Genomic DNA, 57,671 nt, shown 5'->3' with positions numbered 1-57,671 from the left:
TATAAATTCAAATAATACTCAGGATTTAAGCTTAGAAAACAAAGTTGTAAATGTATATGACCCTAAGCTGAAGAAGACTATTAATGCTAATAAACCTGAAGTATTGATATATCATACTCATACTACAGAAAGTTATAAACCTGGAAAACCAGATAGTTTTGATAATACTCAGAATGTTGTGGCTGTTGGTGATGCATTAATTAATGAACTTCAGTCTAATTATGGTATATCATCAATAAATGATAAAACAGTTCATAATGCAGAAGCCTATAACCAGAGTTATGCTAGATCAGTGGTAACTTTAGATAAATATTTAAGTGAATATAAAGATTTTAGATTGATAATAGATATGCATAGAGATTCAGTTGAAAATAAAAAAGCTGTTACAATAAAAATGAATGGGGAAAATGTAGCAACCTTTGCGTTAGTTATGTCTAGAAAAAATCCTCATTTTGAAAAAAATATGGCACTGGCCAATAAGATAATGGATGTCTCTAATAAGTTATTTCCTGGTTTTTGCAAAGGTGTTATATATTATAATTATGGTACTAGATATTTTAATCAAGATAGAAGCAACAATGCTGTTTTAATAGAAGTAGGTGCAGATATTAATACCAGTGAAGAGGCAAAAGCATCTGCAAAATATCTTGCTAGAATCATAGCTGAGGTCTTAAATAAATAAAACTTATTGTAAAATATTACGAGAAATTGAATAAAAAATATAAAAAAGCACATCCTTAATGATAGGTAAAATAAGAGTTTTTAATTCCTATTAGGGGGTGCTTTTTTATGGTAAAAAGCAAAATTAAGGGTATTCTATTAATTACTTTCATCTGTTTAATGATAGTATTTTATGGGTTTATAGTTATCAGTGGAAGCTTGCCTAAGTTTATAAAAGACAGGTCTGCACTAAAGATAAATTATAATTTGTCTCCTTTTGATTTTACAGTAGATATAAATGATTATTCATTATATGTAAACCAAAAAGTTTTTATAAATGTAAAAAATGGCTCTGTGAGATTATTTAATAATATAGAAAGTAGTATACATAATAGTGTAAATAGTGTTATGAATAGGACTTCTCAAGTATATAAAAGTATGGAAGATCAGATTAGGGAGGTATTTCAAAATAGAGTAAAATAACTTACATACAATGTACTTTTCACTGTAATGCTCTTATGTTATAATGTACTATGGCTATTTATATAGTGAGATAATACTAAGATTTGCAAGGTTGTGCAAATCTTTTAAATTGTAATTAATAATGGAGGGTAAAATCATATGCAGAGCGAAAGACAAAAGTATATAAGAAATTTTTCAATAGTTGCTCATATAGATCATGGTAAATCTACACTTGCAGATAGATTAATAGAAAAAACAGGTACCCTTACGGAAAGAGAGATGGACTCACAGGTACTTGATAATATGGAGCTAGAAAAGGAGAGAGGAATAACTATTAAATCACAAGCTGTAAGGCTTGTTTATAAAAGGCCAAACGGTGAAGAGTATATTTTAAATCTAATAGATACTCCGGGACATGTAGATTTTAATTATGAAGTTTCAAGAAGCTTAGCGGCTTGTGAAGGTGCAATACTTGTAGTAGATGCTACTCAAGGAATACAGGCGCAGACCTTAGCTAACTGCTATCTTGCTTTAGATCATGATTTAGAAATAGTTCCTGTAATAAATAAGATAGATTTAGCTAGTGCAAGACCAGATGAGGTAAAAAAGGAAATTGAGGATATTATTGGTATAGAAGCTAGTGATGCCCCAATGGTTTCTGCTAAGACTGGTTTAAATATTGAAGATGTATTAGAAGCTGTAGTTGAAAAAGTGCCAGCACCTACTGGCGATGAAAATGATCCACTAAAAGCACTTATATTCGACTCTTATTATGATAGTTATAGAGGTGTTGTATGTCATATAAGGGTTAAAGAAGGAACTATAAAGCCAGGCACACAGATAAAGCTTATGGCAACAGGGAAGGTGTATGAAGTTGCTGAAACGGGAATATTTGTACCTAGATATATGTCTATACCAGAACTTAAAGCTGGTGATGTTGGATATTTTACAGCCTCTATTAAGAATGTAAGAGATGCTCGTGTGGGTGATACGGTAACAGAAGCAAAAAGACCTGCATCTGAAGCATTAGAAGGCTATAGACCAGCAGTTCCTATGGTTTATAGTGGTATTTACCCTGTAGATGGTGCAAAATATGGAGAATTGAAAGAAGCCTTAGAAAAGTTACAGGTAAATGACGCTGCCTTAGCTTTCGAGCCAGAAACATCTATAGCCTTGGGATTCGGATTTAGATGCGGATTTTTAGGTCTTCTACACATGGATGTTATACAGGAAAGAATAGAAAGAGAATTTAATTTAGAAATTATAACAACAGCACCATCTGTTATATATAAGATTGGAAAAAATGATGGGTCTGTTATTGAGCTTACAAATCCAACAAATCTTCCAGACCCAACGGAAATAAAATATATGGAAGAACCTATAGTGAAAGCAGCAATAATTACTCCTTCTGATTATGTAGGAGCGGTTATGGATCTTGCACAAAATAGACGTGGAACCTTTAAAGACATGCAATATATAGATACTACTAGAGTTACTCTAAATTATGAAATACCATTAAATGAAATAATATATGATTTTTTTGATGCTTTAAAGTCTAGGAGTAGAGGATATGCTTCTTTGGATTACGAATTAGCAGGCTACAAAGAGGCTAAATTAGTGAAATTAGATATACTCTTAAATGCAGATGTAGTAGATGCATTGTCTATGATAGTTCCTCAGGAGAGAGCATATGATAGAGGAAGGTCTATAGCTGAAAAGCTAAAAGAAATAATACCAAGACAGATGTTTGAAATACCTATTCAAGCAGCTGTAGGAGGAAAAGTTATAGCTAGAGAAACAGTAAAAGCTATGAGGAAAGACGTTTTAGCTAAGTGCTACGGAGGAGATATAAGTAGAAAGAAAAAGCTTCTAGAAAAGCAGAAGGAAGGTAAAAAGAGAATGAGACAGGTAGGTTCTGTTGAAGTTCCACAAGAGGCATTTATGGCTGTGTTAAAAACAGAAGATTAAAATGCTGAAATATATTATTTGAATAGTTGGTGTTTTTATGGATAAAAAATATGGTGTTACTAAAAAATCTGAAGAAACTGCTTTATATATTCATATCCCTTTTTGTAAACAAAAGTGTTTATACTGTGATTTTCCGTCATTCTGTGGAAAAGAAAGACTTATGATAGATTATTCAAAGGCTTTAGCTAAAGATATAGAAAGTATTGGTCATAGAAAAGTTAATACCATATTTGTAGGTGGGGGTACTCCCACCTATTTATCTTTAGAGGCTTGGGAAAATATAGGTCAATCTATAGATAACTTATATAAAAGTAATGAGTTAGAATTTACCGTAGAAGGAAATCCAGGAACCTTTAGTGCCGAAAAACTTATGTATTTAAAGAAACTAGGAGTAAATAGACTTAGTATAGGACTTCAAGCTTGGGATAACTCAACTTTAAAAGACATAGGAAGAATACATACTGTTGAGGAATTTATTCATGGTTATAAGCTAGCTAGGGAATTAGGCTTTAACAATATAAATATAGATTTAATGTTTGGGTTACCTAATCAAAGCTTGGATAGCTGGAAAAGAACTTTAGAAAATGTTGCTGCATTGTCTCCAGAACATATCTCTTGTTATAGTTTAATAATTGAAGAGGGTACACCTTTTGAAAAGATGTATCACAACGGAAGTCTGAGTTTGCCAAGTGAAGAAGTAGAAAGGGAAATGTATAGGTACGCAGTAAATTTTTTAAGATTAAATGGATATAATCAGTATGAAATATCAAACTTTGCAATGCCAGAAAAAGAATGCAAACATAATCTAGTATATTGGAATTTAGGCAATTATATAGGGTGTGGAGCAGCTTCACATTCGTATATAGATGGTTATAGGTATAGAAAAACTGAAAATATAGAAGAATATATAAAGGTTATTAATTCGTATAAAGATATAAAATTAGATAAGCATAAGAATTCAATAAAAGATGATATGGAAGAATTTATGTTTATGGGGCTAAGAAAAATAAATGGTATTTCTATTGAGGAGTTTCAAAATAGATTTAACAAAGATATTTTTGAAGTTTATGAAAGTGTAATAAAAACATATTTAGATAATGGCATGATAGTTAGAAAAAATAATAGATTATATTTAAGTGCCAGAGGAATAGAGGTATCTAACAGTATAATGTGCGATTTTATTTTAAGTTAATATAAAATCATAATGCGATTTTAAGAGAAAAACGAAGAAAAAGATAAGCTTTTGAATATAATTAAGAAAATTATTTTATATAACTTAATAAACTGATTTAAGTGAGGTTGACAAATAAAATTATGAGTGATATTTTTTAATCATAGCAATTAGCACTCAATAACACTGAGTGCTAATAAAGAGGTGATATTATGGAAATGGATGAAAGAAAGATAAGAATACTTCAGGCTATAATAAATGATTATATAAATACAGCTGAGCCTGTGGGATCCAGAACCATAGCAAAAAAGTATGATTTAGGTATTAGTTCAGCTACTATAAGAAATGAAATGGCTGACTTAGAAGACATGGGATATTTAGAGCAACCGCATAGTTCTGCGGGTAGAAGACCTTCCAATAAAGGTTATAGGTTGTATGTAGATAGACTAATGCAAATACCAAATTTAACAGTAGAAGAGCAGTATGCAATTAAGGAACTAATTATTGATTCAGCATTATTTGAAATAAATAAGATAATAAGACAGACTACATCTTTGTTATCTGAGCTCACAAAACTTACATGTATAGTAAAAACACCTTCTTTAAACACAAGCTATATAAAGCATATACAGCTTATAAACATAGACTCTAATAATATTTTATTGGTAATAATAACAGGTAGTGGTATAATAAAAAACAATATTATAAGAGTTGGAAAAAATGTAAGTCCTGATTTATTGGTTAAGCTAAGTAATATATTGAATGCTAGGCTAAGAAATCTAAACTGTGACCAAATAAACCTTGAGGTTATAAATAACCTTAGAAAGGACTTGGAAGGTCATGAAGATATATTCAGTGCTATAATACCGGTATTGTATGAGAGCTTAAGTAATAGAAACACTAATGAAATTTATACAGAAGGTGCAGTGAATATGCTTAATTACCCGGAATTTAAGGACATAGATAAGGCAAAAGATTTTTTATCATTGTTAGATAACAAAGATAAAATAAATAGTTTGTTAAATGGTGAATCAAGTATTTCCGTAAAAATAGGTACAGAAAATTATACTGAAGGTGCCGAGGATTGTAGTGTGGTTTCGGCAGTTTATAATTTGAAGGATAAACCTATAGGTGAAATAGGTATAATAGGACCTACTAGAATGCAATACTCAAAAGTTATATCTATATTATCTAATGTGGTTAAAGAACTTAACATCATGTTAAATCATATATATTATGATGATAGATAACATTCATTTTAAAACAAATAAACAATTTATAAATGCTAGATTGGAGGGTTTGTTGAAATGTTCAACGACGAGGATAAAAAGATTGAAGAGCCTATAGAAAGCAGCACTCAGGAAGATATACAAAATTCTAAATCTGCAGAATCTAATTCTGAGAAAATCAATAATGAAGAAAAAGAACAATCTTTAAATGAGGATACCGTAAATGAAAAGATGGATGCAGAAGAAGGTGAAAATTCTATAGATGTTTTACAATCCTTATTAGAGGGATTAAGACAAGAAAATATTAAAGTAAAAGATGAAAATGAAGCCTTGAAAGATAGATTAGCTAGAACAGCAGCCGAGTATGAAAACTTTAGAAAAAGAACAGTAAAAGAAAAAGAAGGCATATATACGGATGCTTGTGAAGATGTATTAACACAAATACTTCCTATTCTTGATAACTTAGAAAGAGCTGTATCTGTAGATGGAAATATTGACGACTTGAAAAAAGGAATAGAAATGACTTTAAGGCAATTTAACACTTCACTGGAAAAATTAAATGTTGAAGAAATAGAATCTTCTGGTGAGTTCAATCCACATCTTCATAATGCTGTAATGCATATAGATGATGAACAGTATGGAAAGAATCAAATAGTTGAAGTATTTCAAAAAGGTTATAAAAGAGGTGATAAAGTTTTAAGATACAGTATGGTTAAAGTTGCAAATTAACTAATACAACATAGTAATTTTTAGCTTAGAATATTATACTTAAACAAAAAACTTTGTTTACTAAATGTAACTTAACGTTAAAAAATTTTTAAGGCAAATGAGTTTCATATGATATAAAAACAATCTTTAATTACTAAATCAGAATACATTTTAAATACTAGGAGGTATATTAACATGGCAAAAGTAATAGGTATTGACTTAGGAACAACTAACTCTTGTGTAGCAGTTATGGAAGGTGGAGAACCAGTAGTTATAGCAAATGCAGAAGGTGCAAGAACAACTCCATCAGTAGTATCATTCCAAGCAAATGGAGAAAGACTTGTAGGTCAAGTTGCAAAAAGACAGTCAATAACAAATCCAGATAAAACAATAATATCAATAAAAAGACATATGGGAACAAACCATAAAGAAAGTATAGATGGAAAAGAATATACTCCTCAAGAAATATCAGCTATGATACTTCAAAAAATCAAAGCTGATGCAGAGGCTTATCTTGGAGAAAAAGTAACTCAAGCTGTTATAACAGTTCCAGCTTACTTTAATGACAGCCAAAGACAGGCTACAAAAGATGCTGGTAAAATTGCAGGACTTGAAGTATTAAGAATAATAAACGAACCAACTGCAGCATCACTTGCTTATGGTTTAGATAAAATGGATACTAACCAAAAAATATTTGTATATGACCTTGGTGGTGGTACTTTCGACGTATCTATCCTAGAATTAGGTGATGGTGTATTTGAAGTTAAATCTACAAATGGTGATACACGTCTTGGTGGAGATGATTTCGATGAAAAAATAATGAACTATATAGCTGATACCTTTAAAGCGGAAAATGGAATAGATTTAAGAAATGATAAGATGGCTCTACAAAGATTAAAAGAAGCAGCAGAAAAAGCTAAGATTGAGTTATCAGCTTCAACTCAAACCAACATAAATCTTCCATTTATAACTGCAGATGCAACAGGTCCAAAGCATATAGATATAAATTTAACTAGAGCTAAATTTAATGAGTTAACACATGATTTAGTTGAAAGAACTATTGAACCAATGAGAAAAGCGTTAAATGATGCTGGTCTTACAATTGATCAGATAGATAAGATTGTACTTGTTGGTGGTTCAACAAGAATTCCAGCAGTTCAAGAGGCTGTTAAGAATTTTACAGGAAAAGAACCATCAAAGGGAGTTAATCCAGATGAATGTGTTGCTGTAGGTGCAGCTATACAAGCTGGTGTTCTAACTGGAGATGTAAAAGACATATTACTTCTAGATGTTACACCATTAACACTTGGAATAGAAACATTAGGTGGAGTTGCTACTGCTCTAATCACAAGAAACACAACTATACCAACTAAAAAGAGTCAAGTATTCTCAACTGCTGCAGATGGTCAGACTTCTGTTGAAATTCACGTTGTTCAAGGTGAAAGACAAATGGCTGCAGATAACAAGACTTTAGGAAGATTTACTCTATCAGGAATAGCTCCTGCTCCAAGAGGAATTCCTCAAATAGAAGTTGCTTTTGATATAGATGCTAATGGTATAGTTAATGTATCAGCAAAAGATAAGGGAACAGGAAAAGAAGCTAACATTACAATTACTGCATCAACAAATTTATCAAGTGATGAAATAGATAATGCAGTAAAAGAAGCTGAAAAGTTTGCTGAAGAAGACAAAAAGAGAAAAGATTCAATAGAAGTTAAAAATAATGCTGACCAAGTTGTTTATCAAACAGAAAAAACACTAAAGGATTTAGGAGATAAGGTTTCAGCAGAAGATAAAGCTACTATAGAAGATAAAATTAAAGCAGTTAACGCAGTTAAGGATGGTACAGATTTAGAGGCTATAAAGAAAGCTACTGAAGATTTAACTCAAACATTCTATGGAATATCATCAAAGATATATCAAGCTGCTGGTGAACAAGGAGCACCTGGTGCTGGATTTGATCCAAATAACATGGGTGGAGAAAACACAGATACAAAAAAAGATGATAATGTAGTAGATGCTGATTTTAAAGTTGAAGATGATAAGTAATTTTTTCTTCTTCACGCTTTAAAAGAAAGTGTGTATAATATATATTGAAATGCTTAAGGGAGGGTATATATCCTTCCTTAATTTTAAGTATAAAACTAAACATAAAGTAATAAGTTTTGAAGCTTTGGAATTAAAACTTTTTTAGTTCTTAGTTATCATACTTATATATAGGTGGTGAAATAATTAGGATGGCAAAAAAAGATTATTATGAAATACTTGGAGTAGATAGAAGTGCAAGTGAAGAAGATATAAAGAAGGCATTTAGAAAGTCAGCCCTTAAGTACCATCCAGATAGAAACCCAGGTGATAAGGAAGCAGAGGAAAAATTTAAAGAGCTAAATGAAGCTTATCAGGTGCTTTCAGATCCAGAAAAAAAATCTCGCTATGACCAATTTGGTACTGCTGATTTTAATGGATCAGGCTATGAAGGTGGCTTTGGGGGATTCGATTTCTCTGAGGGGGGAGGCTTTGGTGGCTTCGGTGATATATTTGAATCTTTCTTTGGTGGTGGATTCTCTGGGGCAGGAAGAAAAAGAAGAAATGGTCCTGAAAAAGGATCAGATTTAGAATATACATTAAATTTAACCTTTGAAGAAGCAGTTTTTGGAACTGAAAAAGAAATTAGCGTAACAAGAAATGAAAACTGTGAAAAATGTAATGGAACAGGTGCAAAACATGGCAGTCATCCAAAAACTTGTGATAAATGTGGTGGAACAGGTCAAGTAAGAACTCAAAGGAATACTCCATTAGGAAACTTTGTAAGTATGAGTACCTGTGATAAGTGTGCGGGAAAAGGTAATGTAATAACAGATCCTTGTACTGAGTGCAAAGGTAAAGGTAAGATAAGAAAACAAAGAAAGATAAAGATAAATGTTCCAGCGGGAGTAGATACTGGAAACGTAATGCCTTTAAGAGGGCAAGGAGATCATGGTAACAATGGTGGTCCAGCTGGTGATTTATATATAAGCCTTAGAGTAGCACCACATAATGTATTCAAAAGAAAAGGCTTCGACATATATATAGATACTCATATCAGTTTTTCAAAAGCTACTATTGGTACAGAACTAAAGGTTCCAACAGTTGATGGGGATGTTAAATATGATGTACCATCAGGAACCCAACCAGGTACTATATTTAGATTAAAAGGAAAAGGTGTTCCAAAGATAAATGGACATGGTAGAGGCGATCAATATGTAAATATAATAGTTGATGTTCCTAAAAGTCTAAATCAGAAACAAAAAGAAGCTTTATTAATGTTTATGGAAGCTAGCGGTGAGCTACCAGAAGAAGAAAGTGGTAAAAAATCTTTCATGGATAAGCTAAAAGATACTTTCAAGTAACTAAAACTTTGTTTCCTTGTACAAGGAAACAAAGTTTTTTTATAGCATACTATATTATTTAATAGATTATTAGATTAAGTAGGTTATAATAATAACTGAGTTTATAAAAGCAACGTGGAGGTTGATTATATGGATAAAGAATGGATAGAAGTGACAATTGTTACAAGTAGCGAAGCTGTGGAAGCTGTGTCAGGAATATTATATAATACTGGTGTAAAAGGGGTTTCTATAGAAGACCCAGAAGATATAGAATTTAAGAAAAAAAATCCTGGAGATTGGGACTATTTTGATGAAACACTTTTAGAAGTAAAAGAAGGAGCAATTGTAAAGGGATATTATAAACAAGATGAAAAGTTTGATGAATACCTACAGTACATAAAAGACAGTGTAAATAATTTAGAACAATATGGTATAGATAAAGGACAGGGATTAGTAACTGCCGGTAAAGTTAGCGAGGAAGATTGGGAAAATAACTGGAAGAAGTATTATAAGCCAACAAAAATTGGAGAAAAAATAGTTGTAAAGCCTATATGGGAGAGCTATGAGAAGAAAGATGATGAGTTAGTGTTAGAACTTGATCCTGGTATGGCCTTTGGAACAGGAACTCATGAAACAACAAGAATGTGTATTAAGGCTTTAGAAAAGTATGTTAAGCCTGAATCTAGGGTTTTTGATATAGGTACAGGTTCAGGAATTTTGTCTATAGCAGCAGCTATGCTTAAAGCAAAAGAAGCTATAGGAGTAGATTTAGATCCTGTAGCAGTAAAGTCTGCTGAAGAAAATGTTAAATACAACCACTTAAACAATATAAAAATTCTTCATGGAGATCTTATGGAAGTAGTAGAGGGTAAAGCTGACATTATAGTTGCTAATATAATTGCTGATATAATAATATTTCTTACAGACAGTGTTAAAAATTTCATTGTAGAAGGAGGGTATTTTATATCATCAGGGATTATAAAGGATAGGAAAGACCATGTAGTTGATAAACTTAGTAAAAGTGGATTTTTAATAGAAGAAGTAAATACTGATGGCGAATGGGTATGTATTGTAGCGAAGAATAAGTAAATTGGAAATTTTAAAAGGTGGTATATCATGCATAAATTTTTTGTGCCAAAGAATAACATAATTGATAATATAGCATATATTGAAGGTGATGATGTAAAACATATATACAAGGTTCTAAGACTTGAAATTGGCAGCGAAATAAGCATAAATAATTGTGAGGGTGAAGAATTTTTATCACAAATAGAGGAAATAAACAAGAAACAGGTTATTGCAAAGTGCTTAAAAAAGTTAGATATAAACAATGAAAGTAATATAGAAATATATCTTTTTCAAGGGTTACCAAAATCAAGTAAGATGGATTTAATTGTGCAAAAGGCAACAGAGCTAGGCGTGAAGGAAATAACACCAATAGTTACAGAAAGAGTAGTAGTTAAGAATGAACTAGGAGAGTTTAAAAAGTTAGATAGATGGAATAGAATTGCATTGGAAGCTTGTAAGCAATGTAAGAGAAGTTTAATACCTAAAATAAATACCCCCTTAGAGTTTGAGCAGCTAGTAGATATTATAAAAGAAATGGATTTAGTTATTGTTCCTTATGAAAATGAAAAAGGTCACGGAATAAAAAGCTTAGTAAGTAGTATAGGCGAAAATAACGTTAAAAAAGTGGGAATAATAATTGGCCCAGAAGGTGGCTTTGAGCCAGATGAAATTAAAAAATTGCAAGATATAGGAGCATATATAGTAACATTGGGACCTAGAATACTAAGAACAGAGACAGCAGGCTTTGTTTGTGTTTCTTTAATTATGTATGAACTAGGTGATTTAGGAGGAATAGTTTAATGAAAGTTGCTTTTACTACTTTAGGGTGTAGAGTTAACCAATATGAAACTGAGGCTATGATAGAAAAATTCGTAAGAGAAGGATATGAGCTATCAAGTTTTGAGGATTTTGCAGATGTATATGTTATAAATACATGTACAGTAACTAATATGGGGGATAAAAAATCTAGACAGATGATAAATAGAGCTAGAAGAGAAAATGAAAACTCCATAATAGCTGTAGTTGGTTGTTATTCTCAAATAGCACCTGATGAGATATCTAAGATAGAAGGTGTAGATGTAATACTTGGAACTAGGAACAAAGGGGATATAGTTTACTGGGTAAATAGAGCTAGAGAAGAAAATAAGCAGATTATTAAAGTTGAAGATGTTCTTAAAAATAGTGAATTTGAAGATTTAAATATAAACGAATATCAGGATAGAACTAGGGCCTTTATAAAAATTCAAGATGGTTGTAACAGATTTTGTTCATATTGTTTAATTCCCTTTGCTAGAGGGGCAGTGTGTAGTAAAGAACCTGAAAAAGTGTTAAAGGAAGTTAAGGAATTAGCCAATAATAACTTTAAAGAGATTATTCTATCAGGAATACACATAGCATCCTATGGATTAGATTTAGAAGGAGAATGGAATTTAGTACGAATGCTGGAGGAAATAGACAAGATTCATGGAATAGAGAGAGTTAGAATAGGTTCAATTGATCCACAGTTTTTCACAGAAGGCGTCATAGAGAAAATTAGCAGTTTAAATAAATTATGTCCACATTTTCATTTATCCTTACAAAGTGGATGTGATGATACATTAAAAAGAATGAATAGAAGATATACTACAGATGAGTATAAGAAGATTGTTGAAGATTTAAGAAAAAATATAAAGGATGTTTCTATTACTACAGATATAATAGTTGGTTTCCCAGGGGAAACTGATGAAGAGTTTAATACTACTTATGAGTTTTTACAGCATATAAAGTTATCAAAGATGCATGTATTTAAATATAGCCCAAGGACAGGCACAAGAGCCGCAGAAATGAAAGATCAAATTAATGGTAAGATAAAAGATGAAAGAAGTAGTATACTTATTGCGCTAGACAGACAGCTGGAAAATGAATTTATGAATAAGTTTGTAGGTAGAAATATGGATGTACTGTATGAACAAAAACATAATGGACTAGAAAAAACTTATGAAGGTTATACTCCTAACTACATAAAAGTAGTATGTGAAAGTAATGAAAATATTAAAGAAAAAATAGTAAAAACAAGTCTTTCACAAGTAAAGGAGGAATTCATAGAAGGAACTATGATCTAAACGTAGTATATGTAACACTTTAAAATATTAAAGAATATGTTCTAGGTTAGAAGGATATTTCCGTACAATATTGAATAATATAAAGTCAGGAGGTGAAACTGTGGAAGATTGTATTTTTTGCAAGATAATAAAAGGTCAAATACCATGTGAAAAAGTATATGAAGATGATATAGTATTAAGCTTTAAAGATATAAGTCCTGCTGCTCCTATACATGTTTTAATAATACCTAAAGAACATATAAGCAGCTTGAATGATATTAGTGAAGAAAATTCAAAAATAATAGCACATATTTTTATAATTGCTAAAAAAATTGCTAAAGACTTAGGGCTTTCTGAAAATGGTTATAGAATTGTTACAAACTGTGGGGAAGATGGTGGGCAAACAGTTGGACATATACATTTTCATTTGTTAGGTGGCAGATCATTGAAGTGGCCTCCAGGTTAACTCATATATATTTTACGTTATGTATTAAGTATATATAATGAAATTGTTGACAGTGTCTAAATGTATGTTGTATAATAAACAATGTGCTATGTGACCTACATTGGCTGTATTTAATTTTTAAAATTAAATTGAGCTAGCGGAGGGAGGGATAAATATGTCAGAAATAAGAGTTGGAGAAAACGAAACTATAGAAAGTGCATTAAGAAGATTTAAGAGAAAATGTGCTAGAGCTGGTGTTCTTTCAGAAGTTAGAAAAAGAGAACACTATGAAAAACCAAGCGTGAAGAGAAAAAAGAAATCTGAAGCTGCAAGAAAGAGAAAGTTTAAATAGAATCTTTGAAAGAGGGTACTAAGTAATGTCTCTTAAAGAAACAATGCAGGAAGACTAGAAGCAAGCTTTAAAGCAAAAAGACAAATTTAGAGCAAATACAATAAGCATGGCGAAGTCTGCTGTATTATTAGTTGAAAAAACTGATAATAAAGTACTTGATGATAACCAAATTATTGAGATTTTGGCAAAGGAAATAAAACAGAGACGTGAAGCTATGCTGGAATATGAAAAAGGAAACAGACAGGATTTAGTTGATAAGGCGAAAGCTGAAATAGAAATCTTGTTAGGTTACCTTCCTCAGCAGTTAAGCGAAGAGGAAATTTCCGAAATTGTTCGTAAGGCAGTCGATGAAGTGGGAGCAAGTAGCATGAAAGATATGAAGAAAGTTATGGCTTTGGTTACCCCTAAAACCAAAGGGCGTGCTGATGGTAAGCTTGTGAGTCAGATTGTAAAGCAACATTTAGATAAATAAAAGGTTGAGATATCTCAACCTTTTTTATTTTGTCATTTATTAAATTTATTTTTCATAGATTAGTATGAAAGAATTTTTAGAGGTGATAAAGTGAAGGATAAATTATATGATGTAAAAGAAAGTATTGCTAATAAATTAGATTTACCTAGGGATATAATTTTAAATATGCCAAAAATCACTGTTACTGGTGAGAATGAGATCATAATAGAAAATCATAAAGGTGTAGTACTCTTTGAAGAAGATCAGGTAAAAGTAAATTCAGGTGTAGGACTAATATCTATACAAGGTAATAGATTTGAAATATTGTTTATGGGGGGAAGTACCATAACAATTGGTGGAAAGTTCAAATCTATAGTATATGAGGGAAATGAGTAAAATTAATTTTACAAAATATAAGAGTGGAATAATTACTATAGAGATTCAATCACTTATACCTGAGAAATTTGTTAACCTGATGTGGAAAAATGATATTCGTATAAAAAATATTAAAAAGAAAAATATTACAACTATGACTATGGAAATTAATTTAAAGGATTATAGTAAAATTGAAGACATAGCTAAAAAAACAAAAACAAAGATAAAGGTAGTTGATAGAAGGGGGTTAGCATTTTTTTTAATAAGGTTGAAAAAAAGAGTGGCTTTAGCAGGTGGAATAATATTATTTGTTGGAGTAATATATTATCTGTCCACTTTTATATGGGGTATAGAAATTAATGTGGAACATAATTTATCACCATATGAAATAAGGCAACAATTAAACTCCTTTGGAATAATACCTGGAATAAATAAAAAAAACATAAATGTTTACAATATTGAAGAAAAGCTCTTAAAGGATAATGAAAATATACTGTGGGTTAGAGTTAGAGTAGAAGGATCCAAACTGAAAGTCTCTGCAGCAGAAAGGCAGTCACCGCCTACCATTGTCACAGAGGATGCTCAGCGTAATTTAATAGCGCAAAAAGATGGTGAAGTATTAAGAGTATATACAAAGGCAGGTACGGCTGTAGTTAAAAAAGGTGATATGGTTAGAAAGGGACAACTTCTTGTGAAAGGTGAACAAGGGAAGGAAGGATCTGTATATGCTGTACATGCTGAAGGCGATGTAATATGTAGGACATTTTACGAGGAAAGCAAGGATGTTAAAATTAATGAAATAAAGAGAGAAAGAACAGGAAATAAAGTAGAAAATATATATATAGACATAAAAGGAAAAAAAATATATCTAAAAAAATCTATAAACAAATTTAATAAATATGATAAAATAGAAGATAATAAACTTTTTATAAAAAGAGATTTTTTTTACGAAGTAAAAGAAACTAACACTCAAAAAGACCCTAAAAAAGTTGTAGATGATACTGCTAACGAGCTTTATTTAAAAATATGTGGAAATTTAGATAAATCTGTTAAAATTATTGATAAAATAGTGAATTCGGAAGCAGGAGATGTGTATACTGTAAGAGTACTAGTAGTAGCAGAGGAGAATATAGCTATACCTGAACAAGTTCAGGAAACACAAAGATAAAAGGTGGTTTATAATGAAAAAACTATCACTAAAGAATTTTTATGGGAAAGAAAAAAGTAATAAGATATTAATTTTTATTTTGACTTTTATATTTATTTATTCAGTACTGGTAACTTCCTTAGTAACAAAAAAGTATAGTTTAAAAGAAGGCGATATTGCTAAGATTGACATCAAAGCTCCAAGGGAAGTAAAGGATGAGTTATCTACTGAGGCTAGGATTCAACAGGAGATAGATTCTGTGCCAATACAGTATAATAAAAAAACAGAGATTAAAACGGAAACCATAAATAAAATCAACTCATTTTTTACCAGTGTACTTCAGGTTAAAGCGTTAACTATTGAAGATACTGATAAGGTGAAAAAGTTAAAAAGTGTAGTTGAAATAGGATTATCTAATGATGATTACTTAAACTTAGTAAAGTTAAACAAAGATGATTTGAAAATAATACAAGAATTTTTAAGCAAAACCATGACTGACCTTTATGATAACAGCAATATAAGTGATAACAGTCAAAAAGATAACATTGAAGATATTAAAAGGGCTCAAGAAAATATACTTTTAAAGGTAAATAGTTCTCAGATTCCAAAATCATTAAGAGATATAGCTACTGCTATAGCCTATTCTCAAATTACTCCTAACTTTTTTTATGATAAAGTTAAGACTGAAGAGTTAAGAAAAGATGCAATAAAAAAGGTTCCGCCTGTTATGATAAAGAAGGAACAAACAATTGTAAAAGAAGGGGAACCTGTAACAAAATATCAAATAGAAATATTGAAAAGTTTGGGATTACTTAACAATGATTTTCATTTTGAATGGTATATATATATTAGCTTAGGAATTCTAATACTTTTAATATTATTTCTGCAATGGTTTTATTTATCCAGATATCACAAAGATTTATATAATAACAACAGTAAATTGATAATGATAAACATATTTAGTTGTATATTTGTGCTATTGGCTAGGACATTTGCTATAATATCACCGTTTTTAATACCATTAGCATGCATACCTATGATTTTCTCTTTGTTAACAAACTACAAGGCATCGTTAACTATAAATATGTTAAACTGCATATTTATTAGTGGTGCAGTAGAATTTAACATAGAAATAACTGTACTAGCAATTATTAACGTAATTGTTGGAGCTATAATATTAAAAAAGATGCAGCAAAGAAACGATATTTTATATTCCTGTCTATTTATTGCTGTTATAAATGTTATATTTACATTTTCATTAGGATTTTTACTCAGCAACAATGGTATAGATGTAACAAAAAAATCTATGTTTACTCTAGTAGCAAGTATATTATCAGGTATTTTGACTATTGGATTTTTACCTATCTTTGAAAGTATCTTTGATATTGTTACTACAATTAAATTGCTAGAGTTATCTAATCCTAATAATCCATTATTAAAGAGATTACTTATCGAGGCACCGGGAAGCTATCATCACAGTATTTTAGTTGGGAACCTATCAGAGGTGGCTGCTGAAGCAGTAGGAGGTAATCCAGTATTAGCAAGAGTTTCATCCTATTACCATGATGTAGGCAAGATAAAAAGACCATATTTTTTCAAGGAAAATCAGTTAGGAGCTGATAACCCGCATAAAAAAATAACACCTAACTTAAGTGCTCTTATAGTAATATCACACGTTAAAGATGGTGTGGAATTAGCAAAGGAGTACAAACTACCTAAGGTTATAAGAGATGTTATAGAACAACACCATGGTACTTCACTAGCTAAATATTTTTACGTAACATGTAAAAATTCAAGTGACAAACCAGAAGACATAAATGAAGAAGATTTTAGATACCCTGGACCAATTCCTCAGAGCAAAGAGGCAGGTATAATAATGTTAGCAGATAGTGTTGAAGCTGCTGTAAGGTCTATAAGTGAGCCAACCCATGAAAAGATTGAAGAAATGGTAAATAGTATTATAAAAGATAGACTAAATGAAGAACAACTTAATAACTGTGATTTAACATTAAAAGATATAAATAAAATTAGACAAGCATTTTTAAAGGTGTTAACAGGGATTTACCATCAGAGAATAGAGTATCCTGAAGATAAACGGGCAAATAAACAGTCCTAATATTAAATAAGCATAATGTTAACTAAATATTGAATATTTTTAGTTAACATTAGAAAAAATTAATGTTAGTTTACTGTTTTAAATCAAATCAATAAAATTTGGAGGAATAACAGATGATTCTTATAGATAACAGACAAAATAAAATTCAGGTTACAGATGAATTAGAAAATACCATAGTTAAGGTGGTTGAACACTCACTTCAACAAGAGAATGTAAATATCCCTTGTGAAGTAAGTATAATATTTGTAGATAACCAAGAGATTAAAGAAATAAATAAAGAAAACAGGAATATAGACAAAGTTACTGATGTTCTGTCATTTCCTATGTTAGAATTCCCAACAGGAAAGGTGTTTAAAGAGGCTTATGAAGGACATGAATTTGCTGAAAGTGATTTTGATGATGGAAGCCTAGTATTAGGTGATATAGCACTTTCTTTAGAGAAAGCAAAAGAACAAAGTATTGAATTTGGACATTCCTTTTTAAGAGAAGCCTCATATCTTATAGTACATTCTATTTTGCATCTTTTAGGGTATGATCATATGGAGGAAGAAGAAAAATCTGTTATGAGAAGAAGGGAAGAGGAGATTTTAGAAAAATTTCAACTGGTAAGATAAAATTGATTATTTTTAAAGTGGTGATGTTATTATGAAAATGAAAAAATTGTTGGATAGCTTTAATTATGCTATTGAAGGTATAATATATGCAGTTAGAACTCAAAGAAACATGAGAATACATATGATTGCGGCTTTACTGGTCTTGACTGCATGTTTTTTTTATGATCTAAGTAAAATAGAATTATTAGCAATAACAATAACGATAAGTATGGTTATTATGTCAGAATTATTAAATACCGCAATAGAATTTGCAGTAGATGCCACAACTAATTATTATCACCCCTTAGCTAAATTAGCAAAAAATGTAGCTGCGGGAGGTGTATTAATAACCGCTATTAATGCACTTTTTGTAGGATATATAATATTTTCAGATAAGCTCAAATATATAAATTTTATATTAATAAAAAAGGTTAAGACAACAAGTCCCTATACTATTTTCATAATCTTAGCTATTGTAAGTATAACTACTATAGTTATTAAAGCAGTTTTTGGAGAAGGAACACCTCTAAAGGGTGGGATGCCAAGTGGTCATAGTGCTATAGCTTTCTCTATAGCAACTACTATAGCTCTTACAACGGGACAAATAACCATAGTACTTTTAAGTTATTTGTTGGCTTTTATTGTAGCACAAAGCAGAGTAGATTCAGAGGTACACTCTATCATTGAAGTTATTGCCGGAGCAATATTTGGTACACTAATAACGGTATTACTTTTCAGAATATTTGGGTAAAATTAAAATATTGCAATGAATGAAAATAATGCTATAATTTATTTACACTACTTAGGACATCTTATGTTATAGGAGAGAAAGTGTTACGGCTGGGAGCCAATGGATAAAAATTTATTGCGGAGGAATAATAATGGATTATAGATCATTGATTATTGCAGCCCTTGATGGGAGAAAGAATGCTTATGTACCATATTCTAATTTTAGAGTTGGAGCAGCTGTACTTGTAGAGGATGGTACTATTTATAATGGATGTAATATAGAAAATGCATCTTATGGTGCAACAAATTGTGCAGAAAGAACAGCTATATTTAAGGCAGTTTCAGAGGGACATAAGGAAATAGAGGCCATTGCTATAATAGGAATCCAAAATGATTACACATATCCATGTGGTATATGTAGGCAGGTTATAGCTGAGTTTTCTTCAGAGCATACAAAAATAATATTAGCGAAAAACGAAAATGAATATATAGTTAAATCATTAGAAGAAATTTTACCAGGAGCTTTTACTAAAAAAGACCTAGAAAAGTAAGGAGAGAACATATGTTTAAATCAGGGTTCGTAACAATTATAGGAAGACCTAATGTTGGTAAGTCAACATTGTTAAATTCAATAATGGGAGAAAAACTATCAATAGTATCATGTAAACCTCAAACTACAAGAAATAATATACAGACTATATTAACAGAAAAAGATTTCCAGCTAGTATTCGTGGATACTCCTGGTATTCATAAACCTAAACATAGGCTTGGTGAGTATATGGTTAAAATTGCTCAAGATTCAATAAAAGAAGTGGATCTTATTTTATTTTTAACTACACCTGAAGTAGAAATCGGCAGAGGAGATATATACATATTAGAGCAATTAAAGGAATGTGGTGTACCAGTTTTTTTAATTGTTAATAAAATAGATGAAAATACACCAGAAAAGGTAGCAGAAACATTAAATAATTATTCAAAGATTTTTGATTTTAAAGAAATTATACCCATATCTGCATTAAATGGTAAAAATGTAGAAGAATTGAAGAAGCTTATGGTAGAGCAGATTCCAACTGGACCGATGTATTATCCAGAAGATATGATTACAGATCAACAGGAAAGATTTATTGTAGCTGAAACAATAAGAGAAAAAGCCCTAAGACTTTTATCAGAAGAAGTGCCTCATGGTATAGCAGTAGAGATTATAACTATGAAAAAAGATGATAAGAACATTTATCATATAGAAGGTACTATTCTATGCGAAAAAGATTCTCATAAAGGAATAATAATAGGAAAAAATGGAACTATGTTAAAGAAAATTTCTACATATGCCAGACAAGACATAGAAAAACTTTTAGGAACAAAAGTTTATATTCAACTTTGGGTAAAAGTGAAAAAAGAATGGAGAGATAGTCCTAGTATTTTGAAAGAACTTGGATATAAATAAAAAAATATAGAAACTTATTTTTAAATAAGGGTATAATAAATACAGGCATATTTATTAGAATTGGGGGATGATTTTCTGTCAATTTTTAAAACTAGAGCTATAGTAATTAAAACTCAAGATATTAAAGAGTCAGACAAACTTGTATGGCTTTTTAGTGAAAAGTTGGGAAAAATATCAACCATTGCAAAAGGAGCAAAAAAAAATAAGAGTAATCTTTTTACTACCACGTTGCAATTTTGTTATGGAGACTATGTAGTTTATAAAGGAAAAAGTCTTTACTCAATAAATGAAAGTTTAATAATAGATTCCTTTCAGACCTTACTAAATGATTTAGAAACATTAACCTATGCCTCTTATTTTTGTGAGCTTATAGATATATGTACGCAGGATGAGGAAAGCAATAGAGAATTATTTAAGTGCCTAATTACAGCTTTTTACCTAATAAAAAATAATGCAGTGGATATAGAAACTTTAGCTCGTGCATTTGAAGCGAAAATTTTACAGTTAACAGGATATGGTTTTAATATGGATAACTGTAGTATTTGTAAGAAGAAAATAAATTCATCCAACTATATAAGCATCCAATATTCAGGCGGAGTTTGCAATGAATGTGAGAAAATTAATGGTATGAATGTTAGTTTTACTGCATATAATGCACTTAAATATTTATTAAAAATTCCTTTGGAAAATATTTATAGAGTTTCTCTTTCAGAAGAAACAAAAAATGAGTTATATAAGGTATTATCATTAGTTATATCTCAGAATTATTTTAGAAAACCTAAAAGTCTAGATACACTTAATTTCCTATCAAATTTTAATGTACCTGAAAGATAATGTGAATAGATTTTTAATTTATTATAATAATTAACAATAAAAGGAGTGAAAGAAATGAGTGAAGAAATTACTTTAGAAAAAATTGATATTATAAGAGAAAGAACAGGTGTAAGCTATACTGAAGCCAAAGAGGCTTTAGAAGCGTGTAATGGGAATGTAGTTGATGCATTAATATATATAGAACAAAATAATAAAACTACAAAAGATAACCTTTATACTACAAAAGATGAGTTCTTAGATTGGCTAAAAGATTTAGTTAAAAAGGGAAATGTAAATAGAATAAGAATCAAAAAAGATGAAAAAATTATAGTTGATATTCCGGTTAACGCAGGTATAGCAGCTACTTTAACAGCTCTTATATATCCTCCTCTAATAGCTATAGGTATTTTAACAGCTGTATTTACAAAAGTTACAATTGAAATAACTAAGGATGATGGTACTGTAGAAGTGGTTAACAAAATTATAAAAAGTAGTGTGAAGGATACTGTAAAAGACATGAAAGAAAAGGTAGTAGATGTAGCCACATCTGTAAAAGAAAAGTTTACAAATAAAGATGAAAAAAGTGGAGAAAATACCTATCAATATACTGTAAAATTTGAAGACATTGATAATGAAAAATCAGATAATAATAATGAATATAAATAACATTATCTATATTTGATATAACAAAAGCCAGCATTTATTTAACAAATTGCTGGCTTTTGTAGTGTTTATAAGTAAATTAAATTCTTCTATTTTATTTACTGTAATAATATAAATATAAAGTATGAAATGAAAACTGTGGAAAATTAATAAGTAAAAGTGCTATACTATTAATATGAATATAGTGTTATAATAACCATATATAAATATAAAAACTAAAAGTTACTAAAATTTTATGTTACAAAATTTACTGAAGAGAGAGGGTGAACGTTATTAAGTTAACACCAAGACAAGAACAGATAATACAGTTTGTGAAAGAACATGAACCGATAACTAGTGAACAATTAGCATCAAAATTAGGCGTTACAAGAGCTGCATTAAGACCGGATTTGGCTATACTTACCATGACAGGTATATTGGAGGCAAAGCCAAAAGTAGGTTATATATATTCACAAAAACCCTCTTATAGCATAATTTATGATTATGTAAGAAACGTTATAGTAAAGGATATCATGTCAAACCCAGTAGTTGTTGATGAAAACACTACTGTATATGACGCTATAGTGCATTTGTTTCTAAATGATGTAGGAACTTTATTTGTAGAAAATTCTGGAGTTTTAACTGGGGCTGTTTCTAGAAAAGATTTCCTCAAAATAGCTATGGGTGGAACTGATATGCATAAAGTACCAGTGGGCATTATAATGACAAGAATGCCTAATATAATATTTGTAGAAAAAGAAGATACGGCTTATTCCGCGGCGCAAAAAATTATGGAACATGAAGTTGATAGCTTACCAGTTATAGAAAAATCAATTGTTGGTGATAGAGAAGTTCTTAAGATTATTGGTAAGGTTTCTAAAACTAATATAACTAGACTATTTGTAAAGATGGGTGGAACAGGTTAAGTAAACGGATAGAAATATCCGTTGACATATATATTAAATACTATAAAAAGGGGATGTTACTTGTATGGAAAGTAAAAAATATGTTTACCTCTTTAATGAAGGCAATGCAAGCTTAAAGAATCTACTTGGAGGCAAGGGTGCAAACCTTGCGGAAATGACTAATTTAGGTATACCTGTGCCACAAGGATTTACTATATCCACAGAGGCATGTATAAAATACTATGAAGATGGAAAAGTCTTATCAGAAGACATTATTGGTCAGGTATACTCAACATTAACTAAAGTTGAAGATATCACAGGCAAAAAGCTTGGTTGTGTTGAAAATCCTTTACTGGTTTCAGTTAGATCAGGAGCTAGAGCTTCAATGCCTGGAATGATGGATACTATTTTAAATTTAGGCTTGAACGATGAAACAGTAGAAGGGTTAGCAAAGTTAACTAATAATGATAGATTTGCATATGATTCATATAGAAGATTTATTCAAATGTTCTCAGATGTTGTTATGGGGATAGAGAAGAGAAATTTTGAGGATATACTTGACGAAGTTAAGGAGTCCAAAAATGTTAAATTTGATACTGATTTAAATGCTTCAGATTTGAAAGATATAGTTAAGAGGTTTAAAAATTTATATAAAAAAGAACTTGCAAAAGAATTTCCACAAGATCCTAGGGAACAACTTCGTGAAGCTGTTACAGCAGTATTTAGATCTTGGAATAATCCAAGAGCTATAGTTTATAGAAGATTAAATGATATACCTAGCGATTGGGGAACAGCTGTTAACGTACAGTCTATGGTATTTGGAAACATGGGAGAAACATCAGGAACAGGAGTTGCATTTACAAGAAATCCAGCTACAGGTGAACGAGAAATATTTGGGGAATATTTAATAAATGCGCAAGGTGAAGATGTGGTTGCTGGAATAAGAACTCCCTTACCAATAACAAGAATGCAGCAGGATTTACCGAACTGTTATAAACAATTTATTGACATAGCGAATAGATTAGAGAAGCATTATAAGGATATGCAGGATATGGAGTTTACAATTGAGCAGGGTAAGCTATACTTTCTTCAAACAAGAAACGGAAAAAGAACTGCTCAAGCTGCATTAAAGATATCTGTAGATATGGTTGAAGAAGGTCTTATAACTAAAGAAGAAGCAATGCTTAATGTTAACCCTAAGCAACTAGATTCCCTTTTGCACCCAAATTTTGATCAAGAAGAGATAATAAATGCACAAGTAATAGCTAAAGGGCTTCCAGCATCTCCAGGAGCTGCTTGTGGTAAAATATATTTTACGGCTGAAGAAGCAAAAGAACATCACGAACAAGGTGAAACGGTTATCTTAGTAAGACTTGAAACTTCACCAGAAGATATAGAAGGTATGGTAGCGGCTGAGGGTATCCTTACTGTAAGAGGAGGAATGACCTCACATGCGGCAGTTGTAGCTAGAGGTATGGGAACGTGCTGCGTAGCTGGCTGTGGAGAAATAAGAATAAATGAAAATCAGAAAATATTTGAAGTTGGGGGAAAGATATATAAAGAGGGAGATTATATATCCTTAGATGGCAGTACAGGCAATGTTTATGGCCAAGCAATTAAAACGGTTTCACCTGAAATCGGTGGTTATTTTGGAGTATTTATGAATTGGGCTGATGAAATAAGAACAATGAAGGTTAGAACTAATGCAGATACTCCTAAAGATGCGGAACAAGCTATAAAATTCGGCGCAGAAGGTATAGGCTTATGTAGAACTGAGCATATGTTTTTTGATGAGGATAGAATTACAGCAGTTAGAGAAATGATACTTTCAAAGACACAGCAGCAAAGAATAAAGGCACTGGAAAAATTATTGCCAATGCAAAAAGAAGACTTCATAGGAATTTATGAAGCTATGGAGGAAAGACCTGTTACAATTAGATTTCTAGATCCACCATTGCACGAATTTTTGCCTCATGAAGATGAAGATATAAGAGACTTATCTAAAGAAATGGGTATATCCTTTGAAGAGCTTAAGGAAACTGTTCAATCTTTACATGAATTTAATCCAATGATGGGTCATAGAGGATGCAGATTAGCTGTATCCTATCCAGAAATAGCTGAAATGCAAACTAGAGCTGTAATAGAAGCAGCAATAGATGTTAGAAGAAGAAAGGGATATAATATAGTTCCCGAAATAATGATACCCCTTGTTGCGGAAGTAAAAGAATTAAAATTTGTTAAAGATATAGTTGTAAGAGTTGCTAATGAAATAATAACTAAAGCTGAAATAGATATGGAGTATTTAGTCGGTACTATGATTGAAGTACCTAGAGCTGCTGTTACAGCGGATGAAATAGCCAAAGAGGCACAGTTTTTCTCATTTGGTACCAATGATTTAACACAGATGACCTTCGGCTTTTCAAGAGATGATGCTGGCAAATTCTTAAAAGATTATTATAATGAGAAAATATATGAATTCGATCCATTTCAAAAATTAGATCAAAATGGAGTGGGTAAGCTAGTTAAAATAGCTGCTGAACTAGGAAGAAAAACCAGATTAGATATTCACCTTGGAATATGTGGTGAGCATGGTGGAGATCCATCATCCGTTGAATTCTGTCACAGCATAGGTTTAGATTATGTGTCCTGTTCTCCGTTCAGGGTACCCGTAGCTAGACTTGCTGCTGCTCAAGCTCAGGTTAAGAATCCAAGATAAAGCTTAGTACCCATAAAGTAGTATAAATATAGATTAAAATAACTTATACGTTAGGTGTTTTTAGCTATAAATACTAGGAAAAAGTAAGAGATATTGTTGCTTAAAATCAAAAAACTGATTTTAGGTGCAATATCTCTTTTTTATATTAAATTTGTGTTCTGAAATATTTTTTTAGATAAAAATAGGATATTTTAGAACAGTTTTTATAGTCTAATTATGGAACACTTATTATCTAGAAAATTGGTGATAAAACTAAAAATTAATGTTATAATGGAATAAATGTAATAAAATGATTAAAAATATACTGTATTGGTTTTGGCGGTGATTTTATATAAAAATTGGGTATATACGAGGCAGTAAAACGTTAATCGGGATATGGCGAGGACCCCGCTTTTTGATGTAATGCTAGTATTGCAGAACAATGAGGAAGTGCGATATGAGTTAAAAGGAATTGAAATTGAATACATAAATACAGGAAGCAAGATATCGAAATCTGATTTATCTTTTAATATATATGAATATGATGAGTTAGCGGTGGAGTTAGAATATTGTACGGCACTGTATAGGCAAGAAAGCGCCAGAAGGATTCTGGATCATTATATAAAGATCCTAGAGCAGATAACAGAGAGGGCGGAAAGTAAGATAGAGGAGCTGGAGCTAACGACGTAATCAGAGAGGAAGCTGATATTGGGAAAGTTCAATGACACGTATGCTGAGTGTCCGAGGTATAAGACTAGTTGTAAAAAGCATTTTTGAGTTAATTAAATTAAAAATTTTATCATCAGGCGCAGAAAATGGCAGTTCTCAAATTCTCCCTCATGGTGCTTTCGCATGTTCTTTCATCTATTTTAACTTTGTCGAAACTTTAAGTAATATTAAGCTAAAAAAATCTACGATTATAATAGGGAGGTCATAATAGATGTCACAAAAGATTGATTCATTATTTATCTATGAAAAAATAATAGATATTGTTGCTTCGAATATCAATTCGGAACAAGAAATCAGTTTAACACAGAAAATGGAAGATTAAAGTAGCAAAGTAAACTGTTCAGGGCGAGATGCTAATTACATTCCATTTATTTTGCGCGTAGTGGGAGAACACTCTTCTAGCTTCCTCAGACCATTGATTTTAAGGAGTTCGCATTTTCGTGGAAACTCAGACAGGATTAGGGGGTAGAATTTAATTTGCTAAAGTTAGTAAGATTTTTAAAACCTTATCTGCCATATATAATAGCGGCTCCTTTATTCATGTTATTAGAAGTGCTAATGGATATATATCTGCCCCGGCTTATGGCCGACATCGTTGATGTAGGCATTGTAAACAGGGATTTTGATTATGTACTCAAAATGGGTGTATACATGGTGATAATATCTCTTATAGGAGTTGCAAGCGGTATGGGCGGCATTATTTTTTCAACGCTTGCCGGGCAGTATTTTAGCAGGGATGTACGTTCCGCACTGTTTAAGAAAGTGCAGGGTCTGTCTTTCACTAATGTGGATAAACTTTCTAACGCTTCGATAATAACTCGTCTAACTAACGATGTCACGCAGATACAGCAGATTGTTATGACACTGTTGAGTATGATGGTACGTGCATCGCTGTTAATTATTGGCGGTATTGTTATGGCATACAGCTTGAATAAAGAGCTTGCTTCTATCTTTTGGGTTATCATACCTTTTATAATTTTGATTTTGATTGTAACTATTATAAAAGGACTTCCGTTGTTTAAGGCCTCCCAGGAAAAACTTGACCGGCTGAACCTCGTTGTTCGGGAAAATTTGGCGGGTGTCCGTGTCGTGAAAGCTTTTATGCGAGAGACTCTGGAGAAAGAGAAGTTTGGAGCCGCAAATAAAGATTTAAAAGCAATCAGTTTCAAAACTATCAAGGTGGCTATAGTTCTGTCTCCGGCTTCCATGACAATTATGAATTTGTCCATTGTTGCGGTACTATGGTTCGGAGGTATGCGCGTAAGTGGCGGCTCGGTCAGCGTAGGAGTTATAATGGCGTATATCAATTATTTAACGCAGATACTTGCCTCCGTGGCAATGTTAAGTAATATGATCGTCAGCATATCAAGGGGCAAGGTGTCTGCCGACCGAATTAATGAGGTATTAGATACAAAAGTTGATATTATTAGCCCAGCTGCTCCTTCCGCCAGGGTCACGGGACACGGCGAAGTGGAGTTTAAAAGCGTTTTGTTTCGCTATCCCGAATCAACAGGGAATCCGGTGCTTACAAACATCAGCTTTTCTGTAAAAAGAGGTGAAACAGTAGGGATATTAGGGCAGACTGGTGCGGGAAAAACTACGCTAGTAAGTCTGATACCCAGGCTTTATGATGTGTCGGAGGGCGCTGTACTGGTAAACGGCCTGGATGTTAGGGAATATGACCTTGAAAGCCTCAGAAAACGGATCGGCTTTGTATTACAGCAATCCATATTGTTTAAAGGTACCATTAAAGAAAATATAAAATGGGGAAACCCAGACGCCACGGACAATGAAGTGGAAGAAGCGGCAAGAATAGCACAGTCCCATGAGTTCATTCTACAACAAGAAAACGGATATAATACTGAAATAAAGCAGGCAGGCATCAATTTGTCAGGCGGTCAGAAGCAACGCTTGGCAATAGCAAGGGCATTATTAAAAAAGCCTGAGATATTGATATTGGACGATTCTACCAGTGCTGTGGATACAGTAACCGAAGCCCGGCTGCAAAAGGCTATGCGGAATGAATTTGGTAATTGTACGAAATTTATCATCGCGCAGCGCATTTCTTCCGTTATTAAAGCGGATAAAATAATTGTGTTGGAAGGCGGAGCGATAACGGCTATTGGCAGTCACCAGCATCTTTTGTATACCAGTGAGGTATACAGAGACATCTATTCATCCCAAGAGAAAGAGAAGGTGTTGGTAAATGAGTGACAAAAGGCAGGATAAATCAAATAGGGGTTCGGGGTCGGGTGGCCTTAGAATGGTAGGTCCCGGTATGATAACGTCGGCTCAAAAACTAAAAAATCTGAACAATACCGTAAAAAGATTATGGGGTTATTTGAAAAAGAGTTTACTTATATTTATAGTGTTGTGCATTGTGATTTCTACGCTGTTTGGTCTGTGGGGATCGTATTTGATAGGTATCGCCATTGATGATTATATCTTGAAATCGGATTTTTCCGGCCTGTTCGGAATTCTAACGCTGCTAACGGTTGTATACTTAATTTCTAGTCTGCTTTCTTATTTGCAAACGTATATTTCGGCTTATATCGCTCAAGACACCGCGGCGCATATTCGTGGAGATTTGTTTGCCAAACTCCAGAAATTGCCCCTGCGTTTTTTTGATTCTAAAACACACGGCGAAATTATGAGCCGGGTAACAAACGATATTGATAATGTCAGTAATATGCTGAACACGAGCATTGCGCAAATTGTATCGAGCGTTGTCACAGTTGTTGGCACATTAGCATTTATGCTGTACATCAATCCTCTTTTAACGCTGGTTTCATTTATTATGATTCCAATGGTGATGTTAACAACAAAAATGATTACCAAGCCCGCCCTTAAATATTTTGAAAAAAATCAAAAGACATTAGGTGAATTAAATGGTAAAATCGAGGAAAATATTTCTGGACATCATGCTGTCAAGGTCTTTTCCCATGAGAATATCGAAATCGATGCCTTTGAAAAAATTAATGACGAGTTTAACAAAGTGGGCATAAGGGCGCAAATATATTCGAGGATCATGGGGCCGGTAATGAATATGCTGAATAACATCAGTTATGTGCTATTAGTTGCAATAGGCGGCATACTCTGTTTAAGGGGGTATTTTGAAGTGGGTATAATTGCCAGTTTTACGATATATTCGAGGCAATTTACCTGGCCTCTTTTGAAGCTTGCAGAGCAATTCAACATGATCCTCTCTGCAGTGGCGGGTGCGGAACGGGTATTTGAAGTCCTAGATGAAGAAACGGAGCCGGAGGACAGCAACGACGCAGTGATTATAGACGATTTACGTGGCAGCGTAACGCTTACGGATGTAAGTTTTGGATACGCAGTGGAAAGGCATGTTTTAAAGAATGTGAACCTTTATGCAAAACCAAGTCAAACAATTGCACTAGTAGGTCCCACTGGAGCGGGCAAAACGACTATTATCAACCTTCTATCACGCTTTTACGACATCGGCAGTGGAAACATTGCCATCGACGGCATAGATATAAAGAAGATTAAGCGTAGTTTTCTGCGTTCAGCTTTAGGGATTGTGCTTCAGGACACCTATTTTTTTGCAGGTACTGTAAAAGAAAATATCCGTTATGGCAGGCTCAACGCTACGGATGATGAAATCACCGAAGCCGTAAAATTAGCAAACGCCCATGAGTTCGTCAGGCGTCTCCCCCACGGCTACGATACAGAATTATCGGAGAATGCTAACAACCTGAGCCAAGGAGAGAAACAAATGCTAGCCATCGCACGTACTATACTCGCAAATCCTTCCATTTTGATACTGGACGAAGCTACGTCCAATGTTGATACCCGTACTGAACGTAAGATACAGGAAGCAATGTTAAATTTAATGAAAAATCGAACATGCTTTGTGATTGCCCATAGGCTTTCTACTATAAAAAGCGCTGACCTTATAGTGGTCATTAACAATGGCGAAATTGTGGAACGCGGTAGCCATGAGGAACTTTTGGAAAAGAAAGGGTTTTACTATAATTTATATTTTAATCAGTTTAATGGTGAGGAGATTTAATCGGTTCTTTCTAAAATCAGTTTGAAAATTAATCCGGTTATAGAAATTACATTTTTGTATTGCAACCATGAAGCACTTTGATTAACCTCATCATATGAAGACATTGTTTGAGTGTATATCCCTGCATCATTAAAATCTGCAAGGTAACTTGGATCAATTGTTAAGATATGAGGATTTTTTAGCCCGGGTTGATGAACTTGGTTTGAAGAGCCAATGGAAGAGAGACATTCTTCTGGGCTAATAAATCATACTGTTAAATTGGGTCCCCGAGAAATGGATGATAGGCAAAAATGATATAAGCTGTGAGGAAGCTCGAGAGGAAATTTTAGATGTTGGAATGGTAATATGGGAAAATCTGAGTCGTTCTGGATTGGAAAGAATATTATTTCGTGGGTATCCATTGTAGTACTTTCACGTTTTACTATATGGTAAATTATTAATACTATGTTACGTAATAGTTAGAAATCATGAAATACAATACATTTTCCTCAAAACTAAAAGGAATAGAAGATAAGTTAAAGGCACTAAGATAATTTTTAAATAATAGGACATGTTATAAGCTATTATATTAGGGGTGAAGAAAATACATGTATAATAATAAGGAAGGAATTTTTCATTAAGTTTATTAGATACATATTTTGATTATTCGGATATAGATACAATAAAAACAGAGTTCTCATGTATAACAAAAAAGTGTATCATAATACTAAAAAAGTGGGTTGGTCTATTAGGATTGCAGCAGCACAGGCAGAAGTTAAAAATCCAAGAAAGTAGGCTAAAAAGCTCCTATGAGTAAAATCATAGGAGTTTTTTAGTCTATATAGATAACTTCAACTTAAATTTAATTTATGCGTAGGGATATATTACCAATGTTGAAGTCACATTTAAATATTTTTTATTATTCTTAGCGAAAATTTGATAAAAAATCTTAGAACTTTAGATATGTTTGAGCATAGCGAGTTTATCAAAGTTCTTAGATTTTTATCAAATTTGAGCTTTAGACTAATTAAAAATATTTAACGTGACGAAACATGGTAATATATCTCGGAGTATAAATTAAATTTCGGGCGTGGTTGTCTATAGCTAAGTTATTCTAATCTGAAATCTATTTTCTATGAATTTTCCTAACTTCAGGATAAAATCTAAGTGTTCTTTATCTGCTTGAGTAGCTTTTTCAAGCAAATAGAAAAAGGAATTGTGATTACACTTTACCATGTTATTGTAATAATCTCTTGATATCCTCCAAAACTTTTGTGGAAAAGATAAATAAGCAAGAATATATTTATATTCATCTAAATTGAGTATGTTGGTATTCTCATATACATTAAGACATTGTAATGCAAGATCTAAATCCCAATTAGTCTTTTCTCTTTTTAATAGTCTTCTTAAGAAGTATGATATATCATGTGTACAATAATCTATACAACATTTATCAAAATCGATAACCCATACTTTATTATTAGAATCAAATAGTATATTTTTGTTAACATAATCTAAATGGCATAATGAAAGACTTAAATTTCTAACATTTATACTAGAAGAAACACGTACAGAAATTTCAGATAGTAGTAAGTTTGTTTCAAAGTGTTGTAAAAATAGTTTTGAAAACCTATCGCCATATTTAAAAGCAGAATTTGAGCAGGAAAGTAGTTGTTGAAAGTGTTTAGTTACCGAATAACGAATATCTTCTTCACCTTTTCTTATCTTACTTTCATTTATGGGATTGAAATTTTTACATACATAATGCATATGAGATAAGTTATTTATAGAAGCCAATACATGTTCTTTTTTATCATAGCTGCACTTTACTCCGTTTATCCATGGTGTTAGTATAAATAGCATGTTATTATATTCAACAAATCTTCCCCTGTCCTTAGTAGGAAGGATTTTAGGAACACATATATTATTCCTATGTAACCATTCTATTGCTGAATAAATGAAGAGTAATTCTTCTTTTGAGAAGTAAACCTTTTTCAAGCAATAAGTATTATTCAGATAATCTAATTTATACACAGCTCTTTGTTTATCTGTATCTTTAAATTTTATTCTAGTTAACTGAGAATTCTCCAGATTATACTCAGGTAAAACGTATTTTTTTATATTTTCTTCAGATAATAAATCTAAACTATATTCCTTAGCCGCATAAGGCATTGAAAACACTCCTCAAAAACCTATTTCCATATATAATATTATAAAATCTACTACAATATACATTAAAAAAAGGAGTTTTGTATAGGTATATAGAATAATCTTATAAGGTGATTTATATGATTTTAAGAGAAAAGATAGAGAATAATGAAAAGATAATGTTAATATCACAAGCAGCCTTCTCTTCGAGTACAAAAGGAAGAAGTATCTCTGAGGAGGATGATGAAGTAACCCAAATAGCTAAAACTATAGGTAAGGGAATTGGATTAAATGAGGATTTGATAGAAGCTATTGCATTAGGTCACGATATAGGACATGTTGCTTTTGCTCATAATGGTGAGGAAGTACTAGATAAATTACTTCCAGCTGGTTTTAAGCACAATGAAAATAGTATAAGAATCCTAACTAAAATAGAGGAGCAGGGATTGGGACTGAATTTGACTAAAGAAGTTTTAGATGGAATTTTACATCACAGTGGCTTTTCAAATTCTACAGCACAAGCATTTACTTTGGAAGGGCAAGTAGTAAGGTATAGCGATAAAATAGCTTATGTCAATCATGATATAGATGATTCAATAAGAGCAGGATTGTTAAGAAAAGAAAAACTACCAAGTCACCTAATAAAATTATTAGGTGATACGGAAGGAAAAAGAATAGGTACTTTAGTAAAAGACTGCATATATACAACCTTACACAATATCAATAAAGGTATAGTTAGAATATCATTAAGTGATGAGATTGGGGATGCTTTATCAGAACTTAGAAGTTTTATGTTCAAAAATATATATCTAGGAAAAGTTCTAAAAGCAGAAAGAGATAAAGCAAAATTTATATTAGAGCAAGTTTTTGGTTATTTTTTAAAAAATCCTCAAGAAATGCCAGAGTTTTATATAAGTATTGTTGAAAAAGAGGGCCTATATAGAGGGGTTGCTGACTATATTTCTGGTATGAGTGATGACTATTGTTTAATAACATTTAACAATATATATGTACCTAAAATAGTTATATATTAGGAATAATTTTTTTAAGTAAATGGGTAAAATAACAAGTGTACTGTTTACTAAGATTATAAAAATTGTCATACATTTTTAAGATAAAATAAATATTATATAAAAATTTAGTTATTGAAGGATATTCAACAATTATAAAGAATATAAATATATATTGCAAACTAAAAATAAAAATATTTAATTTTGCAGAAGGAATGTAGAATTTTATGTCGAATATATTTATTTCTAGTGAAACAATAACTAAGAAAGATAGGTGGGAATAATTATTGATATCGGAAGATGTCATCCAAAGAATAAAAGAGGAAAATGATATAATAGATGTAATATCTGAAAGTGTAAAATTAAAAAGAGGCGGAAGAAACTACTTAGGATTATGTCCTTTTCACCATGAAAAAACTCCATCCTTTAGTGTTTCTGCGGATAAGCAAATATATAAGTGTTTTGGATGTGGTGAAGCAGGCAACGTTATAACTTTTATTATGAAAACTAGGAATCTTAACTTTCCAGAAGCAGTAAGGTTTTTAGCTGATAGAGTTAACATAGAATTAGAATTAGATGGAGATAAGAATAATACATATAGAGAGAACGTTGAAAGATTATATAAAGTAAATATAGAGGCTGCTAGATATTTCTTTAGCTGCTTGAAAGAGAATAGCAGTGGAAAGAGATACCTACTAAATAGAGGTATAACTGAGAATATAATTAGAAGATTTGGACTTGGTTATTCTGTGGACAGATGGGATAGTATATTAAACTATTTAAAGAAAAAAGGTTTTACAGAGTTAGATATGCTTAATGTTGGGCTTATAATTAAAAGCCCAAAGGGATCTTATTATGATAGATTTAGAAATAGAGTTATGTTTCCTGTATTTGATTATAAAGGTAAAGTTATTGGTTTTGGAGGTAGAGTATTAGATGACTCAAAGCCTAAATATTTAAATTCACCAGAAACTCTTTTATTTAAAAAGGGAATAAATCTTTATGGTCTAAATTTTGCAATAAAAGGTAATGGTTCTCGAATATTAATAATAGTAGAAGGATATATGGATTGTATATCACTTCATCAATATGGAATAACTAATGTAGTAGCTTCGCTAGGAACAGCGCTTACAATCAACCAGGCAAGACTTATTAAAAGATATGCTGATAAAGTTATAATTTCATATGATTCTGATATTGCAGGGCAGGCAGCTACTTTAAGAGGACTTGATATATTAAAGAAGGTTGAATTGGATGTGAGAGTTCTTACGGTTCCTCAGGGCAAAGATCCTGATGAATTTATAAGAAATAATGGAAGAGATGCTTTTTTAAAACTCATTGATGAAGCACTTCCATTGATAGATTATAAGATAAATAAACTCAGGGAGGGCATAGATTTAAAAAATGCAAATGAACTTGCAAAGTTTGCAGAAAAAGCTCTAGAAATAGTAGTAGGTCTAGATCCTATAGAGAGAGAAATTTATCTAAAAAGACTATCAGAGGATACAAAAATAAGAGATCAGGCCTTATATGACATGTTAAATAATAAAATTCAAAAAATTGCAAAAAAAGATGAAAATATGAATATTGATCAGGTTTTTGGACAAAAATTATATTTAGACCCTGCATATTTAAAGGCTGAGAGAACACTTTTAAAGCTTATGGTTATTGATAATAAAGCTTTTGAATATGCATTAGGTATAGTTAAAAAAGAACATATGGCTTTAGAAAGTCATATGAAGATATACGAGTACATTTTAGAAGCTAATAAGCAAGAAATAGCTGAGAAAGAAAAGCATATAGAATATAAATGCAATGATATAGATACGTCTAAAGAATGGATAAATATAATGGAAACAGATTTAGTGCAGGGGGAACATGACTATAAAAGTGTATTAGATGATTGTATAAAAATGATACGAAAATACAAGCTAGAGGAGTCTAAAAAAAATATTATGAATAAAATTAAACAGTGCGAATTAGAAGGAAGGCTTGATGAGTCCTTGAAACTAGCACAGGAACTTATAGAAATACAGAAAAGGATAGGTGGTATGCAGTAATGGTTGAAGGAGGCAAAATAATGAAAGATAAAAGTGCAAAGATGCAAATAGTCAAGAAACTTTTGGAAAAGGGAAAAAAGACTGGCACTTTAACTTATAAAGAAATCATGGACGAATTAGATGAAATAGATTTAAGTCCGGAACAGATAGAAAAAATATATGAAGTACTAGAATCTATGGGAATTGAAGTTATTGGAGATATTCAGGATGTAGAAGTAGACGAAAAAGATTTGGATTTATCGGTTCCAGAAGGTATTGCTATAGATGATCCAGTTAGAATGTATTTGAAGGAAATAGGTAAAGTTCCACTACTTTCTCCCGAAGAAGAAATTGAATTAGCTCAAAAAATAGAGGATGGAAATCAAGCAGCTAAAAAGAAACTAGCTGAAGCTAACTTAAGACTTGTTGTAAGTATAGCAAAAAGATATGTTGGTAGAGGAATGCTTTTCCTTGATCTTATTCAAGAAGGAAACCTTGGACTTATAAAGGCAGTTGAAAAGTTTGATTATAGAAAAGGTTACAAGTTTAGTACTTACGCTACATGGTGGATAAGACAGGCAATTACAAGAGCTATTGCAGACCAAGCAAGAACTATAAGAATACCTGTTCATATGGTTGAAACTATAAATAAGCTAATAAGAGTGTCAAGACAGCTCTTACAAGAATTAGGTAGAGAACCTCAACCAGAAGAAGTAGCTAAAATTATGGAAATGCCGGTAGATAAGGTAAGAGAAATAATGAAAATAGCACAAGAGCCAGTGTCTTTAGAAACTCCTATTGGTGAAGAAGAAGATAGCCATCTTGGTGATTTTATACCGGATGATGAGGCACCAGCTCCAGCTGAAGCAGCAGCATTTACTATGTTGAAAGAACAACTTATAAATGTTCTAGATACTCTGACACCAAGAGAAGAAAAAGTATTAAGATTGAGATTTGGATTAGATGATGGAAGAGCGAGAACTCTTGAGGAAGTTGGAAAAGAGTTTAATGTTACTAGAGAGAGAATAAGACAAATAGAAGCTAAGGCACTAAGAAAACTTAGACATCCGAGCAGAAGTAAAAAGCTAAAGGATTATTTAGATTAAAGCACCAGAGACAAGGTGCTTTTGTCATATGGTGAAAAGCATAGCACATTAGATAGATCAAAGTTAAAAAAATATAACTTTTCAAACTAATATCCTAATATAAAGTATGTTATAATTATCATGGGAAGGTGATGATGTGGAAACTTATAAATCTACAAAAGGATTAGGAATATATTCTATACTGGGTATAACTATTTTATACAATACGTTGTTAATCGCATTATTTTTCCTAATAAACTCCTATGAGATATCAATACTCCTTAAGGTAGCTATAGTTATATTTAATATATACCAGATTTACTATATACTTATTTATAGTTCTTTAAGCTTTTTTATGGACAAGGATAATTTATATATTACTAGTGTATTGGGATTAAAGAAAATAAAAATTCCTTTTAATTGCATACAGGGATATAGAAGAGATTTTGGATATATAAAAGGGGTAAGGCTTTCAGGATATGGCAAAAATAATTTTGCTATAGGAAGATCTATAATTGATAAAATAGGAAATACTTATATGTTTGTAACTTCTACAAAAAATGTTATCTATATTAAAACCGATGAAACTAGCTATGGAATATCTCCAGAAAATATAGATGACTTTGAAAAGAAACTAAACGAGAATAATATCAGTTATTTGAATTGGGATTACAAAATCAATAAGGGAATAAACATTTACAAGGATAAAAGATTTTACATCCCCCTTATAATTGTTACTATAATAACGCTGTTAGTAACATTAAATCCTATAGTACTTTATCTATACCACAAGCTGCCACCTATGATGCCTTTGAGCTTTAATTCCCAATTTATTGCTATTAAATTTGGTACAGGAAAGCAATTTGCGTTTAAACATATGTTTTATGGTATACTAAATATGGCTGTACTTTTTTGTATGTATTATGCCGCTTATTTTTGTGCAAGATATGATAGAAAATCAGCATACAAGTTTATTTATATACCTTTAATATTATCTACAGTTTTTCTTATAATGCAAATTAGGATATTAGTGACATTTAGGTAATAAAACTTGATAAAATAATTTTAAGGAATGGGGAATATTCTAATGGAGCTTAGCTTAAGACTTAAAAATATTGTAGCAATGGTAGATAGTTGTGACTGTATTGCAGATATTGGAACAGATCACGGTTATATACCAATATATTTAGTAAAAAATCATATATGCCGCAGAGCTATAGCATCAGATATAAATAAAGGCCCAGTAAAAAAGGCGAAGTTTAACGTGGAACTTGAGAATGTACAAGATAAAGTTCAGTGTAGATTAGGACCAGGGCTTACTACTATAATGCCTGGGGAGGTACAGGGAATAGTAATAGCTGGTATGGGCGGAAATCTAATAAGTAATATATTAGAAGAAAGTGAAGATGTATTTAGAAAAGCTGAATTTGCTATACTTCAGCCTGTTCAAAATCCAGAAGTTCTAAGAGAATATGTTTATAAAAAAGGGTATAAAATAGTTGATGAAGAGTTATGCATTGATGAAGGTCGGTTTTACGAAATAATAAAGATAACATATGGACTTAACAGTGAAAATGTTAACGAAGTTTTTTATGAGATTGGAAAGATTCTTGTAGAAAAAAAACACCCTCTTTTAGAAGAATATATTAAGTCTAAATTAAATAAATATGGAAAGATATTAAACAATATAAATGAAGATACAGAAATAGCAAATAAAAGAAAGCTGGAGCTTAAACGAAACATCCTAAGATTGGAGGATTTATTAGATGAATTTAAGAGTAAAAGATATTCATAGAATAATGGAAGAGCATGCTCCTTCAAAATTTAAAGAAAGTTACGATAATGTAGGGCTTATGGTAGGGGATAGTTTATGTGAAGTAACCTCTATACTTGTTGCATTAGACTGTACTTTAGAAGTTATAGAAGAGGCTAGTAAAAAAGGATGCAATTTAATATTTACACATCACCCAATTTTATTTAGAAAGCCATCAAATATAACTACTGATACTTTATTAGGCAAGAAAATAATTAAAATTATACAAAATAATATAAACGTGTACTCTAGTCATACAAACTTAGACTCTGTAGTTGGTGGTATAAACCATATTATTATGGAGCTATTATGGTTTAATAACTTTAAAACAATTGAGTTAGCTGATAAAAGGGATGACTCAGACAAAGATACAGGAATAGGTAGAATTGCAGTACTTGATGAAGCTGTAACTTTGAGTCAGCTATGTGATATAATTAAAAATCGTCTACATATTCCTTATATAAGGTACTCTGGTGATGAAGACATGAATGTAAAAAAGGTTGCAGTAATAAATGGTAGTGGTCAGGATTATTTTAATGCAGCTAAGAGATTAGGAGCTGATTGCATAATTACAGGAGATACTACATATCATTATGTTAGTGATTTTCAAGAAGAAGGTGTAGCAGTTATTGACGCTGGACATTTTGGAACTGAATGGCCTGCTATGGAAATTGTTGCAAAATGGTTGAAAAATAAAATAGAATCAATGGGATTTAGTAACTCTGTATTTCTATCAGAGTGTAATAGAAATCCCTATAAGATTAAATAGAAATAGGTTTATAAACTTATTTCTATTTTTTTATAACCAAAACTTAATATAAATTTAATGTAGAGAATGTAAAATTTATATATATATAAATTTTACCTCGCATTATTTAATACATAAATTTAGCATTTTACCTAGTAGAGTCTAATAATCTAATAAATAATTATGAGGAGGAATAAAACATGAGCGTGTTAAATATGCTTATTGAAATCCAGGATAACCAAAAAGTTATAAAGGAATGTAACAAGGTATTAAAAAACGGCTCGTATATATATTTACTAAAAAAAATCAAACATGAATTTGAAAAAGAAAAAGCAGAATTTAGTATAAAAGAAAATAAATTAAAGGAGATAAGAGCCTCCATTGAAAGTATAATTACTGATATAAACAACATTAAAAAATATATAGATGGATGTGAGTTTAGACTTTATAATGAAGTTATAAAAGACTACAAGTTAATAGAAAAAATACAAAGAGAAATTAAAAATAAAAAGTGTTCTATAAAAGAATTAGAGGATAAAAGCTTAGAACTTCTAGAGAAAGAGGAAGAGCTGCAATTTGAAAGAGAAAATCTAAGAGCAAAGCTTTCAGAGTTAAGAGATAACTTTAATAGTTATAAAGAAACTAGTAGTAAAAAGATTAATAAGGCAAAAGAAGATATAAGGAAAGCAGAAAGTAATATAGAAAAGTTAGAAAAGCTTATTCCAGAAAAGCTCATGAAAGAATATAATAGCATTTCAGAGCTTAGAGGAACTGGGGCAGCAAAACTTAAAGATGGAGCATGCTCAGAGTGTAGAATAAAGGTTTCAGCTATTACTATAGATAGCATTAATAAATGCAAGGAGATAGTTTTCTGTGATAACTGTGGAAGAATTCTTTATTATAATAGTATGAAGAACTTAAAACATGCTAAATAGAAATATAAAAAATTATATTTGCAATTTCATCTTTAGTATGTTATTATAATACTTGCGAGTAAACCAGACAATCGCTGCTGTATAAATACAGGAGAGGAAAGTCCGAGCTCCATAGGGCAGGGTGCTGGGTAATACCCAGTCAGGGTGACCTGAAGGAAAGTGCAACAGAGATATACCGCCGAATATATTTTCGGTAAGGGTGGAAAGGCGAGGTAAGAGCTCACCAGCGCATTGGCGACTTTGCGGCTATGTAAACCCCATCTGGAGCAAGATCAAATAGGGAAGCATTTAAGGGGTGGCCCACTCCGCTTCCGGGTAGTATCGCTTGAGTTCATTGGTAACAATGGACCTAGATAGATGATTGTCAAATACAGAACTCGGCTTATAGGTTTAGTCGTTACTATTAAACACTAGGTTTAACCTTGGTGTTTTTTTGTTTTTTATAAACCTTTGTATTAATACATATTTAATGATATAATACTATTATTTCATAAAGTAAAGGAGTGTGAGGAAAGTGAATCCAATTGCTTTCTCAATAAATGGATTTGAAGTCAGGTGGTATGGTATAATTATAGCTTTTGGAGTTATTCTAGCCTTATCTTTAGCAAATTTGAATTCTAAAGCCAAAGACTATAATTTTGACACACTAATTGATACATTTTTAGTTTCTTTTCCTGCTGCTGTAATAGGTGCAAGAGTTTATTATGTAGTTTTTCAATTCAATGATTATAAGGATAACTTAATAGATATATTTAATATAAGGCAAGGAGGACTTGCCATACATGGGGGTGTATTATTTGGATTAGCTGCAGCATATTTATATACGAAGTATAAGAAAATAGATTTTATAGAAGCGGCAGATATAGCGGCGCCTTCAATAATATTAGGGCAGGCTGTAGGACGCTGGGGAAATTTCTTTAATGGAGAAGCACATGGCGGACCGGTATCATATGAATTTATTCAGCGTTTTCCAAAGTTTATACAGGAAGGTATGAATATAGGCGGTATATATTATCACCCTACATTTCTCTATGAGTCTATTTGGGATCTATGTGTTTGTATAATATTAGTGTATATTTTAAGAAAAGGAGTAAAAAAAGGTTCCGTTATTCTTACTTATATTGGACTATACTCTCTTGGAAGATTCTTTATAGAGGGATTAAGAACAGACAGTTTGATGTTTGGAAGCATAAGAGTGGCTCAACTTATAAGTGTTTTAGGAATTATAGTTTCTATAGCATTTTTATTAGTTATTAATAAGAAAAAATCTGCGTAATAACTTTTGGAGGAACAGCATCTATGAAGAAGTCCTATTTAAATCTTTATAGAAATCAGTTAGGTGAAATGTACGAAAAGTTAACTGATAAAAAAGTTCGGAAATCAATAGGTATGTACTATACTCCAAATTTTATAGTAGACTATATGCTTATGAATACTGTTATGAAAATTGATATAGTAGAAAATCCATGGGTAAAATTGTTAGATCCATCCTGTGGAGCAGGGTATTTTTTAACAAGAGCATATGACATCTTAAAGGAAAAATTTCTAGATAACCTAGAAATTTTGAGAGAAAAATATTCTAACAATATATATTTACTGGATGTAGCAGAAAAAAATAACTATACACCCATAGAGGTAAAAGGATATGATTACTGGATTAAGGATAACCTTCACTATCATATTTTAAAGAACTGCTTATATGGTGCAGATATAGATGCTGCAGCTATCGAAATTGTCAAGAAGAATCTACTACGTAAGGATTTGTCAAAGGCACCCATATGTATGAATATAGTTCAAGGTGATAGCTTGATAAAATGGGAGGAAATATCGAATTTTACTGATGAAAAAGCTATAGAGCGATATTCCGTTTATAATAATATAGGGAGATTAGACTACAAAGATATTTGTAACAAAATTATTGAATTAAAAGATTTTTGGAATAACAGTTTTGATTTTATAATTGGTAACCCACCTTACGTAGTACTGCTCCAATCTAATTTAAATAAAAATTATTGGAGCTATATTGTTAATAACTATAGAACTATAGGATATAAAAAAAACGTATTTTATTTACTTATAGAAAGAGTGCTAAAAAAACTTAAAGAGAATGGAACTCATAGTTTTATAGTTCCAGATAGATATTTCTTTTCTAGTAGTTATACTAAATCCAGAAAGAAACTAATAAGTAACCTAAAAGTTACCAATATAACACAGTTTTCAAACAAAGTATTCAAGGATGCAATTGTGGGAACTGCTTTATATATAGGAAAAAGGTGTACGTATGATAATACTCATGATATAAGTATTAAGTTAAATTATGTTAATGAAAAGAATTACTGTCTCACTAAAATAAATCAAAGTAATTTAATTAAAGATAAAAGGTCTGTAGTAAATATTATTACAAAGGATGAATATAGAAGAGTAGTAAAAAAAATAGATAACCTATCTAAACCACTTAGGAATTTATCAAACATACATGTAGGAATGATGATAAAGAATAAGAATCAATGCTTTAGTCAAGATTTTTTGCATAATGAAAATAGAATTGTTATAGGACGTGATTTAGGAGAATATATAATACAGCATGATAGAAGATATTGTGACATAAATAATGTGGAAATTTTCGGTGGAACAAAAGACTTAAAGAAACATAAGGAATATCCTAAAATTCTACTAAGAAAAACAGGTAGTAGTATAGTAGCAAGTTTAGATGAGAAGGGGATATTAGCAGAACAATCTGCATACTTAATAATACCTTCAGAAAAAAATAAAGTTTATAATATTCTTGGGCAGGTTCAGTCAAATATATGTAATTTTTATTTTAAAGAAGTTTTGATAACTAATCCAGAAGCATATCCATATATACAACATTATGATGTAGAAAAACTTCCTATAAATGAAAAACTTATAGGTAACAAAAACTTTGAAGATATTGTAAAGAAAATAATTAGTATAAAGTATGAAATAAAAAATATTGAATTTAATCAGGGATTATCTAAAAATAATTATGAAAAAATTATTCATAACTATAAGGCTGCAAAAGAAAAACAAATAAGCTTAAATTTGTTACTCAATAAATATATTAAAGATGCCAATTATCATCTATATGAAGCATATGGTTTTACATCAGAGGAAATAAATTTAATCGAAGGTAGATTAAATAAATATAAAAACACTAAGAATAATAGATTTAAGAAAAGTAAAAATAGCAAAAACGAATTTTATAATGATTTAATAAATGCTATATACGAGCTTGTTATAAAACAGGTAGAAAATTTGCTTGAAGTTAACCAGAATTACCTATTTATAGAAGAAATTAGATCAATGCTTATGAAAGATATTGAAAATTATAAAGATATCTTATCTATACTTGATAACTACGAATTTGAAAGCAAACATTCGGATAAATTAAAAAATATACTGACAGCTTACTCTGAAAGCTGGAATATATATGTGAGAAATAAATCGTTACATAGAAACTATAAAGAAATAATTAGATATAACAAAGACAGTTTTGGGTTATCTCGCTGGCCAGATAAAATTCATGAGTGTTGGTTTTCGCGCAGTAAATAAAAACACTGAAGTGTTAGAGAATTATACTTCAGTGTTTTTTGTCTAGAGATGTTAAATTTGGGGCATGGGTATCTATATAAAAATACTATTCAGAAAGTTTTAATTTAAGGGTCTTTTGATTACCATTTCTAACTATATCTAGATTTATTTCATCACCAGACTTATGCTGGGATTTAATTTTATTTATGTCATTTACTGATATAATAGATTTGCCATCAAATTTTTTAATTATATCACCGGTTTGAAGTCCTGCTTTTTCAGCAGCACTGAATTCTTGTACTTGAACTACGTATACTCCTTCAGGTATAGAGTATTGTTTTGATAGATCAGAAGTTATGTCTCTACCTGTAATTCCTATCTTTAAAATAGGTTTAAGTAACCCGTTGATTTTAGGTTTTACTATATCAATAGGTATAGCGAAACCAAGACCTTCAACACCATTACCACCCATTTTAGCAGAATTTATTCCTATTACTTGACCAGCAGAATTTACAAGAGCACCACCACTGTTTCCTGGATTAATAGCTGCATCGGTTTGAAGAAGGGTTTGTTTAGTATTACCCACTTGTATTTCTCTATTTGTAGCACTTATAACTCCTGTTGTTACAGAACCTAATAATTCCTTCCCTAAAGGATTTCCAATTGCTACTACTGAATCGCCAACCTGAAGGTCCTTTGAGCTTCCAAGCTCCGCTACAGCTGGCATTTTTATATTTTCAGTTACCTTTATTATGGCTAAATCAAGTTCGGCATCATAGTTTATTATTTTAGCAGATACTTCCTTTTTATTATTAAGTATTACACTAACCTGTTGAGCTCCATTTATTACATGATAATTTGTTAGAATATATCCATCTTCATTAATTATTATACCAGATCCAATTCCTTCTTCAGCTCTTTGACTAAAGCCAAAGGAATCAGATTGAGCAGCACTTTTAACGGATACACCTACTACCGCAGGGCCAACCTTTTTTGCTATTTCAGAAACCGTTAACGCACCAGTAGATGAAACCATAGGTGAGGCGTTAAAAGAAGAAGCCGATTGGTTTTGAGCTATACTTTGATATAAAGGAGTATCTTTAAACAATTGAGATTTAGGCAATAAATATAAAGAAGCAGCAGTGGAAGCAGTTCCTCCTACTATACTGCAAATTAATCCTATAATTACATACGAAAGTACTTTACTTTTCTTATTTGATTCTTTGTCATAGGATTTATTCACATCTATATAATTAGTATTAACCACATTTTCTTTCTGGAAATCAGAGCTTCCAGTGATAAGTTCATATGTTTCATTATTTTTATTATTAAAGTTATCCATAAATTATTCCTCCTAACATTAAATAGTTTCTATATACTTATAATAATTTTATATTGTGTCATTTTAATGACAAAAATGTTAACTACGTATAACATTTTTGTGGAATAAGTGTTAAAACCATTAAAAGATTTTTCAGATGCTTAAAGTGAAACTTATTCTATACTCAAACTTAAATTCCCCTCAGGTATCCTGAGGGGAATTTTTATGAGTTACTTATTCTATCAATATCTAGAGCACTTTTAGGTGGCTTTTTTTCCATTTCTTCTTCATAAATTATGTCTGGTTTTGATAGTTTTTTATTTTGTGGTTTTGTGGCTTTTTTACTTTCTCTATGCATCTCATATCCTGATTTCTAATACCATGAAAAATTGATTTTCGCATAGTTTTTCATTCTATTTACTAAATAGAACGGTAGTATTACAGGATTCAACTACTAGGGTTAACACTACAGAAATCAGTTCTCCACCTCCTTTCATATTGTATATAGTTTCCTTGTAAAAAAAATTTATACTTTTAATAAATGTATGTTAAAATATAATAATTGAGAAAATTCATTATAATTAATCTTCAAGGAAAGGTATCAAAATGTTTATATACAACAGAAACATAGAGTTAGAATCGAAAGAATATGAAGTTAACATGGATCCAGTTAAACGTAAAGTTTATGGAAGTTTCTATACACCAGAATATATTGTGGATTACATGGTAGAGAGTACTATTAAATGTGCAGATATTATTGAAAATCCTTTTATAAAAATATTAGATCCAGCTTGTGGTTGTGGGTATTTTTTAAACAAGGTTTACGATGTGCTTACAGAAAAATTCACTGAAAAAATTGAGATTCTTAGACAGATATACAGCAGTGAAGAGTATTTTATAGAAACATATAGAGGAACACTAGTATTAAAGGGAGAAGATTACTGGAAAAAAGAAAATATTCATTATCATATAATAAAAAACTGTATATATGGAGCTGACATTGATAAAAATGCAGTTGATTTAACTGTAATGAGCTTACTACTTAAACAAAATAATCAGCTAAGTATAAAAACTAATATAATCTGCTGTGATAGTCTAATAAAGTGGGAAGAAGATTATGATTGGGATGAGGTTATAAAAAGCCATGATGGCATGTTTAGGTGTAAATATAGGGATATAAATAGTGAAAGTAAAGAAATAAAACTAAATGAAAGTGAACTAAACAATTTAATAAAAAAATGTAATTTTTGGAGAAATAAATATGACTATGTTATAGGAAATCCGCCTTGGGTATCACTAAGTAGGAAACATAGTAAAAATATTGAAAGTCAGTTAGTAAGTTATTATGTTAATAAGTATAATGGAAATCTATACTTACCTAATTTATACGAATACTTTATAAAGAGGGCTTTTCAACTATTAAGAACTGGAGGAATAGTTGCATTTATAATACCAGATAGATTTTCTAAAAATCTTCAGTATAAATCACTAAGAGAGGAAATTTTGAAAAAATATAGTATATTAAATATAGTTTTTCAAGTAGTGTTTCCTAAGATAAATACTGATACCATGATTTTCATAGCTAAGAAAGAATATAAAGAGAATAATGAGATGCAGTTAGGAATACATAATAAAGAGATATATTTTCTTCATCAAAAAAAATATTTATTAAACGCTAATTATGAGTTTACACAGGGTAATAGTGATTGTTATAAATTACTTAAGGATAAGATTGAAGATAAAATCAAGTTTCTTGGAGATATAACAACAACTTTTACGGGTTTTATAGGTAGTACTAAAAAGATAACAAAAGAAAAAATAAGTGATTCCCAAGTGAAAATATTAAAGGGAGAAAATATTCAAAGGTTTAAGGTTTTAGAAAATTATTATTATGAGTTTTCTTCTGAAAATATAATAGGGGGCACAAAAGATATTTCGAAACTTGCATGTCCACTAAAGATATTAATTAGAAAAACTGGAAATAGATTAATAGCTACTCTAGACAGCAGCGGTTATATAATAGAGCAGTCTCTTTATGGCGTAATAAACTTGAGTAATGAATTCTCTTATAAATATATATTGGGTATAATAAATTCAAAGTTAATGGAATGGTACTATTTGAATTATCTAATAACAAACTTAAATTCTACTCCTCAAATAAAAAAATACAGTTTAGATAGGATACCTATTAAATGCTGTAGTCTTAAAATGCAAAAGAATATAGAAGGACTAGTTGATATAATCATGTCAGAAGTGATAAGTTATAGTAAAAAAGAACTTTCAAATGAAAAAATTAATAATTTACAACTTGAACTAGACAGAGAGGTTTTTAAAGTATACGATATTAGTTTGAAAGAACAGAAAATTATAATGGACTCACTAAATCAATATAAAATCAGGGGGGATTTATGATGTTTACCTTAATTACTTTAGCTATGATAGGATTTATAGTATATGTAGTTCTTTCTATAGTTGGTATAGTAGTACTTCCGCTAGTAGGTATAGTAATATTTTTCGCAGTTGTGCTTGCTATAATAGGTGTTATATTTAAAATTATATTTGCACTTCCGTTTCTTGTACTAATAATTCTTTTAATATTTTTATATTGTATAAATAATAAATAAATAATGAATAATAAATAAGAGAATTAAAATTTATCCAACGACTACCCGCTCTAATACTCTTATCTTTATATGAAACTCCTCTTCGGAGGAGTACTCACAGAGTAAGCGACCATATCAAAATCGCAGATTTTGTATGTCTGATTAACCGATTGGCACAAAATCACAGATTTTGGTTCTCTGCTTAACTAAGAGTAAAGAGCGGCTACGTCCCAGGATTCGTTCAACTAAGAATCAGGTGGGGTCAAAACCCCATCTGATTTAAGTTTCGCTTTATTTAAGCTAATGAAAATGAAAAAGATATTATAATGATATTGAAACTACTATATTGATAAAATTCTGTTAGTTTTAACAATTTGTACTTTGTAAACTATTTTTAATATATAAAATAGTTTGAAAGTAATGTTCGCACTGAATCGAATATGGTTGCAAAAAAAACGTTAATAGTAAATATCAATAAGAACAATAATGTTAAATAAAGATAAAATATATTGATTATATTTTAGAATAGTGATAACATATTTTAGGACTTTTTTATTTATTAGGAGGAATTTTAAAATGTATTCACAGAAGGAAAAGCCAGAAAATACAAGGAAATCATTCTTAGATTCATTTTTTAAGCTAACAGAAAATAACACAACACCAAAAACAGAGATATTAGCAGGAATTACTACATTTATAACTATGGCATATATAATTTTTGTAAATCCTAATATCTTAATGCAAGCTGGTATGAACTCTAAGGGGTTATTGGGTGATGCAGCAGTTAAGGCTGGACTATCAGCCGTAAATGACCCCGTTGTAGCATCAGTTTTTGCTGCAACATGTATATCAGCAGCGATTGGTACTTTTGTAATGGCATTATATGCTAATCTACCATTTGCACAAGCACCTGGTATGGGACTTAATGCATTCTTTACCTATAGTGTATGTTTAACTTTAGGTTATACATGGCAACAAGCACTAGCAGCAGTTTTCGTATCAGGAATAATATTTATTATTATTACAGTAACAGCTATAAGAGAAAAGATAGTAGATGCACTTCCACATAATCTTAAGCTTGCAATATCAGGCGGTATAGGTCTATTTATAGCCCTTATAGGTCTTAAAAGTGGAGGAATAATTGTAGGTAGTCCGGCTACATTGGTTAGTTTTGGAAGATTTACTGATCCACATGCATTAGTAACTCTTATTGGTATAGTAGTTACAGGAATTTTAATGTCAAGAGGAGCTAGAGCTTCAATATTATTAGGAATTATAATTACTACTATTATAGGTATTCCTTTTGGAATAACTCATCTTGAGAGAATAAATGTATTTAGTGCACCACCATCATTAGCACCAACTTTCTTTGCTCTTGATTTCAAAGGTCTATTAAGATTAGGTGAAGCTGGTATGGTTGGAGCTTTTGCAAGTTTGGTTATGGTTGTTATAACATTTAGTTTAGTTGATTTATTTGATACTATAGGAACATTAGTAGGAACAGCTCAAAAGGCTAAAATGTTAGAAAAAAATGGAAGAGTTAAAAATATGAATAAGGCTCTATTATCAGATGCGATAGCTACAACTGCTGGTTCAATCCTTGGTACGAGTACTGTAGTAACATACGTAGAATCTACATCAGGAATATCACAAGGAGGAAGAACTGGACTTACTTCCTTTACAACAGGGGTGCTATTTATACTAGCATTATTCTTTGGAGGGGTTGTTGGAGTAGTTCCACCAGAAGCAACAGCACCAGCTCTTGTTATAGTCGGAGTTCTTATGATGGGAGCTGTAACAAAGATAAATTTTGACGACTTTACTGAAGCATTACCAGCATTCTTTACTATCGCTATCATGCCTTTCAGTTTTAGTATAGCGAACGGTATAGCTGCGGGAATAATCTTCTATCCTATAGTAAAAGTAGTTACTGGAAAACAAAAGGAAGTGCATCCAATTGTATATGTATTAGCTTTATTGTTTATACTAAGATTTACTTTATTACCTGAATAATATATAGTTTATTGCATGAGCAGTATGAATTTCATTCATACTGCTCATTTGTATTTGCATTGTACAGAGATCCACTGGCAAAACTGAAATTATACTCCGAGATATGTTACCAAACTTCAGCACGTTAAAAACTTTTAATCATTCTAAAGTTCGTGTTTTAGAAAACCTAAGAACCTTCGATAAACTCGCTTCTCTCAAACAATCTAAGGTTTTTCTGAAATCAGAACCTTAGACTCATTAAAAAGTATTTAGCATGACTAAGAATTGGTATCATATTCCGGAGTATAAGTTAAATCTTAACGGCGGATAGCTATATTTTTATAATGTTAACATTCAATTAAAAATATAATAAATAGGTTGAATACCATAGCAATATAATTTAACATTATACCATTATTAAAAATTAGGATGGTTAAGTTATGAGTAAACTTTCTAAAATGCTTAATTTTATTTTTTTTCTATTAGTAGTAATTACTACATATATTCTTTTTAATATTATTTATTTTGGTGAATCTTCTAAAGCACAAAAATCCGATTGCATAATTGTGCTTGGGTGTAGTGTATATGGAACAGTTCCTAGCCCATTTTTAGTTTGGAGAACAGAGCATGCATTGCAGTTATATAATAAAGGCTATGGTAAATATATAATAGTATCTGGGGGTAAAGGTCCAGGAGAAGATATTTCGGAAGCGGAAGCTATGAGAAGATATTTAATATCTAAAGGTATGGATCAGTCTAAGATATTAGTAGAAGATAAATCAAGCTCCACTATGGCAAATTTAATAAATTCGAAAATAATAATGAAAGAAAAAAATCTAAATACTGCTGTAATAGTATCTAATAAGTTTCACTTAAAAAGGGCATCATTAATGGCGAAGGAACAAAATATAAATGCTAGTTATTCAGGGGTTTTTGTAAAAGATTATAAAGCTCATGAAATAAAGGGATACATTCGAGAAGTACCAGCATTTGTAAAATATTATATGTTAAAAGCTTACTCAAGAATACTATAGGATTCTATATTCTTATAGTATTCTTTTTTCATTAAAAGTATTAATTACACAATCAGCCATTAATTTATGTCCGAGAACTGTTGGGTGAAGACCATCTATATATATATCTTTTGAGTCTACTAGCTCAAGGCTTTTGATAAAACAATCATAAAAATCTATAGAATTTAAATTATTAGCAGCGGTAAAAGAAAGTATCCATTGCCTATAGTCTTTGATGTTAGTGTTAACAATATTGTAGTTAATACTATTACTCCATTTTTTTTCTGCTATATATGTATCTATAGGTGGTTGTATACCAATAATAGGGACAATATTGCTTTGAATGGCTTCTTTTACTAATTCTTCAATGTTTCTTTCTACAAGCTCTAAAGAACGACCTCCTAGAAAATCGTTATCCCCTCCTAGAATTATAACGTGAGTCGGACTTAATTGAAGTATATCTTTATAGGATCTTGAAAGCATTCCGGTAGTAGTATCTCCGTTTATACCTTTATTAAATATATCTATATTCAATTTATTTTTAATAAGCTCTACCCAACAATTTTTTCTAGGTACACCATATCCAAATGTCAAGCTATCGCCTATACAAACTATTTTCATGAACAATCACCATACTCCTTCTCTTTTCGTTCAATTATTTCTCCAAATTAGTAGAATAGATAAAATAATATAATAAATACTAATAATAAAATTTATAATTATGTTCTTTTATTTAATTTTATTCCAATTATATCATATGTTTATTAGAACTATATAGCATTTAATAAGATAAACATTAGCTATATCAAAGAAAATATATTAAATGATTTATGTAAACACGAATAATAATAATAAAATACCACGTTATTATTTTAATCTAAACGAATGATAATATATTAAATGAGGAAAATATATTGATTTGTTGAAGATGATATGTTAACATAAAAATGCACGATAAATAAATATTACATCCATATAATCCTAATAATAAGGTTTAGGAGTCTCTACTAGGAAACCGTAAATTTTCTGTCTATGGGTGAATCTGAAGATGTTAGTAGTCAATTATATAATTGACTACATTAAACATGCTATATGAGTTTTGCTATCGGATTCTCCATGGAAATCTAGCGAAACTTTTTATATTATAATAAAATAGGTGTTACCATACAGCAGTATTTAAAAGTAGTAATCTTACGGCTGCTAGTAAATGGATAGATTAAAGTTTAGGAGGATTGTATATGAAAGTTGCTATTATTTTTGGAAGTAAATCAGATACAGAAAAGATGAAGGGTGCTGCCAATGCATTAAAGGAATTCTCTATAGAATATAAAGCATTTGTATTATCAGCACATAGAGTTCCAGAAAAGCTTATGGAAACTATTAGAAATATCGAAGAAGAAGGATATGAATGTGTAATTGCAGGAGCAGGGTTAGCCGCTCATCTTCCAGGTGTTATTGCTTCTCACACAACTCTTCCTGTTATTGGAGTTCCAATTAACGCTGCAGTAGAGGGGTTAGACTCTTTGTTATCCATAGTTCAAATGCCTAAATCAATTCCTGTTGCAACAGTTGGTATAAACAACAGTTATAATGCTGGTATGCTTGCAGTTCAAATATTATCTATAAAATATCCAGAACTAAAAGAAAAATTAAATAATTTCAGAGTTGATATGAAAGAAAAATTCATAAAGGAAAATGAAGAAGGAGTGGAATTATAAAATGGAAAAAAGAGAAATGATGTACGAAGGAAAAGCAAAAAAAATTTATGCTACTGATGATAAAGATAAAGTAATAGTTTATTATAAAGACGATGCTACAGCATTCAATGGAGAAAAAAAAGGTCAGATTCAAGATAAAGGAGAATTAAATAACGCTATAACATCTGCGTTGTTTGAACTTTTAGAGAAAAGTGGAGTAAAAACACATTTTGAGAAGAAACTAAATGACAGAGAACAGTTATGTAAGAAAGTTGAGATAGTTCCATTAGAAGTTATTGTTAGAAACGTAGCTGCAGGAAGTATGGCAAAAAGATTAGGGCTTGCTGAAGGAACTGAACTTAAGACAACAGTTTTTGAATTAAGCTACAAAGATGATTCCTTAGGAGATCCATTAATCAATGACTATCATGCAGTGGGTATAGGAGCAACAACTTTTGAAGAACTTAAAGTCATTTACGATATGACTGCAAAAGTTAACGACGTTTTAAAAGAATTCTTCTTAAAACAAGGTATAAAACTAATTGACTTTAAGTTAGAATTCGGAAGATTTAATGGAGAAATTCTACTTGCAGACGAAATATCACCAGATACTTGCAGATTCTGGGATGCAGAAACTAATGAAAAGCTAGATAAGGATAGATTTAGAAGAGATCTTGGAGATGTTAAAGAAGCTTATATAGAAATTCTTAATAGAATAAGCAAATAATCTATAAGAACTAAGAATTAAAAATTAAGAATATGGTATTATATTTTTAGAGATTTTATGTATTAAAAATAGTTCTTCAGAAAGGAAAGGTTGTTAATGAGCAGCTTAAAAAATAAAAACTATGACCTTCTATCGTTAGATTTCGAAGAAGATAAGATTAAAGATGAATGTGGAGTTTTTGGAATATTTTCAGAAGATAATTTAGACGTATCATCTATAACATACTATGGTTTATATGCTCTCCAGCACAGAGGTCAAGAGAGTGCTGGTATAGTTGTATCAGATGGTAAAGAGTTAAAATGTCATAAAGATATGGGCTTAGTAACAGATGCTTTTGATGAGAAAATTCTAAGTGACCTAAAAGGAACAGCAGCCATCGGACATGTAAGATATTCAACTACAGGTTCAAGTACTGTAAATAATGCTCAACCTATAATTGTAAAATATAAGCTAGGAAGTATTGCTATTGCACATAATGGTAATCTTGTAAATGCAGATGTAATCAGAGAACTTTTAGAAGATGGTGGATGTATATTCCAAACCTCTATAGACTCAGAAGTAATTTTAAATCTTATAGCTAGAGGGGCAAAAAAAGGAATAGAAAGTGCCGTAGTAGATTCAATACAAGCTGTAAAAGGTTCTTATGCAATTGTAATCCTGACTGAAGATAAGCTTATAGGTGTACGTGATCCTAATGGTATAAGACCCCTATGTATAGGAAAGATAAACAATAGTTATATATTATGTTCGGAAAGCTGTGCTCTAGATTCCGTAGGTGCAGAATTTGTACGTGATGTAGATCCAGGAGAAATTGTAATTATAGACAAAGAAGGAATTAGGTCTATAAACTTTGCTGAGAGAACTAAATGTGAGACTTGTGCCTTTGAATACATTTATTTTGCTAGACCAGATAGTACTATTGATAGCATAAATGTGCATAATTCTAGAGTAAGAGCTGGTAAAAAACTGTATGAGGAATGCCCAGCAGAAGCTGATGTGGTTATTGGCGTTCCAGATTCAGGAATCAGTGCAGCAGTTGGATATGCTGAGGCATCTGGAATACCATATGATGTAGGCTTTGTAAAAAATAAATATGTAGGAAGAACCTTTATAGCTCCATCTCAAGAATTGAGAGAGAGAGCAGTCTCAGTAAAGCTTAATCCACTAAAGGTTAATATAGATGGTAAAAGAGTAGTTATTATAGATGACTCCATAGTAAGAGGAACTACTAGTAGAAGATTGGTGGATTCTCTAAGAAAAGCTGGAGCAAAAGAAGTCCACTTTAGAGTATCATCACCAGTTGTAAAGTATCCATGTTACTTTGGTCTTGATACTGGATATAGAAACGAACTTATTGGAGCTAATTCAACATTAGAAGAAATAAGACAAGAAATAGGCGCAGATAGTCTTGGATATATAAGCATCGACGGATTATTAGAGTCTTTAAATAAAGATAAAGGTTTTTGTGTTGGATGCTTCGGTGGTGTATATCCAGTATCAGCACCAATGGAAGTATCAAAGAATCGTTTAGAATAACAATTGATAAAAATTAGGGGTGAAAGAATGGTAACATATAAAGATTCTGGAGTTAATATAGAAGAAGGATATAAATCAGTAGATCTTATAAAACAACATGCAGCTAAAACATTTATACCAGGAGTATTAAATGGTCTTGGAAGTTTTGCAGGGATGTTTGAACTTGGTAGTTATAAAAATCCTGTGCTTGTTTCTGGTACTGATGGCGTAGGAACAAAGCTAGAATTTGCTTTTAAAACAAAAAAATATGATACTGTTGGTATTGATTGTGTTGCTATGTGCGTTAACGACATACTATGTCATGGAGCTAAGCCTATATTTTTTCTTGACTATATAGCTTGTGGTAAGCTTGATGCAATGGTTGCAGCTGATTTAGTTAAAGGTGTAGCAGAAGGATGTACTCAAGCAAACTGTGCTCTAATTGGAGGAGAAACTGCTGAAATGCCAGGATTTTATCCAGAAGGTGAATATGATATAGCTGGTTTTGCAGTAGGAGTAGCGGAAAAAGATGAGATTATAGATGGAAGCAAGATTCAAGAAGGGGATACGCTGATAGGTTTAGCTTCAAGTGGTCCTCATAGTAATGGATATTCATTAATTAGAAAGCTTGTAACCAATTTAGAAGATGAATTTGATGGAAGAAAAATGTCAGATGTATTACTAACTCCAACAAAAATATATGTTAAACCTATATTGAATATTCTAGAAAAGTTTGAAATAAGAGGAATGGCTCATATCACAGGTGGCGGATTCTTTGAAAACATACCAAGAATGTTTAAAGAAGATTTTACTGCAGTTATTGATAAGAATAGCTTTGAGATTCCAGCTATACTTAAGCATATAATGAGTTTAGGCGTAGAAGAAACACACATGTTTAACACTTATAATATGGGTATTGGATTTGTTTTATGCGTTAAAGAAGATGATGCAAATAAAGTTATTGAAGAATTAAACAACTTAGGTGAAAAAGCTTATAAAATTGGATATGTGAAAAAAGGAGCCAAGGAAGTATGTTTAAAATAGCTGTTCTTGTATCGGGTGGCGGAACAAATCTTCAATGCATAATAGATGCAGTTAACAGTGGATATTTATCAGGATGTTCTATTGAAGCTGTCATAAGCGATAGGCATGATGTTTATGCTTTGGAAAGAGCTAAAAAAAGTAATATAGCTGCTTATGTATTTGATAGAAAGGAATATAAAGATAACATTTCTGATGAAATTTTAAAGCTGCTTTACGGAAAAGTAGATTTAATAGTTTGTGCAGGATGGCTTTCTATACTTAAAGGTGAATTAATTAATAAATTTGAAAATAGAATTATAAATATTCATCCATCATTAATACCAGCATTTTGTGGTGCTGGTATGTATGGTTTGAAGGTTCATGAAAAAGCTTTAGAGTATGGTGTAAAAGTAAGTGGATGTACTGTACATTTTGTAGATTCGGGGACAGATAGTGGACCTATATTGATTCAAAAAACTGCACCGGTTTATGCAGAGGACACTCCTAAAACATTGCAAAGTAGAGTTCTGGAGCAAGAACATATAGCTCTTCCAGAAGCTATTAAGCTTATTATGCAAGGTAAAGTTAAGGTTTTAGGAAGAACTGTACTAATTGAGCAATAATATAAAGAAAGCTAACAAAGTGTAAGTATCATAAAGATTATTAAAATGTGGAGGTATATAGAGTGATAAGACGTGCCTTAATTAGCGTATTTGATAAAACTGGAGTACTAGAGTTGGCTAGTTTTTTATCTAATATGGGAGTTGAAATAGTTTCTACTGGAGGAACTTACAAATATCTTATTGAAAATGGATTAAAAGTAGTAGAGGTTTCAGATATAACTGGATTTGAAGAAATACTTGATGGAAGAGTGAAAACTCTACATCCTAATATACACAGTGGAATTTTAGCTATAAGAGATAACGAAAAACATATGGAAACCATTGAAAAAAAGAATATAAAACCAATAGATTTAGTTGTAGTAAATTTATATCCTTTTTTTGAAAAGGTAAAAGAAGACTTGGCTTTTGACGAAAAAGTTGAGTTTATAGATATTGGCGGACCTACAATGATCAGGGCTGCTGCTAAAAATTTCAGAGATGTAATAGTACTTACAGATGTAAATGACTATGAAAATACTATTAATCAAATTAAGGAAAATGGAGATGTAGATTTTAATACAAGGAAAAAGCTTGCGGGTAAAGTGTTTAATCTTATGTCCGCTTATGATGCTGCAATCAGTAATTTCCTATTAGAAGAGGAATACCCTGAATATTTAACTATTTCCTATAAGAAATCTATGGATCTTAGATATGGAGAAAATCCTCATCAAAGTTCAGCTTACTATACATCAACAGTTGAAAGTGGAGCTATGAAGGATTTTGAACAACTAAATGGAAAAGAGTTATCCTATAACAATATAAAAGATATGGATATAGCTTGGAAAGTTGTTAATGAGTTTGAAGAAATTGCTTGTTGTGCAGTAAAACACAATACTCCTTGTGGCGCAGCTATAGGAGATAACGTATATGATACTTATTTAAAAACTTTTGAATGTGATAAAACTTCAATATTTGGAGGAATTGTAGCATTTAATAGAACTGTAGATAAGAAAACTGCAGAAGAGCTTGCTAAAATATTCCTTGAAATAGTTATAGCTCCTGAATTTGATGAAGCTGCTTTAGAAGTTTTAAAAGCTAAAAAGAATTTGAGAGTTATAAAATGTGCTGTAAAACCTGTAAGCAACATAGAACTTGCAAAAGTGGATGGAGGAATTCTTGTTCAATCTGCAGACGACAAATTAGTAGATGAATTAAAGGTAGTAACAGAAAAAGTTCCAACTGAAAAAGAAATGCAGGATTTATTATTCGGAATGAAAGTATGTAAGTATGTTAAATCAAATGCCATAGTTGTAGTTAAAGACGGAATGGCAAAAGGTATAGGCGGAGGACAGGTTAACAGAATATGGCCAGCTTGTGATGCTATGCAGAGAGCAGGAGATGGAGTAGTTCTTGCTTCAGATGCTTATTTCCCATTTGGAGATATAGTTGAAGAGGCTGCTAAATACGGAATAAAAGCTATAATTCAACCTGGTGGTTCCATGAGGGATCAGGATTCCATAGATGGATGTAATAAACATGGTATCTCCATGGTATTCACAGGGATAAGACACTTTAAACACTAAAAATAATTATTGCATAGATAATCACGCCCGAAATTTAACTTATACTCCAGGATATATTACCATGTTTCGTCACGTTAAATATTTTTAATTAGTCTAAAG

At 31.1% G+C, this 57,671-nt stretch carries 50 protein-coding genes, 1 other RNA gene, 1 pseudogene and 1 riboswitch (1 of these 53 running past the window's edge); of the genes and pseudogenes, 48 read left to right on the top strand and 4 right to left on the bottom strand.

All coding sequences use genetic code 11. The features are described 5' to 3' along the window. From HGI79_RS02850 to HGI79_RS02715, 28 genes and pseudogenes are all read left to right on the top strand, one after another. A protein-coding gene (locus HGI79_RS02850; RefSeq protein WP_395939497.1) for a stage II sporulation protein P crosses the window boundary here: on the top strand, window positions 1–682 show its 3' portion. It extends 407 nt beyond the left edge of the window; 682 of the gene's 1,089 nt are visible here — the last part of the coding sequence; its start codon lies beyond the left edge, outside the window; its stop codon occupies window positions 680–682. Window positions 683–789: 107 nt separating this feature from the next. Continuing rightward, entirely contained in the window at window positions 790–1,143 is a 354-nt protein-coding gene (locus HGI79_RS02845) for a hypothetical protein (RefSeq protein WP_185649214.1), read from the top strand. Window positions 1,144–1,281: 138 nt separating this feature from the next. Next, complete coding sequence (lepA, locus tag HGI79_RS02840) at window positions 1,282–3,090, top strand: translation elongation factor 4 (RefSeq protein ID WP_185649213.1); 1,809 nt, start codon at window positions 1,282–1,284, stop codon at window positions 3,088–3,090. Window positions 3,091–3,127: 37 nt separating this feature from the next. Next, window positions 3,128–4,282 carry a radical SAM family heme chaperone HemW gene (gene hemW / locus HGI79_RS02835; RefSeq protein WP_185649212.1) on the top strand — a complete coding sequence of 385 codons (1,155 nt, stop codon included), beginning with the start codon at window positions 3,128–3,130 and terminating at the stop codon, window positions 4,280–4,282. Window positions 4,283–4,473: 191 nt separating this feature from the next. Then, window positions 4,474–5,511 (top strand): heat-inducible transcriptional repressor HrcA, encoded by a 1,038-nt coding sequence (gene hrcA / locus HGI79_RS02830; RefSeq protein WP_185649211.1) that lies wholly within the window; start codon window positions 4,474–4,476, stop codon window positions 5,509–5,511. 57 nt (window positions 5,512–5,568) lie between these two features. After that, a complete protein-coding gene (gene grpE, locus HGI79_RS02825) occupies window positions 5,569–6,219 on the top strand; it encodes a nucleotide exchange factor GrpE (protein ID WP_185649210.1) in 651 nt (216 codons plus the stop codon). Window positions 6,220–6,393: 174 nt separating this feature from the next. Then, window positions 6,394–8,247, top strand: a complete 1,854-nt coding sequence (gene dnaK, locus HGI79_RS02820; protein ID WP_185649209.1) for a molecular chaperone DnaK — start codon at window positions 6,394–6,396, stop codon at window positions 8,245–8,247. Window positions 8,248–8,435: 188 nt separating this feature from the next. Beyond that, on the top strand, window positions 8,436–9,587 hold the full coding sequence (dnaJ, locus tag HGI79_RS02815; protein ID WP_185649208.1) for a molecular chaperone DnaJ: 1,152 nt from the start codon (window positions 8,436–8,438) through the stop codon (window positions 9,585–9,587). Window positions 9,588–9,716: 129 nt separating this feature from the next. Next, on the top strand, window positions 9,717–10,655 hold the full coding sequence (prmA, locus tag HGI79_RS02810) for a 50S ribosomal protein L11 methyltransferase (protein ID WP_185649207.1): 939 nt from the start codon (window positions 9,717–9,719) through the stop codon (window positions 10,653–10,655). Window positions 10,656–10,682: 27 nt separating this feature from the next. After that, a complete protein-coding gene (locus HGI79_RS02805) occupies window positions 10,683–11,435 on the top strand; it encodes a 16S rRNA (uracil(1498)-N(3))-methyltransferase (RefSeq protein ID WP_185649206.1) in 753 nt (250 codons plus the stop codon). Next, window positions 11,435–12,736, top strand: a complete 1,302-nt coding sequence (gene mtaB / locus HGI79_RS02800; RefSeq protein WP_185649205.1) for a tRNA (N(6)-L-threonylcarbamoyladenosine(37)-C(2))-methylthiotransferase MtaB — start codon at window positions 11,435–11,437, stop codon at window positions 12,734–12,736. The genes HGI79_RS02805 and mtaB overlap by 1 nt, the downstream gene beginning before the upstream one ends. 100 nt (window positions 12,737–12,836) lie before the next feature. Continuing rightward, entirely contained in the window at window positions 12,837–13,181 is a 345-nt protein-coding gene (locus HGI79_RS02795; protein WP_185649204.1) for a histidine triad nucleotide-binding protein, read from the top strand. Between the two features lie 154 nt (window positions 13,182–13,335). Further along, window positions 13,336–13,512, top strand: a complete 177-nt coding sequence (rpsU, locus tag HGI79_RS02790) for a 30S ribosomal protein S21 (RefSeq protein WP_066618478.1) — start codon at window positions 13,336–13,338, stop codon at window positions 13,510–13,512. A 25-nt stretch (window positions 13,513–13,537) separates the two neighbouring features. Further along, window positions 13,538–13,984 (top strand): annotated as a pseudogene (locus HGI79_RS02785) (GatB/YqeY domain-containing protein). Between the two features lie 90 nt (window positions 13,985–14,074). After that, window positions 14,075–14,359, top strand: coding sequence for a sporulation protein YqfC (yqfC, locus tag HGI79_RS02780; protein ID WP_185649203.1), 285 nt, complete (start codon window positions 14,075–14,077; stop codon window positions 14,357–14,359). Further along, window positions 14,343–15,506 carry a sporulation protein YqfD gene (gene yqfD, locus HGI79_RS02775; RefSeq protein WP_185649202.1) on the top strand — a complete coding sequence of 388 codons (1,164 nt, stop codon included), beginning with the start codon at window positions 14,343–14,345 and terminating at the stop codon, window positions 15,504–15,506. The genes yqfC and yqfD overlap by 17 nt, the downstream gene beginning before the upstream one ends. A 13-nt stretch (window positions 15,507–15,519) precedes the next feature. Beyond that, on the top strand, window positions 15,520–17,601 hold the full coding sequence (locus HGI79_RS02770; RefSeq protein ID WP_185649201.1) for an HD family phosphohydrolase: 2,082 nt from the start codon (window positions 15,520–15,522) through the stop codon (window positions 17,599–17,601). A gap of 113 nt (window positions 17,602–17,714) precedes the next feature. Then, entirely contained in the window at window positions 17,715–18,215 is a 501-nt protein-coding gene (gene ybeY / locus HGI79_RS02765; RefSeq protein WP_185649200.1) for an rRNA maturation RNase YbeY, read from the top strand. Between the two features lie 31 nt (window positions 18,216–18,246). Beyond that, window positions 18,247–18,945 (top strand): diacylglycerol kinase, encoded by a 699-nt coding sequence (locus HGI79_RS02760; protein ID WP_185649199.1) that lies wholly within the window; start codon window positions 18,247–18,249, stop codon window positions 18,943–18,945. 130 nt (window positions 18,946–19,075) lie between these two features. Further along, entirely contained in the window at window positions 19,076–19,474 is a 399-nt protein-coding gene (locus HGI79_RS02755) for a cytidine deaminase (RefSeq protein WP_185649198.1), read from the top strand. Window positions 19,475–19,485: 11 nt separating this feature from the next. Beyond that, a complete protein-coding gene (gene era, locus HGI79_RS02750; RefSeq protein ID WP_185649197.1) occupies window positions 19,486–20,367 on the top strand; it encodes a GTPase Era in 882 nt (293 codons plus the stop codon). Window positions 20,368–20,427: 60 nt separating this feature from the next. After that, window positions 20,428–21,201 carry a DNA repair protein RecO gene (recO, locus tag HGI79_RS02745; RefSeq protein ID WP_185649196.1) on the top strand — a complete coding sequence of 258 codons (774 nt, stop codon included), beginning with the start codon at window positions 20,428–20,430 and terminating at the stop codon, window positions 21,199–21,201. Between the two features lie 54 nt (window positions 21,202–21,255). Continuing rightward, entirely contained in the window at window positions 21,256–21,846 is a 591-nt protein-coding gene (locus tag HGI79_RS02740) for a DUF4342 domain-containing protein (RefSeq protein ID WP_185649195.1), read from the top strand. A 260-nt stretch (window positions 21,847–22,106) separates the two neighbouring features. Next, complete coding sequence (locus tag HGI79_RS02735; protein WP_185649194.1) at window positions 22,107–22,748, top strand: helix-turn-helix transcriptional regulator; 642 nt, start codon at window positions 22,107–22,109, stop codon at window positions 22,746–22,748. Window positions 22,749–22,812: 64 nt separating this feature from the next. Then, entirely contained in the window at window positions 22,813–25,443 is a 2,631-nt protein-coding gene (ppdK, locus tag HGI79_RS02730; RefSeq protein WP_185649193.1) for a pyruvate, phosphate dikinase, read from the top strand. Window positions 25,444–25,818: 375 nt separating this feature from the next. Further along, window positions 25,819–26,112 carry a condensation domain-containing protein gene (locus tag HGI79_RS02725; RefSeq protein WP_185649192.1) on the top strand — a complete coding sequence of 98 codons (294 nt, stop codon included), beginning with the start codon at window positions 25,819–25,821 and terminating at the stop codon, window positions 26,110–26,112. A gap of 516 nt (window positions 26,113–26,628) precedes the next feature. Continuing rightward, complete coding sequence (locus tag HGI79_RS02720; protein WP_185649191.1) at window positions 26,629–28,365, top strand: ABC transporter ATP-binding protein; 1,737 nt, start codon at window positions 26,629–26,631, stop codon at window positions 28,363–28,365. A 49-nt stretch (window positions 28,366–28,414) separates the two neighbouring features. Then, the gene (locus tag HGI79_RS02715) at window positions 28,415–30,187 is read left to right on the top strand and encodes an ABC transporter ATP-binding protein (RefSeq protein WP_241428129.1); all 1,773 of its coding nucleotides are present in this window, start codon (window positions 28,415–28,417) and stop codon (window positions 30,185–30,187) included. A gap of 1,083 nt (window positions 30,188–31,270) precedes the next feature. On the opposite strand, the gene HGI79_RS02710 is transcribed toward HGI79_RS02715, so the two are convergent. After that, window positions 31,271–32,338 (bottom strand): CotS family spore coat protein, encoded by a 1,068-nt coding sequence (locus HGI79_RS02710; RefSeq protein ID WP_185649189.1) that lies wholly within the window; start codon window positions 32,336–32,338, stop codon window positions 31,271–31,273. Between the two features lie 116 nt (window positions 32,339–32,454). Between HGI79_RS02710 and HGI79_RS02705 the strand changes: the two genes are divergently transcribed. The 10 genes from HGI79_RS02705 (at window position 32,455) to HGI79_RS02660 (ending at window position 43,517) form a co-directional block, all read left to right on the top strand. Beyond that, window positions 32,455–33,348 (top strand): HD domain-containing protein, encoded by an 894-nt coding sequence (locus HGI79_RS02705; protein ID WP_185649188.1) that lies wholly within the window; start codon window positions 32,455–32,457, stop codon window positions 33,346–33,348. Between the two features lie 263 nt (window positions 33,349–33,611). Continuing rightward, window positions 33,612–35,384, top strand: a complete 1,773-nt coding sequence (gene dnaG, locus HGI79_RS02700; protein ID WP_185649187.1) for a DNA primase — start codon at window positions 33,612–33,614, stop codon at window positions 35,382–35,384. Beyond that, window positions 35,384–36,469 carry an RNA polymerase sigma factor RpoD gene (gene rpoD, locus HGI79_RS02695; protein WP_185649186.1) on the top strand — a complete coding sequence of 362 codons (1,086 nt, stop codon included), beginning with the start codon at window positions 35,384–35,386 and terminating at the stop codon, window positions 36,467–36,469. Before dnaG ends, rpoD begins: the two co-directional genes overlap by 1 nt. 136 nt (window positions 36,470–36,605) lie before the next feature. Next, a complete protein-coding gene (locus HGI79_RS02690) occupies window positions 36,606–37,493 on the top strand; it encodes a PH domain-containing protein (protein ID WP_185649185.1) in 888 nt (295 codons plus the stop codon). A gap of 42 nt (window positions 37,494–37,535) precedes the next feature. Next, window positions 37,536–38,243 carry a class I SAM-dependent methyltransferase gene (locus HGI79_RS02685; protein WP_185649184.1) on the top strand — a complete coding sequence of 236 codons (708 nt, stop codon included), beginning with the start codon at window positions 37,536–37,538 and terminating at the stop codon, window positions 38,241–38,243. After that, window positions 38,215–39,030, top strand: a complete 816-nt coding sequence (locus HGI79_RS02680; protein ID WP_185649183.1) for a Nif3-like dinuclear metal center hexameric protein — start codon at window positions 38,215–38,217, stop codon at window positions 39,028–39,030. The genes HGI79_RS02685 and HGI79_RS02680 overlap by 29 nt, the downstream gene beginning before the upstream one ends. Before the next feature lie 179 nt (window positions 39,031–39,209). Continuing rightward, window positions 39,210–39,944: a zinc ribbon domain-containing protein gene (locus HGI79_RS02675; protein WP_185649182.1), complete on the top strand. Its 735-nt coding sequence runs from the start codon at window positions 39,210–39,212 to the stop codon at window positions 39,942–39,944. A 55-nt stretch (window positions 39,945–39,999) separates the two neighbouring features. After that, window positions 40,000–40,345: RNase P RNA component class A (rnpB, locus tag HGI79_RS02670), an RNA gene on the top strand. A 113-nt stretch (window positions 40,346–40,458) separates the two neighbouring features. Next, entirely contained in the window at window positions 40,459–41,220 is a 762-nt protein-coding gene (lgt, locus tag HGI79_RS02665) for a prolipoprotein diacylglyceryl transferase (RefSeq protein WP_185649181.1), read from the top strand. 23 nt (window positions 41,221–41,243) lie between these two features. Further along, the gene (locus tag HGI79_RS02660; RefSeq protein ID WP_185649180.1) at window positions 41,244–43,517 is read left to right on the top strand and encodes an Eco57I restriction-modification methylase domain-containing protein; all 2,274 of its coding nucleotides are present in this window, start codon (window positions 41,244–41,246) and stop codon (window positions 43,515–43,517) included. Between the two features lie 85 nt (window positions 43,518–43,602). Here HGI79_RS02660 and HGI79_RS02655 read toward each other — a convergent pair whose 3' ends face one another. Beyond that, a complete protein-coding gene (locus HGI79_RS02655) occupies window positions 43,603–44,838 on the bottom strand; it encodes a S1C family serine protease (protein ID WP_185649179.1) in 1,236 nt (411 codons plus the stop codon). 202 nt (window positions 44,839–45,040) lie between these two features. Beyond that, window positions 45,041–45,175 (bottom strand): hypothetical protein, encoded by a 135-nt coding sequence (locus tag HGI79_RS23145; protein WP_278046679.1) that lies wholly within the window; start codon window positions 45,173–45,175, stop codon window positions 45,041–45,043. Window positions 45,176–45,423: 248 nt separating this feature from the next. Here HGI79_RS23145 and HGI79_RS02650 point away from each other — a divergent pair, with 248 nt between their 5' ends. The 4 genes from HGI79_RS02650 (at window position 45,424) to HGI79_RS02635 (ending at window position 50,446) form a co-directional block, all read left to right on the top strand. After that, on the top strand, window positions 45,424–47,229 hold the full coding sequence (locus tag HGI79_RS02650) for an Eco57I restriction-modification methylase domain-containing protein (RefSeq protein WP_207725688.1): 1,806 nt from the start codon (window positions 45,424–45,426) through the stop codon (window positions 47,227–47,229). Next, window positions 47,226–47,441, top strand: coding sequence for a hypothetical protein (locus HGI79_RS02645; RefSeq protein ID WP_185649178.1), 216 nt, complete (start codon window positions 47,226–47,228; stop codon window positions 47,439–47,441). The genes HGI79_RS02650 and HGI79_RS02645 overlap by 4 nt, the downstream gene beginning before the upstream one ends. A gap of 555 nt (window positions 47,442–47,996) precedes the next feature. Next, on the top strand, window positions 47,997–49,433 hold the full coding sequence (locus tag HGI79_RS02640) for an NCS2 family permease (protein ID WP_185649177.1): 1,437 nt from the start codon (window positions 47,997–47,999) through the stop codon (window positions 49,431–49,433). 419 nt (window positions 49,434–49,852) lie between these two features. Then, window positions 49,853–50,446: a YdcF family protein gene (locus HGI79_RS02635; protein ID WP_185649176.1), complete on the top strand. Its 594-nt coding sequence runs from the start codon at window positions 49,853–49,855 to the stop codon at window positions 50,444–50,446. Window positions 50,447–50,458: 12 nt separating this feature from the next. Here the strand turns inward: HGI79_RS02635 and HGI79_RS02630 are convergent, their stop codons facing one another. Then, window positions 50,459–51,046, bottom strand: a complete 588-nt coding sequence (locus HGI79_RS02630) for a GDSL-type esterase/lipase family protein (RefSeq protein ID WP_185649175.1) — start codon at window positions 51,044–51,046, stop codon at window positions 50,459–50,461. A gap of 330 nt (window positions 51,047–51,376) precedes the next feature. After that, window positions 51,377–51,478, top strand: a riboswitch (purine riboswitch). 185 nt (window positions 51,479–51,663) lie between these two features. Between HGI79_RS02630 and purE the strand changes: the two genes are divergently transcribed. The 6 genes from purE to purH all read left to right on the top strand — a co-directional run bounded on the left by purE (window position 51,664) and on the right by purH (window position 57,572). After that, complete coding sequence (gene purE / locus HGI79_RS02625) at window positions 51,664–52,143, top strand: 5-(carboxyamino)imidazole ribonucleotide mutase (RefSeq protein ID WP_185649174.1); 480 nt, start codon at window positions 51,664–51,666, stop codon at window positions 52,141–52,143. 1 nt (window position 52,144) lies between these two features. Beyond that, entirely contained in the window at window positions 52,145–52,849 is a 705-nt protein-coding gene (purC, locus tag HGI79_RS02620; RefSeq protein ID WP_185649173.1) for a phosphoribosylaminoimidazolesuccinocarboxamide synthase, read from the top strand. Window positions 52,850–52,945: 96 nt separating this feature from the next. Next, window positions 52,946–54,385: an amidophosphoribosyltransferase gene (purF, locus tag HGI79_RS02615; RefSeq protein ID WP_185649172.1), complete on the top strand. Its 1,440-nt coding sequence runs from the start codon at window positions 52,946–52,948 to the stop codon at window positions 54,383–54,385. Between the two features lie 27 nt (window positions 54,386–54,412). Then, on the top strand, window positions 54,413–55,408 hold the full coding sequence (purM, locus tag HGI79_RS02610; RefSeq protein WP_185649171.1) for a phosphoribosylformylglycinamidine cyclo-ligase: 996 nt from the start codon (window positions 54,413–54,415) through the stop codon (window positions 55,406–55,408). Next, window positions 55,396–56,010, top strand: a complete 615-nt coding sequence (purN, locus tag HGI79_RS02605) for a phosphoribosylglycinamide formyltransferase (protein ID WP_185649170.1) — start codon at window positions 55,396–55,398, stop codon at window positions 56,008–56,010. The genes purM and purN overlap by 13 nt, the downstream gene beginning before the upstream one ends. Window positions 56,011–56,072: 62 nt before the next feature. After that, window positions 56,073–57,572, top strand: a complete 1,500-nt coding sequence (gene purH / locus HGI79_RS02600) for a bifunctional phosphoribosylaminoimidazolecarboxamide formyltransferase/IMP cyclohydrolase (protein WP_185649169.1) — start codon at window positions 56,073–56,075, stop codon at window positions 57,570–57,572. Window positions 57,573–57,671: the final 99 nt, after the last annotated feature.

The organism is Clostridium sp. DJ247 (genome assembly GCF_014231265.1).
The sequence above is the reverse complement of the archived record's forward strand: the minus strand, read 5'-3'. Positions and strand labels throughout refer to the sequence as shown.

Excerpts from the sequence above, each read along its gene's own strand:
- HGI79_RS02845 (WP_185649214.1), top strand. The coding sequence starts at position 790 with ATGGTAAAAAGCAAAATTAAGGGTATTCTATTAATTACTTTCATCTGT.
- lepA (WP_185649213.1), top strand. The coding sequence starts at position 1,282 with ATGCAGAGCGAAAGACAAAAGTATATAAGAAATTTTTCAATAGTTGCT.
- hemW (WP_185649212.1), top strand. The coding sequence starts at position 3,128 with ATGGATAAAAAATATGGTGTTACTAAAAAATCTGAAGAAACTGCTTTA.
- hrcA (WP_185649211.1), top strand. The coding sequence starts at position 4,474 with ATGGAAATGGATGAAAGAAAGATAAGAATACTTCAGGCTATAATAAAT.
- grpE (WP_185649210.1), top strand. The coding sequence starts at position 5,569 with ATGTTCAACGACGAGGATAAAAAGATTGAAGAGCCTATAGAAAGCAGC.
- dnaK (WP_185649209.1), top strand. The coding sequence starts at position 6,394 with ATGGCAAAAGTAATAGGTATTGACTTAGGAACAACTAACTCTTGTGTA.
- dnaJ (WP_185649208.1), top strand. The coding sequence starts at position 8,436 with ATGGCAAAAAAAGATTATTATGAAATACTTGGAGTAGATAGAAGTGCA.
- prmA (WP_185649207.1), top strand. The coding sequence starts at position 9,717 with ATGGATAAAGAATGGATAGAAGTGACAATTGTTACAAGTAGCGAAGCT.
- HGI79_RS02805 (WP_185649206.1), top strand. The coding sequence starts at position 10,683 with ATGCATAAATTTTTTGTGCCAAAGAATAACATAATTGATAATATAGCA.
- mtaB (WP_185649205.1), top strand. The coding sequence starts at position 11,435 with ATGAAAGTTGCTTTTACTACTTTAGGGTGTAGAGTTAACCAATATGAA.
- rpsU (WP_066618478.1), top strand. The coding sequence starts at position 13,336 with ATGTCAGAAATAAGAGTTGGAGAAAACGAAACTATAGAAAGTGCATTA.
- yqfD (WP_185649202.1), top strand. The coding sequence starts at position 14,343 with ATGAGGGAAATGAGTAAAATTAATTTTACAAAATATAAGAGTGGAATA.
- HGI79_RS02770 (WP_185649201.1), top strand. The coding sequence starts at position 15,520 with ATGAAAAAACTATCACTAAAGAATTTTTATGGGAAAGAAAAAAGTAAT.
- ybeY (WP_185649200.1), top strand. The coding sequence starts at position 17,715 with ATGATTCTTATAGATAACAGACAAAATAAAATTCAGGTTACAGATGAA.
- HGI79_RS02760 (WP_185649199.1), top strand. The coding sequence starts at position 18,247 with ATGAAAATGAAAAAATTGTTGGATAGCTTTAATTATGCTATTGAAGGT.
- HGI79_RS02755 (WP_185649198.1), top strand. The coding sequence starts at position 19,076 with ATGGATTATAGATCATTGATTATTGCAGCCCTTGATGGGAGAAAGAAT.
- era (WP_185649197.1), top strand. The coding sequence starts at position 19,486 with ATGTTTAAATCAGGGTTCGTAACAATTATAGGAAGACCTAATGTTGGT.
- HGI79_RS02740 (WP_185649195.1), top strand. The coding sequence starts at position 21,256 with ATGAGTGAAGAAATTACTTTAGAAAAAATTGATATTATAAGAGAAAGA.
- ppdK (WP_185649193.1), top strand. The coding sequence starts at position 22,813 with ATGGAAAGTAAAAAATATGTTTACCTCTTTAATGAAGGCAATGCAAGC.
- HGI79_RS02725 (WP_185649192.1), top strand. The coding sequence starts at position 25,819 with ATGGCGAGGACCCCGCTTTTTGATGTAATGCTAGTATTGCAGAACAAT.
- HGI79_RS02715 (WP_241428129.1), top strand. The coding sequence starts at position 28,415 with ATGGTAGGTCCCGGTATGATAACGTCGGCTCAAAAACTAAAAAATCTG.
- HGI79_RS02710 (WP_185649189.1), bottom strand. The coding sequence starts at position 32,338 with ATGCCTTATGCGGCTAAGGAATATAGTTTAGATTTATTATCTGAAGAA.
- HGI79_RS02705 (WP_185649188.1), top strand. The coding sequence starts at position 32,455 with ATGATTTTAAGAGAAAAGATAGAGAATAATGAAAAGATAATGTTAATA.
- rpoD (WP_185649186.1), top strand. The coding sequence starts at position 35,384 with ATGGTTGAAGGAGGCAAAATAATGAAAGATAAAAGTGCAAAGATGCAA.
- HGI79_RS02685 (WP_185649184.1), top strand. The coding sequence starts at position 37,536 with ATGGAGCTTAGCTTAAGACTTAAAAATATTGTAGCAATGGTAGATAGT.
- HGI79_RS02680 (WP_185649183.1), top strand. The coding sequence starts at position 38,215 with ATGAATTTAAGAGTAAAAGATATTCATAGAATAATGGAAGAGCATGCT.
- HGI79_RS02675 (WP_185649182.1), top strand. The coding sequence starts at position 39,210 with ATGAGCGTGTTAAATATGCTTATTGAAATCCAGGATAACCAAAAAGTT.
- HGI79_RS02660 (WP_185649180.1), top strand. The coding sequence starts at position 41,244 with ATGAAGAAGTCCTATTTAAATCTTTATAGAAATCAGTTAGGTGAAATG.
- HGI79_RS02655 (WP_185649179.1), bottom strand. The coding sequence starts at position 44,838 with ATGGATAACTTTAATAATAAAAATAATGAAACATATGAACTTATCACT.
- HGI79_RS23145 (WP_278046679.1), bottom strand. The coding sequence starts at position 45,175 with ATGCATAGAGAAAGTAAAAAAGCCACAAAACCACAAAATAAAAAACTA.
- HGI79_RS02650 (WP_207725688.1), top strand. The coding sequence starts at position 45,424 with ATGTTTATATACAACAGAAACATAGAGTTAGAATCGAAAGAATATGAA.
- HGI79_RS02645 (WP_185649178.1), top strand. The coding sequence starts at position 47,226 with ATGATGTTTACCTTAATTACTTTAGCTATGATAGGATTTATAGTATAT.
- HGI79_RS02640 (WP_185649177.1), top strand. The coding sequence starts at position 47,997 with ATGTATTCACAGAAGGAAAAGCCAGAAAATACAAGGAAATCATTCTTA.
- HGI79_RS02635 (WP_185649176.1), top strand. The coding sequence starts at position 49,853 with ATGAGTAAACTTTCTAAAATGCTTAATTTTATTTTTTTTCTATTAGTA.
- HGI79_RS02630 (WP_185649175.1), bottom strand. The coding sequence starts at position 51,046 with ATGAAAATAGTTTGTATAGGCGATAGCTTGACATTTGGATATGGTGTA.
- purE (WP_185649174.1), top strand. The coding sequence starts at position 51,664 with ATGAAAGTTGCTATTATTTTTGGAAGTAAATCAGATACAGAAAAGATG.
- purC (WP_185649173.1), top strand. The coding sequence starts at position 52,145 with ATGGAAAAAAGAGAAATGATGTACGAAGGAAAAGCAAAAAAAATTTAT.
- purF (WP_185649172.1), top strand. The coding sequence starts at position 52,946 with ATGAGCAGCTTAAAAAATAAAAACTATGACCTTCTATCGTTAGATTTC.
- purM (WP_185649171.1), top strand. The coding sequence starts at position 54,413 with ATGGTAACATATAAAGATTCTGGAGTTAATATAGAAGAAGGATATAAA.
- purN (WP_185649170.1), top strand. The coding sequence starts at position 55,396 with ATGTTTAAAATAGCTGTTCTTGTATCGGGTGGCGGAACAAATCTTCAA.